55 protein-coding genes (2 of these 55 only partly in view) are annotated in these 56,623 nt (G+C 57.2%); 16 read left to right on the top strand and 39 right to left on the bottom strand.

Going from position 1 to position 56,623, the window contains the following annotated elements:
- From BN2694_RS14200 to BN2694_RS14170, 7 genes are all read right to left on the bottom strand, one after another.
- On the bottom strand, positions 1-3,101 hold the 5' portion of the coding sequence (locus BN2694_RS14200; RefSeq protein ID WP_210408991.1) for a transfer complex protein. It extends 676 nt beyond the left edge of the window; 3,101 of the gene's 3,777 nt are visible here — the first part of the coding sequence; it begins with the start codon at positions 3,099-3,101; its stop codon lies off the left edge, out of view.
- Complete coding sequence (locus tag BN2694_RS14195; RefSeq protein ID WP_135666736.1) at positions 3,098-4,222, bottom strand: hypothetical protein; 1,125 nt, start codon at positions 4,220-4,222, stop codon at positions 3,098-3,100. The genes BN2694_RS14200 and BN2694_RS14195 overlap by 4 nt, the downstream gene beginning before the upstream one ends.
- A gap of 2 nt (positions 4,223-4,224) precedes the next feature.
- The gene (locus tag BN2694_RS17225) at positions 4,225-6,180 is read right to left on the bottom strand and encodes a hypothetical protein (protein WP_167880048.1); all 1,956 of its coding nucleotides are present in this window, start codon (positions 6,178-6,180) and stop codon (positions 4,225-4,227) included.
- Complete coding sequence (locus BN2694_RS14185; protein ID WP_135666732.1) at positions 6,177-6,890, bottom strand: hypothetical protein; 714 nt, start codon at positions 6,888-6,890, stop codon at positions 6,177-6,179. Before BN2694_RS14185 ends, BN2694_RS17225 begins: the two co-directional genes overlap by 4 nt.
- Positions 6,891-7,045: 155 nt before the next feature.
- A complete protein-coding gene (locus BN2694_RS14180) occupies positions 7,046-9,475 on the bottom strand; it encodes a hypothetical protein (protein WP_135666730.1) in 2,430 nt (809 codons plus the stop codon).
- Positions 9,476-9,511: 36 nt separating this feature from the next.
- Complete coding sequence (locus BN2694_RS17460) at positions 9,512-9,967, bottom strand: hypothetical protein (protein ID WP_210408990.1); 456 nt, start codon at positions 9,965-9,967, stop codon at positions 9,512-9,514.
- Positions 9,967-10,224 carry a hypothetical protein gene (locus BN2694_RS14170; protein ID WP_135666728.1) on the bottom strand — a complete coding sequence of 86 codons (258 nt, stop codon included), beginning with the start codon at positions 10,222-10,224 and terminating at the stop codon, positions 9,967-9,969. The genes BN2694_RS17460 and BN2694_RS14170 overlap by 1 nt, the downstream gene beginning before the upstream one ends.
- Before the next feature lie 286 nt (positions 10,225-10,510).
- Between BN2694_RS14170 and BN2694_RS14165 the strand changes: the two genes are divergently transcribed.
- The 3 genes from BN2694_RS14165 (at position 10,511) to BN2694_RS14155 (ending at position 12,082) form a co-directional block, all read left to right on the top strand.
- The gene (locus tag BN2694_RS14165; RefSeq protein WP_135666726.1) at positions 10,511-11,416 is read left to right on the top strand and encodes a hypothetical protein; all 906 of its coding nucleotides are present in this window, start codon (positions 10,511-10,513) and stop codon (positions 11,414-11,416) included.
- A 69-nt stretch (positions 11,417-11,485) separates the two neighbouring features.
- Positions 11,486-11,653: a DUF1931 domain-containing protein gene (locus BN2694_RS14160; RefSeq protein WP_135666724.1), complete on the top strand. Its 168-nt coding sequence runs from the start codon at positions 11,486-11,488 to the stop codon at positions 11,651-11,653.
- A 99-nt stretch (positions 11,654-11,752) separates the two neighbouring features.
- Positions 11,753-12,082 carry a DUF6788 family protein gene (locus BN2694_RS14155; RefSeq protein ID WP_135666722.1) on the top strand — a complete coding sequence of 110 codons (330 nt, stop codon included), beginning with the start codon at positions 11,753-11,755 and terminating at the stop codon, positions 12,080-12,082.
- Between the two features lie 10 nt (positions 12,083-12,092).
- Here the strand turns inward: BN2694_RS14155 and BN2694_RS14150 are convergent, their stop codons facing one another.
- The 5 genes from BN2694_RS14150 to BN2694_RS14130 are packed head-to-tail and all read right to left on the bottom strand — an operon-like array spanning position 12,093 to position 23,067.
- Positions 12,093-16,013, bottom strand: a complete 3,921-nt coding sequence (locus BN2694_RS14150; protein WP_135666720.1) for a helicase-related protein — start codon at positions 16,011-16,013, stop codon at positions 12,093-12,095.
- Between the two features lie 7 nt (positions 16,014-16,020).
- The gene (locus tag BN2694_RS14145) at positions 16,021-18,912 is read right to left on the bottom strand and encodes a DUF1156 domain-containing protein (RefSeq protein ID WP_135666718.1); all 2,892 of its coding nucleotides are present in this window, start codon (positions 18,910-18,912) and stop codon (positions 16,021-16,023) included.
- Between the two features lie 9 nt (positions 18,913-18,921).
- Positions 18,922-19,563 (bottom strand): DUF7680 family protein, encoded by a 642-nt coding sequence (locus BN2694_RS14140; RefSeq protein WP_135666716.1) that lies wholly within the window; start codon positions 19,561-19,563, stop codon positions 18,922-18,924.
- A complete protein-coding gene (locus BN2694_RS14135; protein WP_210408989.1) occupies positions 19,563-22,859 on the bottom strand; it encodes a DUF499 domain-containing protein in 3,297 nt (1,098 codons plus the stop codon). Before BN2694_RS14135 ends, BN2694_RS14140 begins: the two co-directional genes overlap by 1 nt.
- A complete protein-coding gene (locus BN2694_RS14130) occupies positions 22,852-23,067 on the bottom strand; it encodes a hypothetical protein (protein WP_135666714.1) in 216 nt (71 codons plus the stop codon). Before BN2694_RS14130 ends, BN2694_RS14135 begins: the two co-directional genes overlap by 8 nt.
- A 224-nt stretch (positions 23,068-23,291) precedes the next feature.
- Between BN2694_RS14130 and BN2694_RS14125 the strand changes: the two genes are divergently transcribed.
- From BN2694_RS14125 to BN2694_RS14115, 3 genes are all read left to right on the top strand, one after another.
- On the top strand, positions 23,292-24,500 hold the full coding sequence (locus BN2694_RS14125; RefSeq protein WP_135666712.1) for an RNA-guided endonuclease InsQ/TnpB family protein: 1,209 nt from the start codon (positions 23,292-23,294) through the stop codon (positions 24,498-24,500).
- 116 nt (positions 24,501-24,616) lie between these two features.
- The gene (locus tag BN2694_RS14120) at positions 24,617-26,167 is read left to right on the top strand and encodes an MBL fold metallo-hydrolase (protein WP_135666710.1); all 1,551 of its coding nucleotides are present in this window, start codon (positions 24,617-24,619) and stop codon (positions 26,165-26,167) included.
- Between the two features lie 237 nt (positions 26,168-26,404).
- Positions 26,405-27,169, top strand: coding sequence for a hypothetical protein (locus BN2694_RS14115; protein WP_210408988.1), 765 nt, complete (start codon positions 26,405-26,407; stop codon positions 27,167-27,169).
- A gap of 139 nt (positions 27,170-27,308) precedes the next feature.
- Here the strand turns inward: BN2694_RS14115 and BN2694_RS14110 are convergent, their stop codons facing one another.
- Positions 27,309-27,677, bottom strand: a complete 369-nt coding sequence (locus tag BN2694_RS14110; RefSeq protein ID WP_135666708.1) for a hypothetical protein — start codon at positions 27,675-27,677, stop codon at positions 27,309-27,311.
- A gap of 776 nt (positions 27,678-28,453) precedes the next feature.
- Here BN2694_RS14110 and BN2694_RS14100 point away from each other — a divergent pair.
- On the top strand, positions 28,454-30,127 hold the full coding sequence (locus tag BN2694_RS14100) for a transposase (RefSeq protein ID WP_135666704.1): 1,674 nt from the start codon (positions 28,454-28,456) through the stop codon (positions 30,125-30,127).
- A 382-nt stretch (positions 30,128-30,509) separates the two neighbouring features.
- Complete coding sequence (locus BN2694_RS14095; RefSeq protein WP_135666702.1) at positions 30,510-31,715, top strand: tyrosine-type recombinase/integrase; 1,206 nt, start codon at positions 30,510-30,512, stop codon at positions 31,713-31,715.
- A gap of 33 nt (positions 31,716-31,748) precedes the next feature.
- Here the strand turns inward: BN2694_RS14095 and BN2694_RS14090 are convergent, their stop codons facing one another.
- From BN2694_RS14090 to BN2694_RS17220, 5 genes are all read right to left on the bottom strand, one after another.
- Complete coding sequence (locus BN2694_RS14090) at positions 31,749-32,438, bottom strand: SOS response-associated peptidase (protein WP_135666700.1); 690 nt, start codon at positions 32,436-32,438, stop codon at positions 31,749-31,751.
- A gap of 71 nt (positions 32,439-32,509) precedes the next feature.
- Positions 32,510-32,947 (bottom strand): FxLYD domain-containing protein, encoded by a 438-nt coding sequence (locus BN2694_RS14085; RefSeq protein ID WP_135666698.1) that lies wholly within the window; start codon positions 32,945-32,947, stop codon positions 32,510-32,512.
- A gap of 153 nt (positions 32,948-33,100) precedes the next feature.
- Complete coding sequence (locus BN2694_RS14080; protein WP_089872649.1) at positions 33,101-33,352, bottom strand: hypothetical protein; 252 nt, start codon at positions 33,350-33,352, stop codon at positions 33,101-33,103.
- 75 nt (positions 33,353-33,427) lie between these two features.
- Complete coding sequence (locus tag BN2694_RS14075; RefSeq protein WP_089872610.1) at positions 33,428-34,249, bottom strand: IS5 family transposase; 822 nt, start codon at positions 34,247-34,249, stop codon at positions 33,428-33,430.
- 4 nt (positions 34,250-34,253) lie between these two features.
- Positions 34,254-34,409: a hypothetical protein gene (locus tag BN2694_RS17220; RefSeq protein WP_167880047.1), complete on the bottom strand. Its 156-nt coding sequence runs from the start codon at positions 34,407-34,409 to the stop codon at positions 34,254-34,256.
- 142 nt (positions 34,410-34,551) lie between these two features.
- On the opposite strand from BN2694_RS17220, the gene BN2694_RS14070 reads away from it, so the two are divergent.
- Together BN2694_RS14070 and BN2694_RS14065 are read left to right on the top strand one after the other, a co-directional pair.
- Positions 34,552-35,322, top strand: coding sequence for a hypothetical protein (locus BN2694_RS14070; protein ID WP_135666695.1), 771 nt, complete (start codon positions 34,552-34,554; stop codon positions 35,320-35,322).
- Between the two features lie 155 nt (positions 35,323-35,477).
- A complete protein-coding gene (locus tag BN2694_RS14065; protein ID WP_135666693.1) occupies positions 35,478-36,494 on the top strand; it encodes a Cdc6/Cdc18 family protein in 1,017 nt (338 codons plus the stop codon).
- Between the two features lie 6 nt (positions 36,495-36,500).
- Here the strand turns inward: BN2694_RS14065 and BN2694_RS18180 are convergent, their stop codons facing one another.
- Positions 36,501-36,935 (bottom strand): cytidine deaminase family protein, encoded by a 435-nt coding sequence (locus BN2694_RS18180; protein WP_135666691.1) that lies wholly within the window; start codon positions 36,933-36,935, stop codon positions 36,501-36,503.
- Positions 36,936-37,084: 149 nt separating this feature from the next.
- Between BN2694_RS18180 and BN2694_RS14055 the strand changes: the two genes are divergently transcribed.
- From BN2694_RS14055 to BN2694_RS14040, 4 genes are all read left to right on the top strand, one after another.
- Positions 37,085-37,984: a hypothetical protein gene (locus BN2694_RS14055; protein WP_135666689.1), complete on the top strand. Its 900-nt coding sequence runs from the start codon at positions 37,085-37,087 to the stop codon at positions 37,982-37,984.
- Between the two features lie 558 nt (positions 37,985-38,542).
- A complete protein-coding gene (locus tag BN2694_RS14050) occupies positions 38,543-39,484 on the top strand; it encodes a hypothetical protein (RefSeq protein WP_135666687.1) in 942 nt (313 codons plus the stop codon).
- Between the two features lie 5 nt (positions 39,485-39,489).
- Positions 39,490-39,777 carry a hypothetical protein gene (locus BN2694_RS14045; RefSeq protein ID WP_135666685.1) on the top strand — a complete coding sequence of 96 codons (288 nt, stop codon included), beginning with the start codon at positions 39,490-39,492 and terminating at the stop codon, positions 39,775-39,777.
- An 11-nt stretch (positions 39,778-39,788) separates the two neighbouring features.
- Positions 39,789-42,026: a type B DNA-directed DNA polymerase gene (locus BN2694_RS14040; RefSeq protein WP_135666683.1), complete on the top strand. Its 2,238-nt coding sequence runs from the start codon at positions 39,789-39,791 to the stop codon at positions 42,024-42,026.
- A 25-nt stretch (positions 42,027-42,051) separates the two neighbouring features.
- Here the strand turns inward: BN2694_RS14040 and BN2694_RS14035 are convergent, their stop codons facing one another.
- From BN2694_RS14035 to BN2694_RS14015, 5 genes are all read right to left on the bottom strand, one after another.
- On the bottom strand, positions 42,052-42,396 hold the full coding sequence (locus tag BN2694_RS14035; RefSeq protein ID WP_135666681.1) for a hypothetical protein: 345 nt from the start codon (positions 42,394-42,396) through the stop codon (positions 42,052-42,054).
- A gap of 44 nt (positions 42,397-42,440) precedes the next feature.
- Positions 42,441-43,649: a hypothetical protein gene (locus BN2694_RS14030; protein ID WP_135666679.1), complete on the bottom strand. Its 1,209-nt coding sequence runs from the start codon at positions 43,647-43,649 to the stop codon at positions 42,441-42,443.
- A 366-nt stretch (positions 43,650-44,015) separates the two neighbouring features.
- On the bottom strand, positions 44,016-44,531 hold the full coding sequence (locus BN2694_RS14025; RefSeq protein ID WP_135666677.1) for a non-histone chromosomal MC1 family protein: 516 nt from the start codon (positions 44,529-44,531) through the stop codon (positions 44,016-44,018).
- Between the two features lie 120 nt (positions 44,532-44,651).
- The gene (locus BN2694_RS17455) at positions 44,652-45,143 is read right to left on the bottom strand and encodes a hypothetical protein (protein ID WP_210408987.1); all 492 of its coding nucleotides are present in this window, start codon (positions 45,141-45,143) and stop codon (positions 44,652-44,654) included.
- 6 nt (positions 45,144-45,149) lie between these two features.
- Positions 45,150-46,118: a ParA family protein gene (locus tag BN2694_RS14015; RefSeq protein WP_135666675.1), complete on the bottom strand. Its 969-nt coding sequence runs from the start codon at positions 46,116-46,118 to the stop codon at positions 45,150-45,152.
- A 435-nt stretch (positions 46,119-46,553) separates the two neighbouring features.
- Here BN2694_RS14015 and BN2694_RS14010 point away from each other — a divergent pair, with 435 nt between their 5' ends.
- On the top strand, positions 46,554-46,976 hold the full coding sequence (locus tag BN2694_RS14010) for a hypothetical protein (protein WP_135666673.1): 423 nt from the start codon (positions 46,554-46,556) through the stop codon (positions 46,974-46,976).
- A gap of 67 nt (positions 46,977-47,043) precedes the next feature.
- Here BN2694_RS14010 and BN2694_RS14005 read toward each other — a convergent pair whose 3' ends face one another.
- From BN2694_RS14005 to BN2694_RS13990, 4 genes are read right to left on the bottom strand one after another with little or no spacing between them, the layout of a single operon-like run.
- Positions 47,044-48,846 (bottom strand): ATP-binding protein, encoded by a 1,803-nt coding sequence (locus BN2694_RS14005; RefSeq protein WP_210408986.1) that lies wholly within the window; start codon positions 48,844-48,846, stop codon positions 47,044-47,046.
- An 18-nt stretch (positions 48,847-48,864) separates the two neighbouring features.
- On the bottom strand, positions 48,865-49,416 hold the full coding sequence (locus BN2694_RS14000; RefSeq protein WP_135666671.1) for a DUF6884 domain-containing protein: 552 nt from the start codon (positions 49,414-49,416) through the stop codon (positions 48,865-48,867).
- Complete coding sequence (locus BN2694_RS13995; protein WP_135666669.1) at positions 49,413-49,760, bottom strand: hypothetical protein; 348 nt, start codon at positions 49,758-49,760, stop codon at positions 49,413-49,415. Before BN2694_RS13995 ends, BN2694_RS14000 begins: the two co-directional genes overlap by 4 nt.
- A gap of 3 nt (positions 49,761-49,763) precedes the next feature.
- Complete coding sequence (locus BN2694_RS13990; protein ID WP_135666667.1) at positions 49,764-50,159, bottom strand: hypothetical protein; 396 nt, start codon at positions 50,157-50,159, stop codon at positions 49,764-49,766.
- Positions 50,160-50,276: 117 nt separating this feature from the next.
- Between BN2694_RS13990 and BN2694_RS13985 the strand changes: the two genes are divergently transcribed.
- Positions 50,277-51,137: a hypothetical protein gene (locus tag BN2694_RS13985; RefSeq protein ID WP_244605468.1), complete on the top strand. Its 861-nt coding sequence runs from the start codon at positions 50,277-50,279 to the stop codon at positions 51,135-51,137.
- On the opposite strand, the gene BN2694_RS13980 is transcribed toward BN2694_RS13985, so the two are convergent.
- From BN2694_RS13980 to BN2694_RS13930, 11 genes are all read right to left on the bottom strand, one after another.
- Positions 51,119-51,652 carry a metal-dependent hydrolase gene (locus tag BN2694_RS13980; RefSeq protein WP_135666665.1) on the bottom strand — a complete coding sequence of 178 codons (534 nt, stop codon included), beginning with the start codon at positions 51,650-51,652 and terminating at the stop codon, positions 51,119-51,121. The genes BN2694_RS13985 and BN2694_RS13980 overlap by 19 nt on opposite strands.
- Before the next feature lie 2 nt (positions 51,653-51,654).
- Positions 51,655-52,197, bottom strand: a complete 543-nt coding sequence (locus BN2694_RS13975; RefSeq protein WP_135666663.1) for a hypothetical protein — start codon at positions 52,195-52,197, stop codon at positions 51,655-51,657.
- A complete protein-coding gene (locus tag BN2694_RS13970) occupies positions 52,187-52,609 on the bottom strand; it encodes a hypothetical protein (protein ID WP_135666661.1) in 423 nt (140 codons plus the stop codon). The genes BN2694_RS13975 and BN2694_RS13970 overlap by 11 nt, the downstream gene beginning before the upstream one ends.
- A gap of 243 nt (positions 52,610-52,852) precedes the next feature.
- Positions 52,853-53,203: a hypothetical protein gene (locus BN2694_RS13965; protein WP_135666659.1), complete on the bottom strand. Its 351-nt coding sequence runs from the start codon at positions 53,201-53,203 to the stop codon at positions 52,853-52,855.
- Positions 53,196-53,453 (bottom strand): hypothetical protein, encoded by a 258-nt coding sequence (locus BN2694_RS13960; protein WP_135666657.1) that lies wholly within the window; start codon positions 53,451-53,453, stop codon positions 53,196-53,198. The genes BN2694_RS13965 and BN2694_RS13960 overlap by 8 nt, the downstream gene beginning before the upstream one ends.
- A 345-nt stretch (positions 53,454-53,798) precedes the next feature.
- Positions 53,799-54,650 (bottom strand): DUF5131 family protein, encoded by an 852-nt coding sequence (locus BN2694_RS13955; protein ID WP_135666655.1) that lies wholly within the window; start codon positions 54,648-54,650, stop codon positions 53,799-53,801.
- Positions 54,651-54,663: 13 nt separating this feature from the next.
- Complete coding sequence (locus BN2694_RS13950; protein ID WP_210408985.1) at positions 54,664-55,209, bottom strand: HNH endonuclease; 546 nt, start codon at positions 55,207-55,209, stop codon at positions 54,664-54,666.
- On the bottom strand, positions 55,193-55,417 hold the full coding sequence (locus tag BN2694_RS13945) for a hypothetical protein (RefSeq protein WP_135666651.1): 225 nt from the start codon (positions 55,415-55,417) through the stop codon (positions 55,193-55,195). Before BN2694_RS13945 ends, BN2694_RS13950 begins: the two co-directional genes overlap by 17 nt.
- Complete coding sequence (locus BN2694_RS18175) at positions 55,410-56,075, bottom strand: GNAT family N-acetyltransferase (RefSeq protein WP_135666649.1); 666 nt, start codon at positions 56,073-56,075, stop codon at positions 55,410-55,412. The genes BN2694_RS13945 and BN2694_RS18175 overlap by 8 nt, the downstream gene beginning before the upstream one ends.
- Positions 56,076-56,081: 6 nt before the next feature.
- Positions 56,082-56,297, bottom strand: a complete 216-nt coding sequence (locus BN2694_RS13935; RefSeq protein WP_135666647.1) for a hypothetical protein — start codon at positions 56,295-56,297, stop codon at positions 56,082-56,084.
- On the bottom strand, positions 56,290-56,623 hold the 3' portion of the coding sequence (locus tag BN2694_RS13930; RefSeq protein WP_135666645.1) for a hypothetical protein. It continues 86 nt past the right edge of the window; 334 of the gene's 420 nt are visible here — the last part of the coding sequence; its start codon lies beyond the right edge, outside the window; it ends in the stop codon at positions 56,290-56,292. The genes BN2694_RS13935 and BN2694_RS13930 overlap by 8 nt, the downstream gene beginning before the upstream one ends.

Below are 56,623 nucleotides of genomic sequence, written 5' to 3'. Positions count from 1 at the left end.
GTAATCCCAGTCATCACCTTGATGTCTCTCATGTGGGTATTCACTTGGTTTTTCCACCCCCCTGCCCAGGCCCGGAGTCGGTTTGTCATGGGTGGTTTCTGAGAGCCGCCACCACCGCCGTCAGAGTTGTCTTCGTCTTCGTCCTCAACCTCGTCCTCGTCGTCTCCTTCGCCGTCAGCGGCGCTGTCTCCGTCTTCTTCCCCATCATCGCCGTTGGCCTTCGATTCGATCGGTTGGTGTGGTCGGCCTGCGAGTGGGGCTTCGTGGCCGACCTGCGGGTGGTTCGGCGTCGGGCGCGTGTCTCCGTTGGTTTCAATCCGCCTGTTCCGTTCTCCGTTCAGGGGACGGTTGGACTGCTCTTTGGGGACCTGCCGCTGACTCCCCTGGCCGTTCGCGGCGATCTGTTGCTGTTTCCCTCCGGCAACGGTAGTCGCACTGTTTTGGACTTCATGCCCGTCGACGGTTTCGCTCTCCACTTCTTCTACATTGTACTGGTAGGGCTCGTCAGGCCCGCCCTGTTTGTGGGTTTTCTTGATCGCGTCTTCGAGCCGGTTGATAACTTCTTCCACGACTTCTTCGCCCCCAGTAGCGTCAACGACCTCACGGACCTGCTCCAAGGCCTCGGCGTAAAGGGCGGCTTCAGGCTGTTCGCCGTTTTGGATACGAGAGAGAGCGTTCGCAGCCCGATCCTCGGAAAGCATCTCCCAGAAGGGCCGTTGCCAGTCCTCGAGGACACCGTCGAGCGCTTCTTCGTGGGAGTGGGATCCATGCCTGATCCTGGCGACGAGCTCACGAGCTACGGGGGATTGCTGGATCACGTCATCGCCTCTCCCGGGCAGATCTTCGTACCGGTCTTCTTGCTCGTCGAAGTCGGCGATCGTCAACATGCGCTCCCCGAGGTCGATCGTGATGGGGTAATATTGGTCCTTCTCGGGGAATCGGACCAGGGCTTGCGAATACGGGTTGTCTGACCCGGTGGCGGCGTTCTTGACGAATTCCATGTGCGGCTGCTTCAGGTCGAACCTGTGCCCCCACTCTTCGATGTTTGGTGATTGATGGATGATGTGGAAGGACGAGTTTGAGACGATCGAGGATGCTCCTTCGAAGTCGAAGAAGTCCTCCATCTCCTGCGTGATAAACCGGATCGAGGTGTTGTAGTGGCGACTGTGCCTGACGCGCTGGACCAGGTATTCGAGTGTGTCTGCCTCGCGGAACAGGAACCTGGCCTCGTCGACGATATACAGTGCCGGTCCGGGGAACTGCTTACACTTCTCGTATGCCAGTGAGAACATGAGCTGGCCCACGACACCGACACCACCTCCGCCACTCGACTCCTGCTGCGAGAGATCGAGGTAGATAACGTCGTTGTCGCCGAAGATATCTTGCTCGGTCTGCTGGGCCAAATTCTCGTATTGGCCGCCCGGAGTGAACTCCCGAAGGATGTTCCCGATGGCCGACGCCTGATCTTCGATATCTTCGGGATCCTGTGGCCCTTCTGCCCACTCGGCAGGATTTTCTCGCGCTTCGTTTGCCAGTTCTAGGACATCAGTAAGGGTCGGACTCTCGTTGTCGTGCGTTTGGACATCGTGGGTGATTCCTTTTCGCTTGTAGGACTCGAGGATAAGCGACCGGAGGAGTTGGGATTCTTCCCCGAATTGCAGGCCCGGCTGTTGGCCCACGTAGTTCTGGATGAAAGACATCACGTCATCGACCTTCGCCGAGAGGGGGTCCCGGTCCTCGTCGAACGCTTCCGACCGGATATGCTCTTCAGGGGGCTTCCGGATCTCCATCGGGTTGAGGTTCTGTTTCCCACCGATGGTGACCTTCTCAGCATCCAGGGCTTCGGCCAGCCCCATGAAGCCTTGAAGCGGGTCTAGGATGATGATGAGCGTGTTCTGCTGGACGGCCTTCGTGGCCAGCGCCATGTGCTTCGTGTTGAGGGATTTCCCGGACCCGGATTCTCCCACGACGACCATGTTGTAGTTCCGCGGGCTCTGGAACGGGTCTTTGACAATCGGGTGCCCCTGAACCGAGTGACGGCCCCACTCGTGACCTTCCGGTTCGAACTTCCGACTCTGTGAGAGGGATGCGATGAAGGCCCCGAATGAAGAGCCCAACATCGGGTGGGAGGGATCGACCTCAGGACAATCCCGATAGACCTTGTCGATGCCGATTGGCGAGGCCGAAACCAGCGCTTCTTTCTGATTACGTTCGAGGGTCTTGAGCCGGATCCCTGCCTCAGTACGGAACTGATCTCGAACGACGTCTACCTGATCACGCAGGTTATCGATATCTTCGTCGCGGAGAGAGACGTACATCGTCGTCGCGATCGGCGTCTGATCGTTCTGCTTGATCTGGTCACGGTAGGTCCGGACCTTCTTTTTGCGAACCGCCTTGTCACCCACAGAGAGCGCATCCCCTTCCTCGGCTTGAACGCTCACACTGGCGTCGAGGCTACTGAAGAGAGATTTGGCCTTCCTGAGAGCCCGGTCGTCATCTATATGGTGGAAGTGGATCGTCAGATCGAAATGCATCGTCGGGTCGTCGATGATGGACTTGATCCCCCCGACCTCCGTCTCGTTCGGGTGCTTGTGCGCGAACATGACCCGCCGATACAGATCACCGACTTTGTACTCCGTCGACCCCTTTTTGACATGTCCGCTAGCGATCTGGCGTTGGTGAAGGCGGTTGATCTTCGAGAGGAAGTCTTCTGGATCGATATCGTCCCCATCAAGGTGTGGTGGCAACACCTCTTCACCTTGAGCGATCTTCTCGGGGTCGATGTTTTCCTCTTCGATCACCCGGTTAACGGTCTCTTGCCCGTCATCCTCGAGGAGATCCCCGAACTCGGGATCAATTGACAAACTCTCTGAATCCTCCCTGTCCCCAATGTCCATTCCCTCTGAGCTCTCGTTGATTTCGTCGGCATCGATGTCGTCTGTACCGACCGACGATAGACCTCCGCCACTACCGGTGAAGCGGCGGAAGATCTCCCGAATGCCCACGATCCCCATCAGGGCGACGGCCCCGATGACGACCAGGATATCACCACTCAACTCGATTCCTCCAAACTGCAAGATGATACTGGATAGGTCGCTCATTCTATCACCTCTCCAGGGTGCTTGATATCGATATGATCCGGCTCTGGCCCGAGACTCACCGCATTCCGGGGGATCGGATCAGACTCGTCCTCGGAGTCCAGTGGGACTTGGTTACCAGTCCAGTAACTCTCGAGCAACGCGGCTGCCTCAACGCAATCTACGCGTTCGATAGACGCGTCCTCGGTGATCCTCGCCCCGCCGCTGAACAGTCCCGCGACAGCTTTGGCTCGCTTCTCCAGAATATTCCGCATCCGCCGTTCTTCGACGATTTCTTTGTCGATCTCTTCTTGCGACTTTTCATCATCTTCGAACAGACCGAACAGGTACGATCGGTCGTCAGCGTCTTTGTCTCCCCCACTCACCTCATTGATATCTGCCTTGTCGACCGAGACGATGAAGTAGAAGTGAACGATCTCGGTATCCGATTGCTGAACCATCTGCCGGCGGTGGGTTAGCATCTCTTCGAGCAAAGCTTGGAAGATTTCGTTGTTCTTGACGTCCGGGTCGTCCATACGCTTCGCTAGCTGCTCGAAGTGGGCTTCCATGTCCACCGGCCTCGTCGTCGCGTAGAAGGAGAGATCGAAGTCGATGGTGTTGTTGTACCCTTCAGACACCGTATTCATGAGATCCGCGTACTCTTCACCCATTGAGAAGTCCATATTCGGCGGCGAGTACCGCAGCACCAGAGCATAGCTGCCGTCTGTCCGCTCGATGATCCCGTGCGGCGGGTACAAGCGCGAGACCTGAGTGAGGTTCCGAGTGGTTTCCGGCGCTTGAATGACTGCTTGGATACGATTCTCACTATCGAGGTGTGCTTCGGCCCGGTTCGAGTACTCGCCTGCCTTGCGGAAGTATCGGATATTGGTCTTGATCCATTCTGTCACGTTCGAGTAAGGGGGTGCGCTTCGAACGAGGTCGAATCCGATCGCTCCGAGTGCGACGCCGACCGTCGCGCTCACCGGGACGGGAAGACCGACCTGGGACGCTATAATGTACCCGAGTACGACTAACCCGATCACGAAGAACGTGTTTCGGGAGTTGAGTCGAATGACGGGCAGTTCGTTCTTTTCTTCCAGGCTTTCCAGCGTGATTCGCGGGGATTCGAGTGATTCACTTGACATTGTTATTGGTTGCTGTCTGAGTCATCGTCCAGAATGTCTTCCACTGACGTTTCGGTGGAATCGTCGACGACGTTGTCCGAGACATCGTCTCCCCCACCAGATGTGGCACTATCGCCACCAGCCCCGTCGTTCGAGGCATCTGCGTCCGGTCCCAGGTTTGAGTCATCACTGGGACTGGAGGTAGAACTACTCTGATTATCCGTATCGCCGAGGTCGATCCCACCCTGCGGGGCGTCGTTTGACTGGCTCGTATCGGACGAGCTCACCCCGTCACTAGCGGTGTTCGTATCGTTATCATGTCCAGTGGATCCTCCGAGGTCGAAGGAGTCGTTGCTTCCTCCACTTCCGGCATCAGCTGCTCCACTCTCCTCTCCGACTGAAGAGCGGGTAGCAGCGTCCGCGACGGAATCCGGTGTTTCACCGTTTTCCACAGAGTATTCGTCATCTCTGAGCAGAACTTCATCGGCGGAAGTACCTTGACGGAGTCTCCCGGCGGTCCCGCCGGCGGCCGCGCCCGCAGCGGCACCAGCTGAGCCAGTACTATCACCGCTCGAGGACACTATCTCGTCGAACGGATTACCGGCTGAGGCGGTCTGGCTCCTATCCTCGTTGAGGGCGGCTGCTGCCTTCTGCTCTTGATCGTTTATTGGCCCTCGGTAGTTACTGATGCTCCCACCAGCAGCAGCGCCGGCGCCCGCCGCCCCTGCAACCGCGGGACTCCCAGCCCTGGTCCTACCACCTGCGCCGGTAGCATCCCAATAGGCACCCTGTGCTTTGGCCGCTCCGGCCATGCCGGCCGACCTTGCTGCATTAGCCGCGCCCTGGGCTCCAGAACTGACACTTTCTTTCGCGGCGCTGACCTTCTGGTCCCTCCATTGTTTGTACTTACCAGCTTTTTCCTGGACGACATTCGGCATGGCTCCTTTTCCTGTCTCACCCCCACCGCCGAGCCGTCGTTTCTTGGCTTTTCGCTGGACGGTGTTTATACCGCGACTTGCTGTGGTGCCGAGCGACGCTTGAAGCACGAAGTAGAATGCAATGAAGCCGGCCAGGGGGATCACGAACATCAGGATGAGACCGAACAACATCCCAATCGATGACATGAACGTGAATCCCGTGTAATCATATCCACCGCTACCGTCTGGACTAGTCAGAATCAAGCAAGCCATCCAGTACATGCCGGCGATAATGGATGGTGCAAGCCCAATCTTCACCCACATCGAAATTATAGATTTCCCTATATCTTTGACTATCGGGACGCCCAGAGCCCATGCCATGATAAACATCGGCGCGAAGACGACTCCGAACACCATGAACAGGATCCGGAGGATAAACAGCGCACCCAGAATAGCTACTAATGTAAGGTCGATTGAAGCTAGGATCCCGCCGAAGATGGCTTGAGGTCCGGCAAGACCAGCGACGGCCCCTGAGCTCACCATCCAACTCACTAAGAACCCGAATCGATCAGAGGGGGGCGCGAAGAGGTTATTGACTGCGTTAATAAGGAAAAGGGCGCTCGTCATCAGGGGCCAGCCAAGAGCCAAGGCCACCATTGTTTTGATGAAACCACCCCGCATACTTTCTCTAACCTTCGAGCTCACCCACGGGATCGCGGCCACGAAGTTCGCCGTTAGGTACAGAACAATGCCTAGGACGAGTGCCAACTCGACGAAATTCCAGTAGATCTCCCACCCTTCCCGCCAGGGGGTATTTGTTGGCTGTCTCATCAAGGCGGGATCCCCGTGTCTGAGCGGCTTCGGAGTGTGGAGGATCAACGCCAGCCAGAAGTCCCCTAACTCCTCACCGATTGGCTGGATCACTTCGACCACGATCTGCTCGAACAGGCCGAATATGAAGTCGAATAAGGCACCCAATATCCCATCGACGAAATCGGCTATAGATGGGAGTAGAAGGGGGTAAATCACGCTCTTTGCTGTTGGGAGTGATGACTCTATCATTGTATCTCAGTGTTGAGCGAGCACTGTTCGTTTCTCAGTTCGAACCCACCCCGCATCCCCCGGGGCGTTTCTTCCGGAGCGACCCCAGATACCGTCACTTCGACAGTCTCATCCGAAGATATCAGTAACCCAGCGGTCACAGTCGCGTTGATAGTTTGTTCGCAATCCCGGTTTGCTCCGATAGCTCCTAGCGCTGGATGGTCGACTCTGACGCCCTGCCTTTCACCGCTCGCTACCGGGATACCTGAGCTAGCGGTGGCGCTGGCCCCGCTTTCTGCGTTCTTTCTTATTACGGGCTCTGGCTCGTATCTATCCCCCGTGAGAGGGCTCTCAATCTCGAGCCGTTCAACCGTGTCAGGGCCGGACCCTGTATTCTCAACATGTACGACCGGTCGGAACGGCCGCTCGAGGCCGCCGTTTGGAATGTCGTAGCTTTTCGCGAACCCGATTTCGGTGATCTCGATATTTGGGGAGATGTCGATCGTTGTCGATCCGATCACGTTCCCCTCTGAATCGTGGGCATTGATGGTTTGTTCTCCGGGAGGATACCCACCACTAGATAGCAGATTTACCGAGACTGTATCCGTGTCCCCGACTGACTTTTCTCGCCAAGTTTCCCCATCTGGCCCGGTCAACGAGAGTTGGTCTACATCCGTGCCAGAGTTGAGATCTACGTTGAGGGTCTGCTGTACGGACGCGCTATCGATCACTCCTGACCCACCAGACTGACTATCGGGACTTTCATCCGAGCCTGAGCATCCGGCGATAGCGTTTATGACTGCGATGCACCCACCCGCGATGAACTTCCTCCGTGTGTGTCGGTAAGTCATGATTTTGGGTTTAAACTCTGCCTTTTTGTATTTTCTCAGATGTACTTCATGATGACATCTCGCTTGAAGAGACCGTACATGGTCAAGAGTAGGGCTGCTGGCAACCAGATTATATTAAGTAATCTGACTATTAGTCCTTCAGCCCCGACGCCGAATCCGAGTGAAACTCGTGTTTCACTCCCTGCATAGGCAACTTCTGAGGCCGAAGCGTTCCACCAATCTTCTGGTACGTATTCGAAGTGGAGATTTCCGGTGTACTTCGCTGGAACCGTGACTGTGACGTTCCCATCCGAGTTGGTTCTAAACTCTTCATCTGAGAACTCCCCTCGGTTGAGTTGGATGTACCCGTCGTCCGAGGGCAGTTGGATTGGATCTCCACTATCGGCTTCTTCTAAGTGGACAGCAACATCTAACTCGTCTTCCCTTTCGTCGACAACGCTCGCAACCAGTTCTGTCTCTTGGACCTCTGTCTGGTCCCCGACTTCTTCAACTTCAGTTGGGGCAGACGGGGGGAAGGTCCGGAATTCGATGTCGTCAACGGTGATTTCTCCAGGAGGGTAGTCTCGCGAGCTCTCGTATGCGGATTCATTGGGTGGAATCTTACCATTGTAAACCACTGCGACCCCGGTGGCTGGCTGATAACTATTGTTCACTACCGCGACGTCGACAGCACCCGGGAGTTGTGGTTCAGGACTTGAGAGCGTCCCATGCGGGGAATCATGCCGGACATGTCTCACGTATATCTCTTCACCTTGGTACGCGTAGGGCTCCGAAACCGGGAACCCATAGGTGCGAATCGGAACAGATGGCCGTTTTACGTGGGCAGGCCAGCACCCGTCCTTATGGAACGTGGTGGAATCATCGTCCTGGTTAACAATCTCTCCAGGTTTGTCACCTTCGTCGAGACTCCCGTTGCTGAAGGTCCTTTCACAATCTGGACCATACGACATTTCGGTTGATTCGTTGAATCGACGCAGGCTGTCCCAGTTCGTGTTACGCCATGTGGTAAACTCCCATCCGGACAGGACTCGGGAGTTGTTGATCGACATATTGGACCACATGGCGACGGGGACGTCCCCTGATGCCGGCTCGAATTGTACGTCGAATCCCACCTTTCCGTTGGGGAGAACTCGTCTGTCAACGAGAGCTCTGACCTCGTCCCTCACTTCGACAGATATCGTTTCTGAGGCGGTGGCACTGTATGATTGGTGCGTGGTGGTCGTACTCCACTCATAATGGCAGGATCCATTGTGACAGACTTGGTATCGGTCTCGAACCGTCTTTTCGATATTCGCAGAAAACTCAGCAACGAGTTGGATCTCGTCCGGGTCACGACTCCCCATGTCGTAATCGACCTCAAAGAATTTGCTACCGCCGGTAGATCCTACTTCACTACCACTCGAACATGAGGATCCAGACCCAGCTACGACACAAACTTGGCTGACTGACGAGCCATCTAACGAGTAGCTTTCCTCATACCCGACTCTATCGGTTCCCTCTGGCACCTCGATTCGATAGTCAGCTGTGCCACGTATCGTGGATTCTTCTGGAATATATCTGATTCGACCGGACGGGTTATTTGACCTGAATAGGGTGACTGACTCTTCGATATTGAACATCGACACGCCTGCGTGCTTGATTACGGCACCACCCCCGACCCCAAGATCGGCATTAAAGGACCGGTCGGTTCCTGAACTGAATGACCCAGAAAAGTCGTCCCAATTGTTTGCGTTCCAAGTGGGTACGAACGGGGGGAAACCAGGGTACGTAATGTCCGCTGCGTTCGCGTATGCCTTCAAGAAGACGGATTTATTCTCGGCAGACATATTCTCGAAACTCACGTTTCCAGTGAGGTTCCAATTCACCCCACCGCGAACGAGCGGATTGCTATGGTTCACCCGGTCCAGACCGAATAGATTGTACGCGTTGGAGGCGTTGATCCCGTTGATCGTATCGTCGTAAACGAGGTCATCAGGGACGTTGAGCCTCTCTGGGAACGGGCTCTCTGGAACGTATGACTGCGTAACGTGAACCGGTACGGTATCGCTGTTACTGAACGTGTCTCCGTCGGCGGTCAGTTCCCCTTCAACCTCCACATCTACCGGGTTATCTACCGGATTGTCTGGGGAAGAGGTGAACGTGTAGGTGAAGGACTCGCTAAGACTCTGTCCACCTTCGACGGTGATCGTTTTCGAGTCCTTCTCGTCTCCTCTCACATATAGAGTCAGCGTGAGGTCAGCTTCCCCAGAAAACTCGGGCATTTCCGCGGTGACGTCGATGTTGAACGGCTCTTGAGTAGCCGTCCAGACCTCCCCCTCGTTGTTCGGGATCGACACCGACACTTCCAAGTCTCCTGATGCGGCAAGAGCCGGTCCTGCGAATACAAGACCTAATATCAAAATACTCGCGACGGCGGCTGTAACCGCCATTTGAGGATTCGCACCAAACCCGGTGTCAGGAGACATATCGAATGGTGTCGGGATGTGGAATCTCGGGGGGGATTACGGCATCACGCTGATGCAGCTGGGGATGCCGATGCTGGTCGCACTCAGGATGGTCACGATGATCGCCGGAACGACGACCGCCCTGAGAGCGGACGCGAGACCGCTGTTCCGCTGTTTCTTGACTGACTGTTTCGTGGACTGAGGGAGCGGCAGCGACTCGGTGAAGGACGTGAGAACCCACGTCAGGATACCGAGGACCAGCGCCCCGCCGATGGCCAGGCTGAAGAGGGCGTTGATGACGCTGGAGACGAACTCCACGTCACAGATACTCGTCCCGCCGGACTGGGCGGCAGCGGGCTGCACGAGGGCACTCAGGAACAGCCCGACGACGGTGACCTTTAACGAAAGGTGGCTCGTCTTCCGCTCGAGGTCACTTGAGATGAAGCGTTTGAGGTTCGAGACACCGGTTTTGATCCGTTCGATACGACTCTGTTCGCGATGGCTTGGACTCATTATTGTTCGATCAGGTTCTCTTGGTTGACGAGCTCTCCAACAGACTCGATGTCGTCGATGGCGTCTTCGAAGTCTCGGGAAGGATCCTTCTGGAGCTGTTTCGATGCTGCTTCTAAGTCGTCTAAATCCACCGACGCCGTGTCTTCGATGTACGCATCGAGAAGCCGACGGATAGCCCCCGACCGGTTGATGTCCTCCCGCAGGTGGAAGAACGCCACTTGGTGTGGTTCCAAATGGACCGTTGTTTGGATTCCCATGTCTAATTACAAACAACTGTCCGGCACAATTTCCCTCATTTCCCGGGCGAACCCATCACCCACAGTTGTTTGCCAGTTTTTACAATTGAACACACCTTTTTGTATTTTCTGGTCTTTAGGTAATGTGGTTCTGGTGACCTAAAACCTTCATAACCGCTCCTCTTGATGCGGTTACTATGGAAATTTCCCACTATGCCAATCGAAATATAAACCGAGTAGAGTCTAAACGTCGCCCACTTACATCCGCGCCCGCTCATTTTTAAGGGACTATGGGTGAATTATATATATGCTTGAAATGAACGAGGACTCCGAATCGGATGAGCCGGGAGGCGTCTCTCGAGATAAAGGGCTGGGAGAACGCCTCCAGCAGACGCGGGAAGTGGAACAACAAATCCTTGAAGAGCGACAGGAGCACCGCGTGCGTGAAGAACGGGAACGTATCGAATCGAAAGCTGAGGACGAACCGAAGGGAGATCTCCCTGGGCCTCACGCGCGCATACTCGAACCTGAGGGGAAAGAGCTCGACGGCAAGCGGTACCTTGAGTTCCGTGTCATCCTCCCCGATCGCACATATGGTACCCTCCGGACCGAGTACCCTGTCCCTGAACCTGGACCGCTTCTCTCGTTGATTTACGAGACGTGCGGATACGACCCCGAAGAGGCGACGCCTAGTGATCTCTTCAAAGCAGACATCCCTGTCCGAAAGATCGAGGACGAACCTGCTGAGGACTGCTGGGTCTTCGATCCACCGCCGGACTACAGCATTTTCCTCTGGCGAAATCGCCTCTACAAATACCGGCGTGAGCTCGAAGAACGTGGGATCATGGGCTGGCAGGGTGAATCCAATTCGCCAGGCGATGAAGAGGAGACTGAATTACGGGAGGAGAGGCTCGACCGGGTCAAGCAGAACGGGATCGGATACGTCCTCCCCCACAAACCGTCGATACGATCTACCTGGGGATGGGCCGTTGTCCTCCTATCCGTGGGCTTCATTCTCTTGGGAGGAGCGGCGGCGACCGGCGATCTCCCCCTGTGGTTCATCAACCCGGCGACTGGCATCCGTATTGCGTGGATGGGAATCCTTCTGTGGCCTACCGTCTACGTCATCCGCCGTTTCGTTCGGGCCTACTCCGTGAGGGGGGGAGAGATATCCCCCTCCCTCCCGACGCATTCGCCGTCTAGCGGGGCGTAGTCCCGTAAGGGTCCATTAGAGAGATTGCTTCGGGTTTATAAGCCAGGGAGAGATACCGGCGCGTGTAGCATGGCAGACCTGATTGTCAAAGCCGCGGTGAAGGAATCGCTCGACGACATGAACGTGTCCTCGGATTTCTACGGTGCCCTCAACGAGGAAGTCGAGGAACTGCTTGAGGACGCCGCCCGGCGGGCTGAGTCGAACGACCGGAAGACAGTCCAGCCCCGCGATCTGTAAGGAGCGCGGTTTTCCGTTTTTTCAGCTTGGGCCGGAAGTTGGCGCGCAGAGCCTTATGTAACATTCAAGGGTCTACGGTGTTAGTTGTTACATAAGGCGATGGCACCTCCCGAACCTCCCTCTCTGCTTCCAAAGTACCTCGCCGAGGGAATCCCGAAGCAGGATCTTGAGACGCTCCGAGCAATTCAGAGCTTCGTCGACAAGTTGATAGAGTATCGAACGCAGCCGGTTGATTCCGATGAGCTCCCCGAGACTGCTGAACCCGTGGAAGACGAGTCAGCTGATGGGAAGGGCACGATCGTCAAGGAGATGGTGACCTGTGGTGACGAAAACTGCTCGTGTGCGGACGGGGACTTGCACGGCCCGTATCTTTATCGGTACTACAGGGTGGACGGTGAGCTGACCTCAGAGTACCTTGGAAAGCCCTGAAAAGACGCCCTTACCCCCGCTGATTGTTGAGGAATTCGTCACACCACTGCTGGATGGCCGAAATGTCGTCCACATCGCCCACCGCTCCCTGAGGCGTAACACGTGCGAGTGTCGTGGTCCGACTCCAGCCACAGACGAGTGGGACACTGATCGACTCCGATCGGAACGCGTCCACCTTCGACAAGCGCAGAGGCTCGTCGCTCGCAGAGCGAAGCGTCCGCACTAGTCGATCGAGCAGGGGATTCCCGGGAGCGAGATACTGGATCGACGGAAACTCGTCGGCACACTCGCTGTCGAACGTGACGGCGACCGTGCCGTCCGCCGGCGCGATCGCCTCCGCGAGTGTCCCACCGTTCTGTCCCGTCTGCCCGTCGAGGGCGTCCCACTCCAGGCGATACGTCGTATCGGCAAACTCGAAGCCCGACCCGTCGGTCGCAGCGCTGGTGTCGATGTCCGTGGCCGGGACGAACGTGATACCGGCGTCCGAGAGCGTCTCGTTGCCGATCAGGATCTCCTCGACACCCGCAACGTGGAACGGCTCGGGATACGCATACTCGTCGTCGCCGACGTCGACGAGATCGGGGTGGCGGAACGACGCCCAGGCGTCGAGTTTCGCTTCGTCGACGACGTCTTCCTCAAGGAGCGTGTCCACGGAGTCCAGTGACTCGCCGACGTCCACCCGATCGGTCTGGTCCTGGTCTTCGACCTGTTCGGAGAACTCCCGATCGGCGGCTTCGACGGCCTCGGAACTCGACTCGGCGTCGGTTTCCAGGGTCGCGGCTCGAATCTGATCGCTCACGCCCGAGAGCACGGGCTGCATCTCCCCGACGACGCTTTCGAAGAGGTTGATCCGATCGTCCAGCCGGTCGTAGATGTCAGTCTCGACGGTGTCCTCGTAGCTGTAGTTGAGGATCGTGATTTCGTCGAACCGTTGGCCAATGCGGTCGATCCGGCCGATCCGCTGTTCGACGCGCATCGGGTTCCAGGGGAGGTCGTAGTTGATCATCGCACCACACTCCTGGAGGTTCAGTCCCTCACTCGCCGAGTCCGTACACACGAGGATATCGACTTGACCGTCCTCCCGAGAGAATTCCCGCTTGACGCGCTCCTTCCCGACGTGTCGCCACGTCCCGTCGGCGTCGTCGTAGAGTTCACCACCACGGCCAGAGTACGTCGCGACGGTCGACCCGCCGATATCGATCAGACTGTCTCGGATGAAGTCCATCGTATCAGCGTACTGCGTGAAGACAAGGATGCGATTGTGCCCCTCGCGATCGAGTTTGTCAAGGTCGGAGTAGAGCTGCTGGATCTTGGGGTCGGTGTCGATACGCTCGAGGTCTGCGACGAATGCTTCGAGTGCGTCGATCTCTTCTTCGATCAGCTGCATCCCCTCCTCGGTCACGCTGGGGATTAGTTCGGAGAGGTCGATGTCGTCACTACTCGCATCGAGTTGGTCCAGGACGTCACTGTCCCCGAGGTCGGCGTCCTGGATCGTCTGGAGGACGATCTGTTCTGTCTCACCATACTCTCGCTCTTGGGCGCGCTGGCGGCCTTTCAGCACCGTCTGCTGGGCTCGGAGCGTTTCGAGGCGGTGCTGCAAGCTCTGACTGATCGCGTAGACACTCGAGGTGAGTCGCTGGCGGTAGGTCGTCATCACGAACCCGATGGCGCGGGTCTGGGCTTCGTCGGTCTGCTGGGCGCGCTTGTAGAACTCGCGGGTGTACTCGTCGATCTGGTCGTACACCGCCCGGGTCTCGTCGGTGAGTTCGATCGTTCGCTGTTCGGGCAGGCGGTCCGGCACCGTCGTGTCGAGCAAGCCGACCGCCTCGTACTTCCGGAGGGTGTCCCGGGTGTTGCGATGGATCAACGCGTCCACCGGAGTCGACTCCGACAGCGTCTCCAGGACGACCTGCCAGCCGTCTTCGGACAACTCGTCCAGGGCGTCCTGCCGGTCGCTCCGGGAAGACATCAACCATTCGTCGGCATCCTCGGGGTAGAGGAGGCGCTTGAGCTTGGTGTCCTCGCTGGCTCCGAACCGGTCAATGTCGGACTCGGCCATCGCGTCGTCGACGTGATCGAGATAGCTGTCGTAGGCAGAACCGTACCCACGAGCGAGTCGGCAGGCGGTCAGGACACGCTCTTTGGCGATCGCCCGGTCCTGACCGTCGGTGTTGATGTCGAGTTCGTCGGCGAGTCGCCGGAAGAGCTTCGCGGAGAAGGACCGATCCGCAGGCAGGCGGTCCTGGTGTTCGAGCCCGTCCAGCGTCGCCTGGGCCTCCCACGACTCGTCGCTTCCCTCACCACCACTGCCGACCTCGTCGAGTGCTTTCGAGAGCGCCCCTCGCGTCTGGAAGAACTCCCTGAACGCGTCCCGGTCGTCCCACGGGTCGGGGAGGTCCAACAGCCGCATGAGGTCGTAGAGTTCGCCGGCGTGCAGCTGCATCGGCGTCGCCGTCAGCAGGTAGTACGCATGGGTGTAGTCACGCAACTCGTCCAGCAGCGCATAGAAGTTGCTCCCCCGACGGGCGTTGTGGGCCTCGTCGACGAGGACGGCGTCCCACACTCCCATCCGATCGGTGGCGCCGTACTCTCGACCGCGACAGCTTTCGGGCACCTCCGCTCGCGTCCGGTCCGAGGATTCCTCCAGTGGCGCGACCTGCTCCCAGCGGTCGTCCAGTCGTGCCGTATGCCAGGACATGATGACGATCGTCGGGCCGTCCAGCGTGCTGTCGGGGCCCGACCGTTCGGACTGCTTCTCGTGGAGGAACCGCCAGATTGGGCTCGATGTCCACTCGTGATCCCCGGCGAGATCGAGATCGGAAGCCGACGGTGGGTAGTGGTCGCGACCGTGGGCGTCACGGAAAACGTGGTCGCCGGCAGTGTCCCGCTCGAAGCGGTAGGCGTCGATGTTGAACTTCTCCCAGAGTTCCTCTTGCCACTGCTTCTGGAGACTTGCCGGGACGAGTAACAGTCCCGTCTCGATTTCCTGGGTGATCCCGAGTCGCGATAGGGTGAGCCCGGCCTCGATCGTCTTCCCGAGGCCGACCTCGTCGCACAGGAGGAAGCTCTGAGGATAGGTGTTCACGAGGGTGTCCGAGACGACGCGTTGGTGGGGCCAGGGCGTGATTGTACTAGCCTGTTCGGCGAGCGCGAGAGCGCCCGGAGAGAGCGGGCCATCAAGCACGATGTTGGCCTTATCGCGCTCGGTCGGCGGCGCCGTCCCGCGAGCGATCTCAACGGCGGTCTGGAGGTCCGCATTCGAGTCGGGAGCTTTCCAGTCGATGATGTCTTGCTCGATCGCATCAGGGAGGTCGTACACCTCGACGAACGGGTGGTCGTCAGCCCAGAGCCGGTCGAAGGTGTCCTGGTCGGCGTCGACGTAGTCGGCCTGTTCGGGGACCCACGATCGGTGGACCTTGAATCGCTCGTAGTTGCGGGCCCACCCGCCGACTGTCTCGTTGACGCTCCCCTCGAACGAGAGTGCGGTGCCGTCTTCGTCGTGGAAGATACCCACCTTCGGATGGAAGATCTCCCACTCGTGAGACGGCTCCCGGGGGTAGGCGACCTTGATGTGGATCCGGCCTTCCCGGAGCAATCGCGCCAGGATCTGGAGGTTCGCATCGAGGCGTTCGTCGTCGAGCTCGTCCAGGCCTGCCTCCAGTTGGTCCGTCAGCGCTTCGAGGACGGGTCGGTCGGACTCGTACAGCTCGGTCCCCACGATCAGCCGCATCTCGCCGTCGTTATCGACTAGCGCGTGGATCCCGTTCGCGGCCGCTGCGAGGGCGGTACTCGAAAAGTAGCCCGCGATTCGATCGTACTGGGTGCTTCGCTCGAGCGCTGGTTCGTAGAAGTTCCTGACGAGGTGAGCCTGCCCGCGTTCGGGCTGACTCTCGTAGATGGACTGCCACTCGCGGTCACGGAGTCCCGACATCAGTTGCTCACGAATGGTCGCTCAGTTCGCTTTGTTCTGGCCCCTGGTCTCGGTCGTCGGTGAAGTCCGTCGGCGTGAACTCGAGGCCGAGCGCGTCGTGAGCGCGACCAAGAGCCAGATCCCGCGCTGCTTCCCACTCCGGATGGTTCTGTGGGAGAACCTGGAGAAGCGCCTTCAGGGTCGCCTTGAACGAGGCGTCAGTGTCGAAGCTTCGCTGCTTCAGCCAGTCGATCGCGACGTCTTCACCCTGCTTCTCGTAGACGTGCATCGCGGCGTGAACGGCATCGAGCGCGACAGTGTAGGACAGCGCGTCCGGATCGACTGGTGTCCGGCTCGACCGTTCGTCTCTGGGGAGCGTGATATCCTGAACGCGGTCGTCATGGGTCTTCAGCTGGATGTCGCCGCGCTTCTTCCCCCAGATCTTCGTCGAGCGCTTGATATCGTCGATGTCCACGCCGATTCCGAGACCGAGTTGATGGCCGTCGTCGTAGTCGAACGTCTCGGACTCGTGGACCAGCCAGGAGAGGATGTACCACTCCGTGATATCGTCCAGATCGTCGAGTCCCTCACCTTCGAGATACTCCTCGACGAGTACTCGAGTGACGGCCTCGCGAGCCTCCTCGAGAGCCCGCCGGGGCGGGACTTCTTGGTCTTGATCGTCGACGACCGGGTACGCGTCTGCGTAAACCTTCAGGGTCGGGCCGAACGCAGAGATGATGACGTCGGTTTTGGTGAGTGAGAGCCCGGCGTCGATGAGATCACGTGCCGCTTCTTGAGCGACTTGTCGGGTGTCCGCCCGGACATCACTCCAGAGGGTTGGGATGGTTTCGCTATCGTCTTCGTCGGCATCGACCGGCTTTCGCCCGGTGAGCAGGAGAGTGCTGTCAGCGGAACCGCCCCCACGCGTGTCCGTCCGTTGGGGCATTTCGCTGGTGATCGGGTGCGTAGAGGTGACTGTAAATCCGGATCGAATCAGAGACTTGGTGAGGGTATCCCATGCGCTGGACTCTTTGTGGGTGAACATGACGGTCATCACCCCGCCCGGTTCGATCACCCGGTAGAGTTCCTGGAAGATCTCAGCCATTTTGTTTTCGTAGTCTTCAGCAGCCAATTCTGACTTCGAGCTTGAATTCGAGGCGACTTCTTCGTATTCCGCGACGTTGGCTACAGCCTCCTCACTTTTATCTGTCAAATCAGTTGAGAAGATTTCGGGATAGATATCCCCGAGATATTCTTTGAGCCAGACGTAGCTCATATCAGACATTTCTGAGTAGATGATGCTATCGTAGTACGGGGGATCGATTACTACGGCTTGGATAGAGTTTGAGTCAAGCGGGAGATCAGCTGCGTCACTCTGCGAGACTTGGACATCATTTGCGTCTTCGTCGCTGAGAAAGGTAGCTATTTCCTCATAGGAATCTCTGACCCGGTCAAGTGTATCGTGATAGTCTTGATTTCCAGCGGAGAGATTGTTTTCGACAAACGACCACTGGAGTGTGAAATGCTTCCCACCTAGAGCGTTTCCGAGGAGTCCATTGCTAATATCTAATGGAGCAAATCGGACATTTCGATCTACTGTCTTCCCAGCAACCAGAGCCAGTACCGCTAAAATGGCCTCACCCTTCTCTTGGTCGTACTTTTCGAGGATCTCCTGTTGGCATTCCTTGTAGGCTTGTAAGTATTCGTGTAGAGTTACGAGTTGTCTTGGTGTGAAAGCGTCCCTCCATTTCGTGACTCCATAAGGGCCTGCCCTATCTTCGTCTCCAATATATCGCGGAACATCTAGTAGTGAACTAAGATCGAAATCGGATTCGATCCGATCTGCTGCCCTTGATTGGGCTTCGTAATCTTCTGGAATCGGAGCTCGCCAAGCGGTCCCCCCATCAGATTTCTCATACTTGACTCCGTATATTTCATACCTGAAGTCATAATCTCGTATTTTTTCCTGAATTGCATCTGACTCCATTACAATACCGCAGTTCAGACATTCGGCCCCGCTTCGAGTATGTGGTCCATCTTGAGGGTTGTATTCCGATTTTTCAACATCATCTGGGAGGCGGACTACCTCGTACTCAATTTCGGTCTCATCCTCGGATACAGATGGGCGAGCAGCAACTCCTTTTGAGGAAGATTGTTTCTGAAGCCACCACTTCTTCGTTATCGGAATGTCACACCCACACTCGGGGCAGTCGACAGCGTAAGTACAGGCATAGTGAGATGGGGTTTGTCGTTCTCCATCACTCGGGAAATATGGTGTGAGTTCTTCACCGGCGATTTCAGTTATCCGATCACCCCATTCATTCAGCTCGTTTTGTAGTGAGCCGACATTTGGTGCATACTCTAGAAGCACCTTGAGCATCACAGTTGGGACTGGATTGAGCTCGTTTGCGGCCGTTGGAAGACCATATCGAAGTGACTCGAACGGAATTACACCTCCACCTGCTGTGGGATCCAGAACTGTCGGTAATTCCCCATCCCAGTGGTCTCTGAGAAGATCGTGAATCTCCCCTTTCTCGTCAGTGGTTGGCGTTCGTGTATATGGACGCGGGTACCCGTAATGCTCTTCTAAGTTACCGTCTCGCTCATCTTCCGTCCTCTTCTTCTCAGCAACGTACTGCTCAATGTCTACATCAATGTCGTCACGGGGGCCGATCTGCATCCAATCGAGCAGAGTATTCGCTTTCACATCCGGGGGAAGTACCGATGACAGAATTGCTAACCGGGAAGCGGGTGTCGGTCGGCGGGCGAACCAGGGGTGGAGATAGCGATGCGGAGGCATGAAGTAAGGGTTTGCCTCTTTCAGGTTCTCGATACCCACCGCCTTCAGCGGGAGTGTCCCTTCAATTGCCACTCGCTTCAAATCCGAGTCCACGTCCTGATCTTCTGGTTTTTGACTCATTTGTCTATTTCACTCGATATGGTCCGTCAGCAGTACTCGAAGCGCCTTTTCTCCGTTCGGACTCGATGGTGATCGGCACTTTGCGTGCCAGTAATAGCATTCCTCGTCGCTCATCCGAGCGACGCCACGGGCGAGCGACCGCATCCGGTCGACGCGTTGGAGGGGTTTCACGCCCCGGAACGCGACGGCGAGACGGATGCCCGCCGACTCGGGGAGAAACACGAACCCGTCTCCGCCCCGGAGGACCTCATCGGGATCAGCGGGCGTCCCCTCGACAGCTGTGCGGACGACGTCCTGGAGGGCCCGAACCCGAGTCGGGTCGAGTCGCGCCACCTTCGCCCCCATCCATCCGCTCCACGCCCATCCCTCGTACTCTGCGGGCGTGTCGACTCCGTGGAGTCTCTCTAGCAGGTCTTCGATCGACCGGATACACAGCGATCGACCCCCACGTTCGAGGCGATCGCGACGGGCTTCGGCCTGTTCTGTGGGGAGGAGTTCGTCGAGCGTCCACTCAGCGCCGCCATCCGTCTCCCGACGAACCAGCATGAACGTCGGGCGGCCACCATAGAGACTCGACTCGTAGCGAACGAGGTTATCACGTTCGGCCTCGCCGGGTGATCGAGACCGGATATCCGTGCCGTCGGCCGACATCAGACCGTCACCTCCGAACTCGCCCGAATCGGCCCTTCCCCCTCGACACGAACGTCGATGCTGCCCGAGTCTAGGTCGTTGTCGAGCGCTGCCAGAAGATCGTCGCGAGCGTCGGTGATCGGCTCCGGCTCGTCGAACTGGAAGCGGAACTGGATCGTCGATCGAGTATCACCGAACGACCCGGGCTGGTCGATCACGTCGCGGAACCGGTCCGGCGAGCCTGTGAATTCGGCGGTGTACGTGCCGTCGTTGGTCCGCGTTTCGTACTCCATTCGGGCGGTGACTGCGTCCTCCCGGGCCTTGAACCCCGGGCGCTGGCTGATGAACTTCGCGGCCTGGAACGGGTCGTCGCTACCGACTTCGATCGTGAGCTCCGCGAGAAGCGGCGTTCGGTCGGCACCGGCCGTCGACTCCGCGTCGCGACGAACCTCGGAGAAGGCCCGAGACGCGGACATCATCTTCGTCCCCGCATCCCAGGATTCGTCGGGCTGGCAGTCCTGACACCGGCCCTGTCCGTCGAGTAGTCTCTCGTTGGCAACCTCCGTCCCGCAGGAGCTACACGTCGTCGACGACTGGTGTTCTTCGCAATAGTACGGGGTACTCCCCTCTGGCTCGTCGATGACAGTCCCACATTCTGCACAGGTTGCCTCCGGTGATTCCGGGCGCTCGATCTCGTCGAGGTGGTCCTCGAGCAGTGAATCGATGTCCTGGTAGACGTGGAAGGACGGCCCGATCTTCACGTCGCTGTCTCGGATCGTTGTCTCGACGTCGGGGGAGTCATCGAAGTCTGGCTGAGGGGGCCACCCCTCTGGATCGTCGCCCGTCCAGTAGGCGGTCTCCGAGTCGGCGTCCCAGTAGGCGTACCCGTGATCGCTCACGAGGGATGCGACCGTCTCACGGATCGGTTTCGTGCTGAAAAGGTAGTCGAGCCCTGGCTTTTTCGCGTACTGGTTGACCAGCGCCTCGGTGGACATGGCGTCCTGTGTCTGTTGCCAGAGGCGCTGATCAACGTGAGCCGAGCCCCGTGCGCCGGCGTCTCGCTTGACGATCTTGTCCTCGAGTGTCGTCTGGACGGCCTCGACGAGTGTCGTCCCGCCGTTCGACTCCGTCGCGCTGATCGTGATGTGATTGAGCCCGTCCCGATCCGGGTAGTACAGGTGTCGGTAGACGTTCCGGACGAGCTCAGCAAGCATCAACTGGGCCTCGTCGCTTCGCTCGCGAAGTTCCTCGATCTGCTCGGTCGAAAGGTCGGCCTTCTGCTCCGGGCTGTCGAGGAGCGCCTCGATCGCCTCGAGTCGGCGGGCTTCTTCGATCGCAGACTCCATTCGGTCTGCATCCGGGGCGAGAAAGAGTGCGTAGTTCTTGAAGACCCGCGTCTCCGTCTCCCCGTCGTGCTTGGCGGCTTTCTGCGTGTAGAGTTGCTCGACCTTCCCCAGTGGTGTGTCGCCTCCGTCATCGACCGCTGCTGTATCGGGGTGCATGACCGCGATTTTTGGGACGTCCGGTGTGTCGGGAAGGTCAGCCGGTGACTCGGGGAACTCGACCGATTCGAACCCACCATCGCCGATCTCGTCGTTGATCAGTTGGTTCTCGAAGCGAGCGTGCGCTGTCGCCTCTGGCGTCGAATCGATTCGCTGGTCGATGATCCGGATCAGGTTGGGCTCCTGTTTGAATCGGATCCGCTCCTCCTCGTAGAGATAGTAACACGCGACGTCCATGTCGTCGCCACGGAGCGCAGAGAGGGCGGCATCGTAGTCGTCGAAGTTGAGGTGTGGGTGGCCGAGTGCGAGATTCAGATCCGCGTGCGTGAGGCCAGCCGCCTGTTCGCCGTAGGCGAGACTGTGCCAGAGGACCGTCGTCGTCAGGTGCGTCCCCAGGGGTGGAATCCCGTTCTCGGTCCATTTGCGGTCCTCGAGCTGGGCGTGAGCCGTCCCATCGTCGTCGTAGATGTCTGCGGTCACGGCGGGCCCGAGATCGACGAAATCGAACAGCCGCTCGCGCAGGATGGTCTGGATCCCACCACCGGGGTCGTCGTCCGAGACGGTGAGATCGTAGATGCGGATCCAGTGGCGGTCGTAATGCTCTGGCTGGTTGTTCCAGAGATAGTAGACTGCCCGAGCGAGGAGGCGAAGCGCGTCTCGTGTCCGCTGGAATCGCGGGATCGTGTCGATCTTGTCCGTCAGCGCGTCGATCAGTGACGGGTGAAACGGATACTCGCGTTCGAGGACGTCGACGTAGCTCGCGTCGGTCGCTTCCTGGGGATACTGCCGGTCGCCCTGGTCGTAGAACTGGAAGTACGACTCGGCGGCCTCGTGGGCCCTCTTTTCTGGTATCTCTTCGAACAGACGGTGCTGGAGGACCTGCCCGATCTCGCTTTCGTCGGTCGGGGTCACCGTCTTGTGTTGGCGCCGGCCGATCTCGTTGACCTCCTCGATGTGGTCGCGAACGCCGTCGCGAACCTTGTCGGCCTGCTCGCCGAATGCCGTGTCCGCGATCGAGTAGACGACGGTGACGTTGTCCGTCTCGGTCGCGGCTTCCAGGAGGGCCATGACGAACGACAGCGTCTGGTCGGCGAGGGTCTGGTTGCCGACAGCGGTCCCGGCGGCCTTGTTCATGTAGTCCGCGATCTCGTCGATGAGGATCAGCGCCGGCTGGTCATGCTGGTCGAAAAGTTCGGTGAGCGTCCCCTCACCGGGTGCGTCTCGGTCCTGATCGTAGTCTTTGAGGAACTCGTAGCCCTCGAGCCCGTAGAGCTGGTAGGCGAGTTCGCCCCACATCGTTCGGGTGTTCGGGGCGTTCGGATCGTCGCTGGCGTGGCGGGCGTCCTTGCTGTCGGCCTTCGTCCCGATGAACACGCCCGTCGCGACATCGAGGCCGTTCGCTGCGGCCTCACCGTACTGGGCTGCGAGATCGGCGTCAGCGCTGAGGAGGAACCGCTGGAGGTTATCGATCGCACTGGGATCCTCGGCGAGGTGGTACGCCGCAATGAGGTCGTGTGTTTTCCCACCGCCGAACCGCGTGTCGAGACAGAGGATACTCGACGTATAGGTATCAGACCCGTAGTCCGTGGTCGCGAGGAATCGTCCGGCGAGATTCGATAACAGCGTCCGAAGCCCCTCGGTCGGATAGGTCATATCGTAGAACGACCCCGGGTCTCGGTACACAGGCGCGGCGTTCTCGGGGTTGTGGACGACGGTCGAGAGCTTCGCAGCGAACTGCTCTTCTTGGAGAGACCCGTCCAGGACGTCGTCGCGGGGCGCACAAGCCTCGAAGAGAGTGGGATATGTGCTACTCATCGGTATCCCCGGCCTCCGCTGGCTTCGAGACGATCACGAACTCCTCGTGCGCTGCGTTATCGACGATCGCGTGGGCGATGTCTTTCGACTCCGCGACATCGACTTTGATCGTGTCACCGATCTGCGCCTCGAACTTCCGTAACTCCGGACCTGAGAGGTTTACCCGGCCCGAATCCCCTGTGTTTTGACTGATTCGTTTCCGAGCCATTGAGATGGGTACACCATTTGGGCCTGCTCGTATAACCTTTACTTAGACTATCTCACCTAATTCAAGGCGGAGGCCCCACCCTCAAGGAGCGCCGGCTTCCGGCCCCGGCGGAAGCACAAGCGAGTAGGGTGGGGAGGAAGCCGACCTGGTATCAACCAGCCGCCAAACTGTTGCCTACTAACTCCCAATCATTAAGTAACCACAGGCAGATATGTGAAAGTATCGTGGAGTACCGTCGAACCGCCGTTATCAAGCTCGACACGCCCGAAGGCGCGGATACACACCTGCGGGAGACTATCGAGCAATTCAAATACTGTTCCAACACCGCGAGCGAGTGGTGCTGGCACGGTGACGACGGCTACCACGTCACATCGAAGGCGAAGGCCGAAGATGCACTGTACGACCAGCTACGCGAGGACACGGAGTTGACCGCGAACCTCGTCCAGAAAGGGATTCATCAGGCCGTCGAAGCCATCAAAAGCGGCGTCGAACGACTCAAAGACGACCAAGATACGTCCCGTCCGACGTTCTCGGCAGACACCGCTATCTACGACAAGCGAAGCGCCACGTTCCACCGTAACCACGTTTCACTATCGACACCGGACGGGCGTATTGAGTGCGATTATATTCTCCCTGAGAATCCCGAGACACCGCCGACGAAGTACGTCGCCAACGAGGACTTCGAGTTTCGGCGGGCGACACTTCATCGACGTGACGGCGACTGGTATCTCCATGCGTCGATGTTCAAAGAGGACGACGACACCGACACCACGACCGGGCACAGAACAGTCCTCGGTGTGGACCTCGGTGTGAACCAACTCGCGGTTGCTTCGACTGGGCGATTCTGGTCGGCAGACGAGTTCAACCACTGGAAGCGAGAGTACGAAAAACGGCGTGGTGACCTCCAACAGTGCGGAACACGAGCGGCACACGACGCGATAGCAGGCATCGAGCGCAAGGAGGAAGGACGCTTCGAGATATTCCTACACCGGGTCGCCAACGAAATCGTAGCCGAAGCCGTCGAACACGACTGTTCGCACATCGTGTTCGAGGACCTGACCGACATTCGTGAGAACGTGCCACGGGCGTCGTGGCACCATATCTGGGCGTTCCGCCGTCTCTACGAGTATGTCGCCTACAAAGCCAGAGAGCAGGGCGTCGAAGCCGTCCAAGTAGACCCACGGAACACCTCGAAGCGGTGTTCAACCTGTGGGTTTACCCACGACGACAACCGCCACGGCGAGGACTTCGAGTGTCAAGATTGCGGCTACCAGAACCACGCCGACTACAACGCTTCCAAGAACATCGGCCTACAGTATCTCCGTCGTCGGCAAAACGCAGACGACGGAGGCGCACCTGTAGACGTGCGCTTGAATCGCGGGACGCTGAACGTGAGTGGAGAGTACGACCTCCCCGCCACATCCGAGGCGTAGAACGGGAGTCCACGCGAAAGCCCTACCCTCAACGAGCGAGCGGGGCGATTGCCCCCGAGCGAAGTAGGGTAGGGTAGTTTACGAACGATATACGTGACCAGGGTCGAGGAGACAGTATGAGCACATTCGAGATCACGCCGCGTGGCGGAGCCGACGAAGTCGGCCGATCATGCTATCACGTCCAGGCCGACGATCGAGATTACTTCGTCGACTGTGGTATAAAGCAGGCTCAGACGGCGGAGTTTCCGACATTCCGTGGCATCGGGCCCGGACAGATCGACGGGGTGTTCATCACGCACGCGCACATCGACCACATCGGCGCTCTGCCGGTTGCGGAAAAACGCGGACTGCTCGCCGACGATGCATCGATCGTGATGACCCGGCCGACGAATGCTCTAACGGGAATCTTGCTCCACGACTCTCTCCAGATACACAAGCAAGAGGCCGAAGAGCTCGGTCGACCCCAAGAGTTCACCAGCGACGACGTCGAGCGTGTCCTCGATCGCGTCACCAGCGTCGGGTACGATCGCGACCATTATCTCAACGTCACCTACGAGTTCGGTGACGCTGCCCACCTTCTCGGGAGTGCGTGGCTCGTCCTGGAATTCGACGATCGCCGTGTGGTGTTCTCCGGCGACCTCGGCGGTCGAAGTGCCCATCTCGGCGATATCGACGAGCCGCCTGAGGCAGACGAGCTCGTCCTCGAGTCCACCTACGGGGACACGATGCAACACCGCTCGTTCAGCGATGCCCGGACAGAAGTCTACAAGCGGGCCAAGCAAGCTCACGCTGACGGTATTCCGGTCCTCATCCCGACGTTCGCCGTCGGGCGGGCCCAGGAGATCCTCCAACTATTCCGGGAGCGTGAAGACGATCTTCGCGGCGCCGTCGACGGCGAACCGTCGATCGTCTACGACGGCATGATCACGGAGTCGATGTCCGTCTACGAGGTGTTCTGCCAGGACGAATTCATGGGCGAATCGATCACCAACTACCGGATCAACTCGAACGACGCTGAGCCGTTTACGCCCGACTGTGCCTGGACGCCCGAGACGATGGAAGAACGGGAACGCCTTCTCGATGGGGAGTCCGCACCGATCATCGTGGCGCCGTCAGGGATGCTCACCGGCGGCTGGTCGCCGTACTACCTGCGTGACCTCGCCCGTCACTACGACCAAGCACGGGTGCTGTTCATCGGCTATCAGGCCGAGGGGACGCCCGGACGCGCGATCCAAGATACACCGGGCGACGTCGCTGACGTCACGATCACCGCGCTCCCGGCTGCCGAGGACTACGATTCCGAGACAGACGAGTTCGGCTTCCAAGAACAGGAGATCCGGGTCCCGACCGCCTGGGTCCACGAAATCGGTGGGATGTCCGGTCACGCCGCTGCGAACGATCTTCTCGAGTTTGCTCGCGGAGCGAATCCCCTCGGTATCTCGCTTGTCCACGGCCCTCCCGCTGCGGCCGCTCACCTACGCGAGTATCTCGACGACAATACTGAGGCCGAGGCAGTCCAGACGGCCAGCCACCTCGAAGCGATCGAAGTTGGGAAGTCAGACGTGATCACGCCCGATGTCGAGCGCTTGCTCGAACGGCAGGACCGGCTGGAAGAGGAATTGGCGTCGCTCCGTGAAGATATCGAAGCAGTCACGAACCGTCAGTAAGGCCGAAACCCCCCGCTGCTATTCTCGATCTTTCGCCGTTGAATGACTAATCTGCCGTATGAACCTCTTAGACGCCAATAATCGGCGGTACTAAGAGGGGGCGGCACGACTTCGGAGGATGATTTTCATGCGTGCCTTATTTTCAGATGAACAAAATAGAATAAAGTGGTTAGTAGACGTGCATGTCTTTCACTTCGACTTGAGAAAGTATTTAGCGTAGATAAACAACATTTTGATATGAAGCGTCGTCGGCTCCTCGTTACACTCGGCGCGGCTGCACTCGGGTCTGTGACCGGTTGTGCTGAGCCACTGCCGTTCGGAAACGACTCTCCTCGTGCCTCTTCGGTTGTCGAGGGTTATCACTACGAGGACACCGAATTAGTCGTCCGACTTGACGAGGAGTTCGACATTACAGAGGCTAGTATCTACAATTCGTCACGAGATACACAGTATGCGTCTATAGAAAATCCATCGACGAACTGTCGATTTCAGGTGGTATTCCCAGACCGTTTAGAGACGTATGCCACAAAATCACTCAAGCTCGAAGTGGATACGGAGAGGGGAACGATCACCGAGTGGATCTGGAAGGGACCTGTGCACGGCCACACGTCAGCTGTTGAGGTCGGACCGGAGAGTCAAGCTCAGTTTGATATCACGAATCAAGGCGAAACACCGTTACTTGTCCGGTTTGTTGCCATCTCTGGTGACGTTCCTGCTCCGACGGTCGATCCACAGCACGAGTCGTTCGACCGCTCAACACTGGGATTTGGGCCAGGGGTAGTGGGAACCGAGTCCAACCGCCCACAGTCTCCAAGTCGTTCGGATCTAGTCATCTCTCCTGGGGAGACAGCACCCTTCGAGACAACGTATTCACCATTTGCGGTTCCTGAGGACAGCAACACCGAATGGAGCGGTATCGACCGAACCGGCGAAATTACAATCGTAGCGGCGTCTGGTAGTAGCATGAAGTATAATTTTACGTACCAGCTGGGCAGCCAATGAGCAAGAATCTATGAAATCCACTGCTGTCCGATAGACCCACTCCCTGTACTGACCGAATCTGCTCACCACATCGAGCCGAGTTCTCCTCAGCTGATTTGGACTGAAACACCCGGTAGGTGAATGTGCGTATTGCCCGAAGTCATCCCTCAGTAGAGGTTGGACGGTCAGAGACAAGACGGCTGATACGTAGTATATCCTCTTCTATCATCCCGTATGTGACTGACGCGATGACGTGCTTTCCGTCAAGTCTGTCGGTGTCGAAGTCGGTCCGCTCCCATACGTCGCCAACTCGGACGTACACTTCGACATGCCCGTACTCGTTAGGAGAGTCTATCTCAATGACCTCTCCCTCTCCCTCTCCACTCCTGACTTCCTGTGACGACCAGTAAATAGTGTCATCGTTGTGGGTGACGAGTACATCAAAGACCTGAGATTCACCGCTCCCGTTCCCGAGTTCAACATGTGTAAGGTTCACACCTTTTTGTCCGTTCTCACCACCGCCTACCATCGTACACCCTCCAAGAGCGGCGGTAACTACAGTAGAGGTACCTGCAAGGAACGTCCGACGATTTATGCACCGAGTCATAGATTAGAAGAAAATGTTTTTGTGTTATTAAAATTGTGGACTCTTGTTAGCTGTAGCTGAATCTTCTGTACTGACCGAATCTGCTCACCACATCGAGCCGAGTTCTCCTCAGCTGATTTGGACTGAAACACCCGGTAGGTGAATGTGCGAACTGAATGATTTTGATATCACTGCGTTTCTGTTGCTGTCCAGTTCCAGAATCGACTTTCAGCAAGATATAGGCTCACAAGAACAAGTGTGATTCCGAGTCCAGCCGTGAGAGTAACCAACAGCGACTCGTAGGGAGACACGGCGACTGGGCGCGGTTTCAGCACTCCGAAGTACAGGAATTGCAGTTCGTACTGGAAGACATACGGGACTAGAAAGGCGGCAAAACTTCCGCCACCACAGATGAGTGCCCAAACGAGACGGCTTGATGGTGGGAGGTCTCGCCGTCTGCAATCCAGATACACGAGCACAGCGACACTCGCCCCGACAACAATTCCAGCACCGATCAGAATTTTGAGTAAGGACATTCTGTTAGTGCTACGAATATATTACTCCCGTGTGTATAAAATGTCTCTACTTGAACGATACGTACGTCCCCTGTATTGACCACAGATCGGCCAAAAATCATCCGCCAAGGGTTTCAGCAGGCCCCATACTCTACCTGACCGATCGACCACTTCTTCAGGACGCCAGTCAAATCGATCGATCAAATGGAGACGACGGACATCAAGACAATCAACTGGCAGACTGACGTTCATCCAGGCCATCGCGATGATCCGGAAAGCAAAGCCCGGAAGAAGCGCCGGTTGGCGATGTGGCATTACCAGATGAAGGCTCGCTCCAAGCTACGAACCTCTTCCTCGCTGATTGAGACCCTGCAAGCGACGACAATTCCGGATCTCCTTCGTGAGGAACTCGACACGTATCCGGGTTGGCACCCGGCACCGTACGACTTCGGACCGATTGTCCAGGCATTCCTATACAAAGAGCTCACGAATCGGAATTACGAGGAGGTAGCCCGTGATCTCCAACGCTGGCCCGAAGTTTCGGCCGCTATTGGCCTCGATAGCGTCCCCGACGCGTCGACGTTCTCGCGGACCTGGCGGAATCGCTTCCCCGAGGAACTGCGCGATATTGTCACCAGGTGGGTGAGAAAGATCCGCGAGTACGCCCACAAGTACGACGTCTCGATCCAGACTGTCCGAAAGGAGTCTACGGAGAGTGATGCTTTCGAGTCCGCAGAGTCAAACGACGATGTCTTTTCATCCCAGCAAATCACACAGATGCTCAAGCTCGGGCGGTCCTACGCGTTCGCTCCGTTCGATTCAGAACGGGCCGATAACAGCTCCTACGACGACAGCTGTTTTCTCGAACTTCAGAGTTATATTGGGATGGTCGGCTGCGGTGCAGATCAGGGATCGAGACGCTTCGCTTCTCACTCACATCGTGAGCAGACGCCTCACGGAGATACCCATCTGCGAGCGGTCAAACAGTTCGACCCTGATGAGATTCTCTCTGCGTTCGACGATGCAACCGAGCAGATGCTCGGGGCGATCGATCATCTCCCGCTTCAGGAGCCGGTGACGGTTGCGATCGATACGACGACTATCCCGTACTACGGGACCGTAGAGGATATGCCGATGGTAAGCGGCACGAAACACGAGTACCGCGGGTACAAATTCGCGACGCTGACCCTCGTCGGACGGAACGTCCCACTTGTTCTCGCCGTCGAACCGGTCGTGGAGAGTTCTCCCTGGGACGATAATCGGCCCAATCAGATGCATCGTCTCGTCCGGCGACTCGTTCGGCGGGCAAAACAACTCGTGACCGTCGATACGGTGGTCTGCGATCGGGAGTTCGATTCGATGGACGTCTTCCAGACGCTCTCGAATCTAAACGTGAACTATCTGATCCCCAAGCGGACGATGCAGACCGAGGCAACCGTCATAGAGAAGATGGATAGTGCCGGCGAGGATGTGGCAGTCGAAGCTGCCCGGGTAAACGTCGAGCATGGGAGTCACGAGATGCGGTTTTGCTACGTGCCAACCGCATCGGAGGAGAGTGACGGGACTGCCGTGTTCGCTACCAACGTCGCCGTCTCACCCGACGATGCAGAAGGGTTCTGTCGACGGTACAGTGATCGGTGGCAGATTGAGAACGAATACAAGACGATCAAGCACGATTTCCTCGCGACGACGAGCTCGAAGGATTACCGCGTTCGGTCGTTCTACTTCGTATTTGCAGTACTTCTCTATAATCTGTGGCGGCTGACGGACCTCCTGCTCAAAGCCGGAGTGTCCACAGAGATCGTGGACTTCGCACCGTACCTCACAGCCGGCGAGTTCATCGATTACGTCGCGAAATACCTCCGACCGATCGATTGAGGACGTCTGCTGAACCTGATCGGTTTGCTCGGCTGTGAGCGACAGCTTTGTCTAGAAACCTTGCTGAACGGGCTTGATTCCACCATCACACGCTGAGAGGGAGGAACGCCACTGATCTGTGGGTTTGTTGACTCTCGTGTTTTTCTTAGGCATCTAATTTCCCGCTAGTTCCGGTCTTCAATATACCAACCTCCGAAGTAGTGGAACTTCCAAATTTGACAATTCATATAGCGGCATGTAGTTTATACATGAGCTAAATGCAGTCTTGATGGGCTGAAATGGCCGAATTCGAGAGGTACTGGCCGGTATACAATTACTGTGTTTTAGCCCAATAAAACACAGTAGATTATTGTACCCCGGCGCCGTCAGGGAAGCACAAGCGATGAGGGACACGAAATCCCTGGGTTCGACCCGGCAGAACAGCCTTGACGCGGCGATCGACGCCCGTCTGGCTGAGATCGACTCGGGCAGCTACCGAGCGACCTCCGCCACAGTCCTCTCGGATTTCAGCTGGTTCCTTCGCGAACAGCGCGGCATCGAGAGCATCGACGATATCGAGGTGATCGATGTTCGCCGCTACTCTCAATGGCTCCGTGAGCGTGCTGACGACGATTCCGACTCCCTCAGTAGTGCGTCGGCCTGCGACAGTGGCCCCTACTGGCTATGCGTCCGTGCGTTCCTCGGCTGGTGCGTCGACGACGAACGGCTCGACAGCAATCCGGCCCAACCGAACCGAGCACAAGACCCCCTCCCGGAGAACACATCCGAACCGAATCGGCAGTACTGGTCCGAAGACGCCCGCGAGTCGCTACTATCCTACGTCGACGAACGGGCGCGAGCGGCCCTTGAGGTAGAGGCGGAGGATGACGTCCAGTCAGAAGATGAATCGGTAGAGGCGGCTACTGACGCCGATCACGCCGACGTTGATCGCGAACAAGCCTTCCGAGATCGGGCTTTGGTCGAGATGCTCGCGCTCACCGGCGTCCGTGGCGCTGAGATTGTCGCCGACCCGCGAGACGATCAGCGGAATGGCCTCAACTGGGACGATGTTTCCCTCCAGGATGGGGTTGCATCTGTCTTCGGCAAGTCCCGGGAGTACCAGGATGTCCCGCTGATCGACCGGGTGGTGTCGGTTCTCGAACGGCATAAGAAGTCGATGAAGCCTAGCTCCGACGAGTGGCCCATCTTCGTGACCGGCCATTACCCCTCACTGTCAGCAACCGTTCGTGAAGCTCTCCAGGAGCGGGGATGGGACGACGACGAGATTGAGGACGTGATCGACGAAAACGAATGGCTGGATATCTGCCGAGAATACGATATCACCCCACCGGCGCTGTCGAAGAACGGCGCTCGATCGGTACTCAAGCGACTCTCAGAGGAAGCAGATGTGAACGTCGACGGCGAGTATCTGAAACCTCACGGCGGCCGTCGGGGCCTTGGGTCGGAACTCTATGCTAAAGATGCCGAGCTCACTCAAGAACTTCTACGGCACCAGTCGATCGAAACGACCCACGAATCGTATCGTGAAGAGCGGACCAAGGAGAATCGGGAGCGTGTTGATCAGATCCTAAGCGACGATACTAGCTGATCCGCTTCCTGTACTGGACTGAGGGACTTCTGACTACTCACTCTCGAAATCGTCCAGACCTGCTTGCTCGTGTTCTTCGGGCTCGATCACCTGGGGAGAATCGTTACTGGGGTCGTTCACTCGGGTCGAAATCGGATAGGCGTCCATGTCCTCGCGGGGGTAGGGCTGGCAGAGTTCGTGCCGTTCCTCGGGGTCAGCTGAAAGCCAGCGATCTTCAGCCTCCCGTGGGAGGACCACTGGCATCCGATCGTGAATCGGCTCCATCAAATCGTTCGGCTCGGTCGTGAGGATCGTCACGCAGGACCGCGACTCACCGTTTTCCTCCCACTCGTCCCAGATGCCGGCCATCGCGAACGCCGGGCTATCCTCGCGGTAAATCCGATAGGGCTGTTTCAGCCCGCCGTTCCGTGATTGCCACTCGTAGAACCCTGAGGACGGCACCAGACAGGGCCGCGACTCCCACGCCTCCTGGAAGACTCGCTTCTCGTCGACGGTCTCCGACCGAGCGTTGATGATCCCGTCACTGGGATCGTCTGCCCACGACGGGATCAAGCCCCAGTGGAAGCGGTCGATCTCGTCCGGGGCGTCGCTGGTGATCACCTCGAGGCCGTCACCAGGCGCGATATTGTACCGAGGCTCGTAGTCTCCATCGGCGACCACCGTCGCGTCGAAGGCGGACTCGAGATCTTGCTGGTCGATGAACAGCGAGTTCCGACCGCACATACCCGTGTTTTCTCGGAGATGGGACTTCAACTTCCGGATGGCAAAGACGGGAAAGGGGTTCAATTGTACGATTACGCCGGAGTCGGCTCCTGGGCCTCAAACTCTGTAAATTCGTAAGTATGACTCACGTCACCGTCATCTAGATGGACAATCACTTCGATCTCATATCGTGTGATTTCGGAATCAGGAGAAACATCATTCAGGTAGAGCGATTCAGTCACTTCAATTCCCGGGTCAAGGTCAGATGTATCATTTACTCTGTCCTCCACCCTTTCGTTATCTTGATATAATTCGATAGTAGTCTCTATCCAGCCCATCTCTTGGTCGCTAACGTTCTTGAGTGTGTAAAAGAAATCTACGCTGTTCCAACCTCTTTCCTCAAAACTATGGTCTACCAGCTTGACATAGGATTCTAACTCGGGCGTGGTTTCTGTCGGGGTGGGAGAACCGTCGCTCCCTTCATTCCCAGGAGTTTCTTCCTCCTCCTCTGAACAACCTGCTACTGCCACCAGCCCGGGCCCTATCCCTGCCAGAACTGCTCGCCGGGTTAGGTCATTCTGGCTCTGTTGAAACCCTATTGTTTTGATAGCTCCCCGGATGAATCTGCCGTTAGATAGGACTGCGGATGGTCGATTCAATTCTACAATCGTATCATCACGTTGCTAGGCCCAGTGAAGGAGATAAAGGAGATAGATGCTAGCGCCCGTAACGAGTATACCAACCGCAATAAAGGCCACAGCAGCCAAGCCAGTTGTGTAGAATGCCATTTGAACCGCTTGAAGGCCAACGAGAACCGTGAATGCTGCTAGTATCGTCCAAAAGACAGTTGAGAGAACTGACCGCCCCGCTCTTGACATCTCTTCTCGCACAGCGCGCCGAATTTCGGCTTCGGGGAGGTTGTCGGAGTCGCCCATGTCGAATACTATGCTCCCCATCCATTATATAATTGGCTTGTACAGCGCGATAAGTGTACTACCGGTATCTAACGCTCAGAGTGTCTTGTCGATGTTATGTGTGAGACAGCCAATAGCGAGTTCACGGAACTGTTTCCACCAGTAGCGTGAGCGGACGAATGCACCGTATTTGCGCTTGAGGCGGGAGTTTACTGTCTCGTTCTGACTCCGTTGACCATAGAGGTTAGCGTCCAACCGAGCGTTCCACGCCTTGTGTAGCGACGAAAACTCGCGGTGCTTGATGAGCGGGCGAACACCCTCCTCGTGAGCTAAGACACGAATCTTCTGATCGTCGTATCCCTTGTCACCGAGGAGAATCTCTACGTCACCGTAGTTCCGCTTGATGAGCGACGGTGCGATCTGTGAGTCGTGTTTTCGTGTCGTCGTCACGTGTAAGTCAATGATTGCGTTCGACCTTGTGTCTACGAGGAGCGTGACTTTCAACTGCTGAATCGTCATCTCCGTTCGCTTTGTATAGTGTTTCGAGGCGTGACTCCGGTCGAAACCGGAGGCATCAATCCCAACGACACCATTGGTCGGGAGAAGCGTGACTGAGAGGTTGAGAAGAACCCGCCAAACAGCCATGTCGAGTCGCTTGAACGCCTTACACAACGTCGAAGGTGAGGGGAGTTCCGTCAGATCAATGGCACTCCGAATCCGGGGCATCTCGATAAGTTCGTCAAGAAGCGTTCGATACGTCGTATTCTTCCGAACCTTGAGACAGAGGAGGACGATGTGTTGATGAAGTGTGTACCGTCGTTTCGAGAACTTTGAGGAGTAGCGAGCAACAGCTCGTCGAGCCAAGTGATACGCCTGCTCAACGAACCGGAGCAACCGTGACTTCGGGAGGGCTTCCATCCGGTCAGACTACCGGCCCAACCTGTAACTCTCTGAGGGTTTCAACAGAGCCGTCATTCTTCTTTCTCATTTCCTTGCTTGTCCTCACTAGCTCACTTATTGCTGTGTTCTTGTTTTTGATGGCGGGCCCCTTCTTAAAGACCTTCATTGAAGTGCTCATACTAACTATTAATATGATGTCATAAATCGATTCGCAAGGTGGTTGGCTTCAGGACTAGCAAGACTAAGTCTACTGCTCTATAGACTTCCACTAGACCTCAAGAGTGGAATTTATACGGTGTAGTTCATGAGTGTTGACTAAGATGAACAAAGTAATATTGGATACAAACTACTGGATTGCTCTCAAAAAGGATCCAAACCTCTTCAAGGAGTTCTATGAGGTGTGTGCCTCTGATGATGTGAGAGTCTACTTTAGCTACGGAAATTTCATCGATCTAGTCAAAGCTGACGAACAGGACATTATGTCCAAAATCATCGTTGGAATTGCGGACTACTGTCTTCCTCCAACACCGACTGACGGGGATGAATATCCCATCTCGAGTAATCCGATCTCTATTATTCCAGATGATGAATTCCGAAGATTTGCAGCGGAACAGACACGACATCTCGGGATGGTTGAGACGTTACAATACATCTTCCGTTCTTCTGATTGGGAACCGGTCGACGAGTTTTATACCAGTATTGAGGAGTATCGGGACCTCATTCAAGAATACGGGTATGAGAACCTCAAAGGGCTGGCTTTCAAAGACCACTTGAAGGAACAAGAAGACGGGGACCAATTAGTCCTTCATCAACACGAATTGGATATAGTGGAGCTTGTGAAGGGAGAAGTCTATCTTCAGCGTTTTCAGGAAATGGATTCTAACGAGAAACCTGACGCGAACGATATTGCTGATTTAGAGATATGCACTCAGGCCATACTCTCTGATTGTAATATGTTACTCTTAGAATCTAAGTGGGTTAATATAGAGTTGATAGACAAAGTGGTAGAAACCATCGAAGATGGAATCAAACCCCGTGTTTATGACGATTTTGACGCCGCAATCTCTGATTTGAAAGACGAACGCAAGTGAGACAGAGCACCATCTATAATATATTTGTTAATTAATACATTTTTACATTCAGTCGGAGGATACTGTGTTATCAGTACCATCTACGATTTCAGAAGTCGGAAACCCGGAAACTACCCCCTTCTGTTTATCACCCTGGCTTCTGAATCCTCGGCCAGATGATCGAGGACGCTCGCGTCCTTCGTGAAGAGTTCGTCCCGAACGACGTCGTCCACAGGGATCACGAAGTGAACGCGCTCTCGCACGTCCTCGAACCCGTCACGGAGGGCAACCCCGCCGACTCCGCGCTGATCACCGGCCCGTCCGGCGCCGGGAAGACCACCATCACGAAGTTCACCGCCGGTCGCCTTCGCGAAAACGTCCTCGACGTCGAGTACGTCCACGTCAACTGCTGGCAGTCCTACACGCGGTTCAAAGCGCTCTACCGGATTCTCGAAGGGCTTGGCCAGGCCGTCGACGTCCATCGGAAGTCCACGCCGCACGACGAGCTCCTCGATCGCCTGGATCGCTACGACGGCCCGCCCGTGATCGTCGCGCTTGACGAGGTGGATCAGCTCGAAGACGGCCACCCGATCTACGACCTCTACCGGCTCTCGAAGTTCTCCGTGGTCCTGATCACGAACGACGAAGAAGAGCTCCTCGCTGGCCTCGACGAGCGTGTCCGCTCCCGTCTTCATACGGCCGAGACCATCCACTTCGACCGCTACGACATCGACGAATTGACCGACATCATGGCCGACCGCGTCGAGTACGGGCTTGCTCCTGGCGCCGTCGATCGCGACCAGCTGCGGTGGATCGCCGATGCCGCCGCCGGCGACGCCCGCGTCGGGTTGAGCATCCTTCGGAGTGCGGCCAGTCAAGCCGATCGTGACGGGGCAGAACACGTCCGGGACAGCCACATCGAGGCCGCGATCCCAGCGGCTCGTCAGGAAGTCCGCTCGAAAGCGCTTGACTCGCTCCGGCGAGAGCAACGGGAAGTCTACGAGGTCCTCCGCGACGCCGGCGAACTACCGCCACGAGAGATCTACGAGCAATACACCGAGCGAGTTGCCGATCCTCGGACGAAGAGAACGATTCGCTCGTGGCTCCAGAAACTCGAGCGGTATAATCTCGTTGAGGCCAAAGGGAATGGCCCGAATCGGTCATATCGAATACCGTCCGCGAGTGAAACCTAACGAGTGTTATGGATATTCCGCTGAGTCGGAAGATTTTGACCAAGGTTCAGGATACAGCGTGCGAAGGGTTGTCTCGCGCTCACCGAGCATATGTACGATATAGATGGGAATATCACCGTTAGAGAACTCGGAAATGAAATGTAGACAGGAACCGCAAACACGGGCATGTGAGCTTTCTTCGTCGACAGCGAGAGCCGTATTGACTGCGACTGCTTCTATAGGATTTGGCTCTTCATGTTCTGTTACCGCGTTCGTGACGGCAAGCCTCTCCGCGTGTATCGTTTGATGTCTGTCCTCGGTAGAGACTACTGAACCAGTATATATTCCCCCGTCAGAGGCCCTGACCGCGGCACCTACCTTTCCAGGGTCACCAACCGAATTCGCTCCACGTTCAGCCGCATCTCGCGCCGCTTCTATCAACTTTTCCTGAGGTTCTCCCATATACTGAGTAAGACTGTGGAGTGATTGATTTCACTTTCGGGCTCAACCCGAAGGTTCCCCACAGGGCTAATTCGCAGCGGAAGTCGAACTGATACCCCTCGCGACTGGACGAAGAAATTGTAAAGGAACGCTCACCAAAATCTCAAGATATGGATAGTGAACTTGAGCGGCTGATTAACGCCCTCCTCAATGACGAAATTAGATGTTTTAACTGCAACAGCGAGTTCGACATTCAAGCGACTGATTTCGAACAGCAGTCTGAGCACCTCTACACCCTCTGCTACAACTGTCCTAGCAACAACTGCGACACCAAATACGATATCCAAGTCAAGGATAAGGGCTCCAGCCTCTCCTTCGAGGCAAACAAGCACGGTACTGACAGACACGATAACCATCCTGATATCGCCAAGCACGTACGAAAGGAACCGCTTCAAAAGAAGTCTCATCCCGTCCGCAAAATCGTTGACGCAGCTCACGAACTCACCAATGCTATCGCCATCCTCTACCACAATCAGCAGCAATTACAGGAGGCCCAAGAGATTGTGGAGGACGAAGGGATTGATCAGGACGGCAACTTCCACCGCCGAATACGCGCAGACATCCACAATTATACTGCCGCAGCGTACAGTTTTGAAGAGATACTGGAAAAAAGCGTTGAGCCTCATCTCCCAACAGAGGGGCCAATCAAGGACGCAAAGGTCGAATTCGAGAACGAACACGAGGTGATCAAGGCCCTTCGAACCTACGCGCAACACCATCTTACACTGCCCTCCTCAATCGCTCACTTCATCGGCCCTACTACCGAGGGCGGTGAGATAACCATCACGGTTCCGATAGACGACTTGGATGACTTTCGCCCCGGCGATCCCGAAGCCTCATTCAAGCCCGTTAAGGGGGACCATGTCCGCGTCGTGGATCGCGTCAACCGTCACTACCAGGCCGCTGAAAACCTCGTCGACACGATGCTTGAAGAGGCTGAGAAGGAGTACGATGAGCGGGTCGAAGAGTACCGGGAAGCCTCGAGCTATCCGGAGCTAGAGGAATCATAGTATCATGCTACATTCGTACCTTGTATCTTGCACTTAGTTTCTAACAGGATTTGAAGTAAAAGTGAACGATACCCATGATACATCACGAAGTGGTGACTAGGAGTGATACGTAGAGTTCCGACAGAAGGGGGTCAAAGCGTATATTCACCAATTTCATCGCTCCCACAGCTGTGACAGACCCCGTCTGGCTGGGTGACAGTCACCCCACAGCGCCGGCATTCGTGATACGAATGGAGATTCTGCCGTTCTCCAAAGAACTGCGAGATCGTCTCAATCATAGGCCCGAGTACCAGCCAATCGCTCATAACTTTGCGTCAGACACCCCAAGTCCTGTTGACATCAGTCCATTTCACCTTGTTCTCGGGGATGATGTCGTTAACCAACAGTCCGTTTTGGATCCGATTCTGTTGGTTAACTACCGCTTCGGAAACAACTCGGAAACTGCTTGGATCCTCATCTGAAGAGCGCCATCCTCGATATACGGCAATTGGGTCAGGGGCCTGGAAATCCGGAAACTCCCCGGCAGACAGTATGTAGCTGCTTGAGGTATTGTCCACTATGGACCTCACGAGTAGCGATAGAGAACCGGATCGCTCCGACGTCAAAGGGGGATCGGCGATCGCCGGCGATCGCCGCTGGCCGGGCCCGAGTCGCGACGATCTTCTCGGCCAGCGAGCACGGCAGCGCTCATCCGGTGAGATCGACGACGCGGCCGTCGCGACCGCCGACGCCGGCCTCTTGCTGCCGGAGTTCCCCAGCCTCGAGGACGACTATTACCTCCTGGACCCGGACGTCGACACGCCACGGTCGCGACGATCGGCGACGGTCGGGACGCTTCACGCGCTCGCGCTGGATACCGCGCTCTCGGCTGGCGGTGACGTCGTCTGGATCGACGCGCAGGGTCATGCTACAACCCGCGCCTTCGCGCAGGTCGCTCCCTCCGAGCGGGCCCTCGACCGCGTCCACGTTGCCCGAGCGTTCACCATCCACCAGCACGTCACGCTCGTCGATCAGGTCGGCAGATGGCTTCGCGACGGCCCACCGTCACCGTTCGGCGGGCCCGCGACGGATCGCCCAGCTGTGGTCGTCGCGCCGGCTCTGGACGCGTTGTATTGCGGCGGTGACCTGCCGGACGACGATGCACAGGCGCTTCTCCTGCGGTCGCTGGCGACGCTGCAAGCCATCGCTCGCGACCAGGACATCCCGGTCGTCCTCACCCGGACTCGGCGTGACGGCGCTGCGAGCGCGCTGGAGACGGCCGCCACGACGATCGCCCTCGAGGAAACCCAGTTCGGCCCACGGTTCGAGTGTGACGAGCTCGACTTCGAGACGCTCGTCTACGACGTCGGCGACGGCATCCAGCAGACTACGATCACCTACTGGTCCGAGATCCTTGCCGCTCGTCACCCGTCCGTCGTGACCGGCGCGGGCTCGCCGGCGCCGTCCGGCCCGGGGAGCCGGCTATCGTCACCGACCATCGCCCCGGGAGATATCCGGTGATCAGCATGGGACGCACGAACCCCACCTTTCGGGACGTTCTCCGAGCGGTCGAAGACCGGTGGCAACCGTTCCGACGGGCGCTTCGCCACGAGGACCAGGAACACTTCGACCGGCTGCTCAAGCACGCCAACACCCATGCCGACGCGGCGGGGAACCTCAACCACCAGTCTCCGATCGTCCCGGTCCTCGTGTCGATCGCACTCGCCCAGGAGCGGCGGATCGACGAGTTAGAGCACCGGCTGGCCGAAATCGAGTCGGAAGACGTTGATCTTCGACGGGAAACCCGGGGGTGAGACGCGGGAAGATGGTCCTAACGATCGACTTTCTCGGTGACGGGAAGCCGCTCGTGTGGTCGCTCGAAGGGTCCGTCGACGATCCAGGATGGTCGGCGACGCGGGAAACCGAATATCGCCCGACCGTGTACGCGGTCGCTGCGAGAGGGATGCAACACCAGAACCCGGACCGGACTGCCTGCGTCGACGACCTTGCAGTCCTTCGCGAGGACCTTGGGATGCATCCCGCGGTCGCAAACCTCAGCTTCGAGTGGGAGAATCCAGGGTTTCGCTTCGCTGACCAGCCTGTACTGCGTATTGAAGTCGATCGGATGGATACAGTACGGGAAATCGCTCGCTTCATCGAGGATCGCGGCCCACAAGGACGGAATCCGTACCGGGCGTTCAACGTGGACTTCTCTCCCGAGTTCCGGTTCTGCCTCGAAACAAATACCGACCCGGCACCGTCGCGACCGCCGCGGCGACTCCGATTAGACCTGCCTCGCGAAGCAGCGGCGAACGAGGACCTCACCGCCCTCGAGATCAGCACCGTCGACGGCGCCGACGGCGACCGTCGCGACGGTCGTGGTGAGGCCGGCGTCGCCACCGTCGACGAGGTCCTCCACGCACTCCGGCGACAGCTACGAGAGTTCGACCCGGACGTCCTCTCGGTCGAGCGGGGCGAGATCGTCCCCCTGGTCGCCGACGCGGCTGACGAGCACGGCATCGACCTGGGCCTGCAACGGGTTCCGGCGGGAGTCTCGAAAAGGCAGGTTCCCGCCTATCAGCAACTCGCCGGCGAGTCCACGTTCGAGTCCTACGGCCGACGGATGCACTCGCCGGCCCGCTACAACGTCCCGGGTCGTGTCGTAATCGATCGCTCGAACACGTTCTTCCTCGAGGAGACGAACCTCGCCGGCGCGCTCGATCTCGTCGAGCGGTCGGGCAAGCCCCTCCAGGAATTAGCTTGGGCGTCGATCGGGAACGTCCTCACGGCGATCCAAATTCGAGAGGCGACCCGTCGCGACGTGCTCGTCCAGTGGCGTGCCTGGCGGCCAGAGCGATTCAAGACCGCGGGGACGCTCCACGATGCCGACCGGGGCGGGACGACGCTCTCGCCGATCGTGGGCGTCCACGATGACGTCCACGAGCTCGACTTCGCGTCGATGTATCCGAACATCATCTGCCAGCACAACCTCTCGCCGGAGACCGTCCGGTGTCGGTGCCACGATCAGGATGACGTCCCGGAGTTGGGATACTCGGTGTGCGACAGCGACGGCTACCTCCCCGAGGTCCTCCAGCCGATCATCGACGATCGCGCGGCGATCAAAGAACAGCTGGCGAACGAAGACCTCGCCGTCGACGAACGGCGGGCACTCGGGGGACAGTCGGACGCGCTGAAGTGGATCCTCGTGTCGTGTTTCGGCTACCAGGGGTTCAGCAACGCGAAGTTCGGCCGGATCGAGGTCCACGAAGCGATCAACGCCTACGCTCGGGACATCCTCTTGACCGCCAAAGAACGCCTGGAAGCCGGCGGGTGGAAGGTACAACACGGGATCGTCGATTCGATCTGGGCCACCGCTCGCGACGGCGCCGAGCAACGCCCGCTCGACGAGATCGCGACGGAGATCTCCGAGGAAGTGGGGATCGCCCTCGAATACGAGAGTGCGTTCGATTGGGTGGCGTTCTGCCCGCGGCGCGACGGCCAAGGTGGCGCGTTGACTCGGTACTTCGGGAAGCGTCACGACGCCGGCGACGGCAACGGCGACGATCCGTACAAACTCCGGGGGATCGAGTGTCGCCAGCGATCGACGCCGGCGTGGGTCGCTCGGGTTCAACAGGACCTTATCGACGTGTTCGACAACACGCGAGATCCTGAGTCGGTGGTCGCCGCCCTCGAGGATCACCTCGAAGTCCTGGAGGCGGGTGAGGTTCCGGCGAGTGACCTGCTCGTCCGAACCCGGGCGTCGAAGTCCGTCGACGCCTATTCACATCAGACACGAACGGTCGCTGCGCTCGAACGTGCCGAGAAACTGGGCCTCGAATACGCGCCGGGAGAGGACGTCGTCTTCGTGGTCAGCGATGACGACAAGGACGGACTGGATCGGGTCAGGTTAGCGCCCGAAGTGGACGATGAGACACCCTACGATCCAGGCTACTACCGAGACGAGGCAACCAGGGCGGCGGCCAGTATCCTCGGGCCGCTCGGCTGGACTAAAACTGAGGTATCTCAAGAGTGTGCTCACTGGGCCCAGAAAGAGGTAGAATAGGTGGGATGGGGCCGTTCCTTCTCCGCTAATTTTGTGCGTCCGTATCTGGCTCAACGACGTCCACGTCTTCAAACTCATCAGGGGCGTGTGAAGAGCTTCCATCGACAATCTCCCCCGGGACCTCACTTTCACGGTGGATGTAGAACTTGTAGTGGCCCGCCTCGAACCGATCGTAAAATATGTCGAGTATGGTGTCTGTATCTGCTCGTTTGAGTTCTTCCGTATCGAATTCAGCGACGATCTCGCCGTCACTGTCCGGTAACCACCCACCTTGATCAGTGTCGAATGCTGCTACTCGTCTGAACGTGATATTCTCTTCAGGGGTCTCATACGGGTCTTCGACCGGGGAGTAGATTCCTGCAATGGGCATATAGAGGAGTTACCCCTCTTCCCAATTAAACAGCGAGGTCCAAATCAGTCCCATCCGAAGCGATCTCGTGCTACATCCGCCCCAACTTCGATATTCCGGCGGACGATCTCATGATTCTCGGCTTCGCTACTGTCAGCCTCGCTATTGCTTACTATCGCATCCATCTGGTTTCCTACTGCCGCGACGACTTCTTCGTCGCGGCCCGATCGCTCAAGCTCGTAGGCAATTTCGGCCGTGCGTTCTGCGATCTCTTCTTTCGAGACGTCGAGGGGCTCGTCCCGGTAGTTATCGAGTCTGTCCGCAGCTTGCTCTGCCCGTTTCGTCACATAGGTCATGGACGTGAAGTCTCCAAATTCTCGCCCACCTCGGTCATAGTCGAAAGTGCGGACAGAACCCGTCTCGTCGATCATCACATTCGCGCTGGAGAGATCCCAGTTACCGGAAAGCGCCTGGACCGCCATTTTATCAACGAACTCGTCACGATCGACTTTATTCGCCCTCTCCGAGAGATCTTCGTCCCCTTCGTCGATTTCCCAAATGGTTCTCCCGTCTTGGTCGACCCCCTCGGCGATTACTGTGTCCGATTCAGCATCATAGGTGAAACGTGGTGTTTCGACGCCGAGACTGGATGTGACTGCATAGACGGACATCTGATTCGTTTTCAAACCGTGATCGCTTATACGGCCATCACCTGATCCGTATTTGGTACGGTAGACTGCGTCGAAATCGGTTTCAGCACTTTCGCGAGCATCGGCTGTCTCTTTCGCACCTCGAGCCACGGTCCACCCCCGGCCTTCTTCGTCCACCTCCCCTACACTTGTCCACTCACCGACGTCGTCGGGATCGAACGAATTGAACCCACCAAACCGATTTTCGTGATCGGGTTCAGCTGCTTGCGCTACGTTCGGCTCACTGTCACCGTCAAGATGCTTATCTGCGACAGCATTCTCATGAAGTACTTGGCGTGCAAATTCGGAGGTCGACGGCGTTGTGTCCCAAGAGTTTCCAGGAGGTTCCCGATCAGCAGATGAGCTCGGACCGGAAGAGTCTGGACCTTCCCCTTCTGACGGGGTAGAAGTGTTCGATTGGGCGCTCTCGCCCTCGGAAGAGAATTGACCACCCCCTAGCTGTGGGCCTTGTGCTTGGACCTGTTCGAGCTCTTCGAGCAGTTCATCCATGTCCTCGCCGGCGTCCTCTTCCACTTCGTCAAGGCGTGCTTGCGCTTCTTCGGCGGCGCTGTCGCTCGCCTCCATATCCTCGTAGCTTTCATCGTTTCGACCGCCCCCGTCGCTATCTCGACTCCGCCCTTTCCCGCTCGTCTGTCGGGGGGCGGGTGGCGGGCTTCCCCCACTAGATTCACCCTCTTCGGCCATCCCTTACCAAATACATCTAAGCAGGAATTTATAAAAGGAAGTCACCATCGCTGCAATGTCTCTATTGGGGCGCTGGTATGCGGGGAGGAAGATAGACAGGCTCCGGTAGTCTCAGTATGGGGGTTGTCCCCCCACCCGAGGTGGACCCTGGATAGATGTGGGCTGACGGCGGTCGGATGGTGGCCTGGTTTTCACCAGGCAATCATCGGTATCTCGTCTCGGTATATAAATGAACGTGCGGGGGGGTCAGCTATCCTCTTCGGGGGTTGTGAGACGCTCCCCATCCGGGACTCGAGAGCGGCCGAGTCTGGTCACATCTGCTTCGGTGAGATCATCTTCATCGAGATAGTCGGGCAGCCCGTTCTCATCATCGTCGAGATCGAACTTTTCGCTTGCCTCGGAAGCGTCCATCGGGGTGTCGAATTCAGCCTTGCAGTTAGCACAGCGGTAGTCTGGGTCCTTTCGCTTGCGTCGGTAGACGCGTCGGTTCCCACATTCCGGGCACGCGTGATTGTGCTTCCACGTCCAAGCTTTGTAGACGAACAGCTTCCGAGTCCCGATTTCTCGGAGATAGAGCCGCGTGCTGTTTTCTTCTTCGGCTGTCTCCGGATCGGTGAATCCGTTCGGATCGATCTCTTTCCGGGCAGCCTTCAAAGCAGCATGACCTGGCCATTCAGACGTGAATTTATGTCGTTCAGACCCGTCTTCGAAGCGAAGAGTGAACTTCCGCTTTTCATTTGGATCAGATTCACTTTCAGCCATCCTTCTATGGTATATTAACGTAGGGGGTTAAAATAGTATCCGGCAGTGGAAAATGAACAACTCGTCAACGACGATGGTCCCGATAAGCTCACCAACCAGACTGAGATCCGTGTTTTAAACTTAGGTGGCGTCTTGTCGGTCCCACTCTTCGACGACTTCCATCAATTCGCCGATCTGCTCTGCGTCTAGATCCTCTGCGTTGTCCACGCCTACCTTCATGAGGATTGGGTAGATGTGCCGGAGCTTTTCGATTTCTCGTCCGTCGCCGTTTTCTTGCCACTCCAGCTTGATCTTCGAGACCTGGATCTCGAACGTGCTCTTGAATTCTTCTGGGAGGTAGGTCAGTACTCGAGGACGGTCTTTGACGGGTGGGAGCTCGTCGCCTTCGTCTGTGGAAGTTCTGGTGTCTTCCCTCTCGCTTGACTCGCTCTCACCAGAATCTTCCACTACATCGTCCTCGTTCCTCTCCAGGTTTTCAGCCTCTTCAGCAGATTCTTGTTGTTGCTGGAAGGTCTCACCCATTCCGTTGAGAATGTCGGAACCTGCTGAGCTTTCTTCGGAGTTACCGCCTTCGCTCTCCCCTTCTGTCTCGGCATCTTGGTCACTACTCATACACGGTCACCTCTGGATTATTTGCTCGACCTCGTCGCCGATCTGATTGAGGTGCTCTGTGTTGACGTTTCCGTAGACCGTCGACTCGCGGATCTCGTCTTCCGAGAGGATGTCTGTGACGGATACGCTGCTCTCCTTTCCGAAGTCTTCCTCAAGCCATGCAGCTATGTCTAGATAGGTGAGTTGAGCCTCGTCGAATTCGTCATGGGTGAAAATCGACCCGTGTCCCGGGTCGATCGAACGTTGTAGTGCGACGTGATCCCGGACTCGCCAGACCGGGAAATTGCCCCCAAACTCTTCGTCGAGTTTGTTCACGATGTCGCTTGCTGAACTGTTTGGTTGAATCCGGTTCACAAGGAACCCGACATAGGACACCGGGAGTTGGTGCTGAAGACCTTGGACAAGATGTTTCGAAAGGATCGAAAGCCCGGATGTGCTCATCCTCTCCGGGTATGTCGGAACGAGAAGATTCTGCGAATAGACAGCGGAGTTGACAGCGATTTTATCGAGACTCGGGGGCGTGTCGACGAGAACGAAGTCGTAGTTTTCGTCGACGTTTGAAAGAGCGTCTGAGAGCCGCTGGTCTCCCATACTAGCGGTTGCGAGCAATGTCCGAAGCCCAGCGTTCATCGTGATGTTCGACCGGACAAGATCGAATTCGCCGATGTCGGCGATCGTTTCGTCGATATCTTCTAAGTGGTCGGTATCCGTGAGGACGTCCTTGAAGGACACCTCGAGGTCCAGGTCCTCGAAGTAGTCGTTGTACCCGAGATGAATTGTGGCCGAACCCTGGGGGTCGCTGTCGACGACAAGTACGTCGTGGCCACGCTGATTCAGCGCCCCGGCGATCTGAACCGTACTTAACGTCTTTCCGACTCCACCCTTCTGATTAGCGATCGACACCTTGGCTGGTTCTGCCATATCTTTGGTCCAGCCTCCTGGTACATAAATGGTTGTCATAGTTTTCCTCTCCATTAGATATATACTGCATTTTGAGGGGGTAATACCGGACTTTTCTATTTGAGTCTCATATTTGAGGCTCAATTGATGGGAATCGGGCTAAATGGCGCTCTTTCACGTTTCGGAAATGAGATTTATGTCGCTATACGCTCTCTGTGAACATATGGACCACCGGGCTGCTTTGATATCCTCTAGAGCTATCGAGCGTGCCATCCAGTCTGGAGCGTTCAAGGCTCCTGAGATCGATGACGGTGAAATTGTATCTACAGCGACTCGAGCACGGATTTTCAGGCAGTTGGAAAGAGAAGGGTGGCTGGAACGGGATGTTCCCAAATCGTCGATCTGGCGAGCGGGACCGCGTGCGAGGCAATTAGGTGAGATGTCTGATGATGCCCTCGAGTCTGTGGATGAGCCTCCGACGACCGGGCACAATAGAGCGGGTGATGCCTGATGATTGATCCAGCTGACTTAGCCGAAACGCTGCCGGATCGTCCATTGCGTTCGAGTGAGGTTGATGATATCGCGGACAAGTTCAACTGGTCGGTAATGACTGCTCCTTATCAGTCCGATGTAGCGGACGAGGGGGACACGGAGCAAACTCTGGTCCCGATGTGGTTCGTCTTCCAGCCGACCGATACACCATCTGAAGATGATATCAACGAGATTGTTGGGGACGCTATCTGCATGAGATTGGAACAGGAGGATGGGTGGATCGGCGAGGTTATCGAAGCGGATGTCACGCAATCAGCTTGGATTAAGGTGAACGAAGCCTACTCGCAGGCCATCGGATGCGATATTGAAATTCAGGAGATCGTTTCTCAAACGGACAGTGGAGAGGTAGCACGTTCGTTTGCGAGCGAGGCGACTCAGTGAACTAACTCTAGGACCTTGTCGAGAATCGATTTATCGGCACCTTGTCCCCTTCTGCCGGTTCATCTGACTACGATTGCTTCCCAACACGGCGATTAGCGACTTCCGCTCGACGTTTGAGGCGGGTTTCGTCTAGGTGGAACGTCTCTGGACGTGCCCCTTCCGATTGAACGAACCCCTGCGTGCGGAGATCGCGAAGCACGTCTCGGGCCGTAGTGTCGGAGACTGAGAGGATCTCACCGGCCATCTTGGCGGTGACACCGTCATCGGCTGTTGAGACTAGGGAAAGGATGTCTTGGTACTTCTCGGTGGCGTAATCTCCCTCTTCGCACGCGACTTGAAACTCGTCTTTGATTACTTCGTAGCTGAGCGCCTCGCTGAGTTCCTGATCGTCTGTCTCCACCAACGGCGATCGGTCGGCTTCTGGCTGGCTTTCGTTGTTCTCCAGATCCTCGATTCGAGATTCCAGTTCGTCTCGCTGCTCTTTGAGGTCCTGGACCTGCTGTGCTTTCTCCTGTAGTCGGGAGCGCAATTCCTCTTCGCCGTCTGTATCGACGTTGGTGATCTCTGCGAGCCGTTCAACAGCCTCCCGCATCTCTCCGAGATGGGAATCCAGCCACTCCAACTCTTCCAGACGGTCTTGTAGGGACTCGATCTTTTCTCGCTGCTCCTCGACCGTTCGGGCTAGCTCGTCACGCTCATCGGCCAGATTCTCCTTCTCTCGCTTGATCTCCATGACCTCTGCCTGGATCGTATCTGGGCTTTCGAGAGCCTCACCGTCGATCTCAACTGTGAAGTCTCCCGAATTGGAATCGACACTCGCGTTCCCGAGTCCCTCAGTATTCTCGACCATCTCCCGGAGGTCAAGCAACCGTTCCACCCGGTCCTCGAGATCGTCGATCTGTTCTTCGCGCTCTTCAAGCTGTGATTCGAGTCGTTCGATCTTGTCTTGCCGTTGTTCTTCACGTTCGCTGATCTCTTCGAGCTCGTCGACGAGAGTGTCGCTGACAGATTTCAGTTCGGGTTGATCGAACCCTTCGAGGCCAGGGGTGGCTCCCCCATCGAATGTCTTCATCCGCTTGATCTGGACCCTGATAAGTGGATCATCGAGGAAATCGGCCTGGAGGAACCCTTCACCATCGTCGAGGTCGGGGACTTCGTTCGCTGTCTCCTTGTCGATCACGCGGCGGACGACGTCGGTTTCCGTATCCCAGGTGAGCCGATGCCAGAGTACCCAATCACACTGGCTGATGTAGCTCTTCTTGACGTCTTGTGGCCGCTGACTGATCGCGAATAGGCCAAGTCCACGCTTTCGCCCCCGTTTCCCGACCCTGACCATCATGTTGGCCACGTCGCCGCCGCCCCGCTCAGGGATGTACTCGTGGGCCTCTTCGGCGATGATGAGAAACGGCTTCTTCAGCTGTCTCTCCTTGTTGAACAGGTGGCGTGCGGTCTCGTAGATGAGCTCGTCTGCTTCGTCATCGTCGAAAAACGCGGAGAGGTCCAGGATGATCGGGACGTTCTGTTCGAGCGCTAGTGACGCCAACTTCTCCCCGTGTTCCGGAGACACCTGGATATCACACTCTTGGTCGGCGCCGGCGTGGAGGATCTCGTACTCTTCTTTCAGCGACCAGTACTCCCCATCCGTGTCGATGATAAGGAGGGGGAACCCGCGTTCGAGAAGCTCCTCGGCGATGACGTTCGCCGAGTTGGATTTCCCACTCCCCGACTTCCCCGTCGCGAAGGCACGTCCGGTCAGCACTTCAGCAACCGGGAGTTCGATCTCTTCCCCGGTTTCTACGTCTGAGCCTAACCGGATCGGAGTCTCCGGTTCGATATCGGTGCGTTCGTCTCCCGTCACTGTTGTAGCCATTCTTTTTCCTCCTGACTTTTAGATCCCGAGCGTTTCTCGCCCTTCTTCGACATCAGCCTCCCCAGTTTCCCGGTACTGGTCGACCAGCCAATTCATCAGCTGCATCTGCTCCCCGTTGCCTCCCGTCCCCTCGAAGATGTTCACCACCTCGACGGGAAGGTCCTCGAGGATCGGCTTGATGGCCGCCAAGTAATCGGAACCGAGGATAGTGTGGACGACAACGTCGTCGCCTTTTGCGTTCGAGTCGATCCACTCTCGCAGCGTGGGCTCCACCTCGTCGACCCACTCTTGGATCTCTTCGTCGGTCATGTTGTGGAGCGTCCGATCGTAGGAGTCCTCCATTGGCTTGTTCGGATCGGCGAGGCCGACGCCGGCGGAAAGGATACGATAGTCACCCGGAACAGTTTTGCCGTATCGGTTTTTCACCGTCGAATACCCGCTCTTGTAGAGGTACTGTAGCGGAAGCGTGTCCACTTCATCACCCTCATCGTAGTCCGGATGAGCCTTACCCCAGTTCTCAGGATCGTACTTCTTGTCCGAACAGCCGACGATTCCGAGGACAGTAGTCATGCGTCATCACCTCGCAGATCCTTGATCAGGTCTTCGCTCACGATCACCGAGTGACCGAACCCGTAGGGTCGTTCTTCACCGAGAAGGACCGCGAGAAACTGCTTGGCGATCCAGTCTTCGGTAGGAACATCACCGTCTATTTCAGATCGGGAGGCCAGCCACTCGCCGACCCACGACTGCCACCGGCTGTAGAGTTCCGAGAGGGAACACTTGGCGTGCTCGCCGGCGAAGGCGCGGATCTCTTCAGACTCGAAGCGCTCGTTCGTGGCCTCAGCCTGTCCGGCTTTTAGGCACGCCATCTCCTGTACGACACGGGCCGTCTGCGTAGCTGTGGGTGTCTCCATGATTCAGTCCTCCAGTGGCAGAATGTCTTCGACTTCGATCGAATCTAGACTGTCCGGCCCCTGTTCGCTCACTTCGCTCAGGAGTGCTTCCAGGATGGGAATCATTTCCCCGAGCGGATCGTCGTCGCTGACAGCTTCCTCGTCGACGAAGTCACGGAGAGAAATATAACCGTGATGGGTCGCACTCCAGCGGTATACGTCGATCCAAACGTCGGAACGGCGCTTAGAGAGCCCGAGCGCCCATTCGGACGGCAATTCCCCGGTGTGGTCGGGTTCGTAGACGTAGGTTGCGATACGTGCTGAACCGGCCCCGTCGAAGTCCCGATCTCGAATGAACTTCCCCACCCGACTGGGAACCAATTCGTTGACCTCCTTGACGGATCGATTTTTCTGGATCATCGTAGTGACCTCCGATGTACTTCCACGTTGTAACGGGCACAACTTAATACTTACGGGTTATAATAGGATACAGTTTGAGGGAAACTGTCATTTGGGCGGGCCTGGAACAGCTTGATGATGAACAAAAGCGACGAACGAGATCTACCGATAAGGGGGGCTGTCTGCCGAGTGCAACCTCAGTGGTCGCACTCGGAGTTTCTCGACGCCGCAGAGCCGAGCGTTGCGATGATGAACCTCGAGGACGCACGTCGCGTGGTCAAACGGGGCGAAGATGCGGAGAGCTACTTCCCTGGGAATACCACGGTGATCGCGACGTCGACGATCGACGACGACCTCTTGGATATCATTCCTTGGAAGCACAACGACTTCCGTCGTGGTGAGCTCGATATTGTGCGGGAGTTTGAGCCGGACTACTACGTCCCGATGGACCATTCTGACTATAACGATATTCCGAAAGAAGAACGCCTCTCACGGGTGAAGAAGGTATTCAAAGGCACACTGTGGCTTCGGGACAAACTCCATGACGAAGGTGTCGATACCGAGTTAATCCCGCTGCTGAAAGGATGCACTCTCGACGAGCGTCAGTACTCCTACCAGCTATTCGAGGAACTCAATGCCTCGCTCGTGGCGTACTACGCGGTCAACTACTTTGACGGCGGGGGAACCCCACTTGAGCGAATCGTCGACGACCTCGAGACGATCACGGAAGAGACGGATCGACCGATTCTGCTGATCGGGCTTCTTTCGCCGAACTACCTGGCCCGTGTCCCTGAGCAGGTGGTGGCTGGCGCTGGCCAGCACGCTTGGCGGGATCAGGTGACGCCACGGAAGGAAAACCCGCTGTCGATGCGGGAGACCCACGAGCAACTCGAGATCGACGTCGCGAACGCTCTCGGGGTCACGCCTACCGTCGCGGAGCCCCTACAGTCGAGTGCATCGGCCAATCCTCCGTTCGACACTCAGACCAAAGCTGAGTAAGTGACGTAGCCGGCACCGCTGGCCATCGCCCCACCAAGGAGTAGCAGAACGACATTGGCGATCTTGTTACTTGCGTTCGTCACGTCTAGCGAGTACGTTTCATCCGAAAGCGGCCAGAACAGCGTCACTCCCATCGGGGTCAGAAGGTCAGCCACATAGTGAGAGAGAACACCGATCGTTCCGAACGTGAACCCGAGAAGTCCTACAGACCGTTCGGAGGTTAGCCCTATTTCTGCATACGCCGGCGCTACAGAGGCTATCGCTGGCGACGACTTAGCGACGTACCAGAGGGCAACTCCGGCGACGATACCGACGGCGAGAGCGGCCCACACGGTGTGAGACACTCCCCGGTGCGAGAGGCCTGGAACTTTGAAATCGCTATCAGGGAGATGCTCGACGGTAAGCATGACCAGGAGGGCGAGGGCTGCAACGCCAGGGTAGCCGAGCGTGGTCAGTGTCACCCCAAGAATAGACCAGACGGCCAGCGTAACTCCGAAATGACCCTTTCTGTGCATAGCTACGAATCCACCCCTTTCTCGATCTGTCCGCGAACGAGTGTAGGAACATCTTCCTTCAAAAACAGTTCCCACGTGTATTCGTCGTCTGGATCGAGAGCCGACTCGAAATAATGGTTCCAGACGGAGGGGTTCATCCGGCCTGTATCCCCGAGCTCGGGCGTGCTCGGCCGCTCATCGTCGGGGATGAATACCGCGGAGTGGAACGATTCCTTGGCTTCTACGTACCAGATGTAGCACGGCGCTTGCCACCCTCGTTCGATTCGGACGACGTATTCGCCGGGAGAAGCGGCGAGAGCGCCTGCCATTTCCTTGACGGTCTCGGGCGTGAACCCGTCTACGACCGGATCGCGCTCCGATTTCTGGGACAGGCTCACCAACCCTCGAATGAACCGACCGAAATCGTCGTCGTCGCCGACGTAAACGACTCCATCGTCGCCGATTGTTGCTTCGTGTTGGCCGACCATTCGATCGAGAATTTCTCTAGCAAATTCTTCGTCGTCCTCGTCGGTAGCGGTCTCTTCAGTCTTCTCACTATCGGCCATCGCCTGACCCCCCGTTCTTGGCACCACCGTCAGCTACCGCCTCTTTCCCGTCCGATAAGAGATGTTTCTCGACTTCTGCCTTGGTGTGGATCTCCCCGCACACTTCACATTTAATTCCCTCTTCCGTGCTGTTGACGTGGTAGTGGCAGTCGCACGGAAGGGTCTGTTCTGGTTCGAATTCCTCGATGATCTCCCGAGCAGGCTCAGTCAGCTTCCATCGCTTGATTCCTGTCCCGTCAAACGACTCGGTCCCGGCGGGTTTGATCGCCAGGTTTTCTTTAGCTTTCCGCAATAGAGAGTTTGAGAGGCTTATTTCTCTCCATAGAAATGACCCGTCTATCTCTAGTAGGGGCTTGAGATACCCCGCATTCCTGTGAATCCACCCCCTTTCTTTCTCAGAGAGTTCTACCATTGTACCCCCTCCAGAACCTCCGGTCGTATGAAGCTATTTTTGGTGCGTTGTGACCGCTGTATCATGCTACCCCTTCCTGGCACCAAGTTGGTCCGGTCCCAAGTTAAACATTACGGGTTAGAACAGTATTCACTTCCGGCCGATACGGTTCGAAGTGTTAGGCGAGCGATCAAAGCAATGCTACTCGGCCAGCTGTACTACTCTTCACCAGAAAAACGGACCAGCAAGGACTGAAAACCACCGTCACCTGTTTATGGGGCGAACGCGATACAGGTATCCAGGTTCGAGACCGTCGTTCAACGCATTGATCGCGTGTCTCCACTCGCGAGCACTCTGGAACCCGCTCTTGTCCCCGTAGGGTTCGAGTTGCTCGATATCTCGAGGATCGCACTCGCCGATCTCTTCGACGATCACGTCGCCTTCTTTCGGACCTGTTCGGGACCGACGCCACCACGTCTCACCTGTCGACCGTTCTCTGGCCCGGAAGGTGACTACTTCGCCTTCTTCGAGAAGTTGCTGGCGGGCTGTTTCGTCCGCGAAGACTATTGGGCCGACCCGACTCGGGGGTCCATCGGCATCTTCGCTCTCACTCATGCAGACTCACTTCCACTGCCCCGTCAACCAGTTTCCCTCCTGTTTTGAACGAAACCGTCCCGTCCCCGTGAGCCCGGAGACGGTATCTCCCGTGGTGGTTTTTCGCTTCTACTGAGACACCACCAACAGCCATCTCAGTCTTCTCTGCAACCGTCATGGGCGTCTTTCGGGCAGAAACCACTATTTCGTCTCCCACCTCACAATTCTCGAGGACCTCGGTGGGAGAGGGGTCACTCGCGCTTTCTGTCATGGAAATAGCTTCACCGTTTTGGCATATAAATCTCAGTCGTCAATCCGTAGATCACGTTAGAATGCGGAAAGGGTGGTGGGTCGGGAGTTTGGAATTGGCCGAGCGACCAGACCCCCTTAAGGTCAATACGCTCGGCCAGCCAACCGGTGCGGTGCGTCGGCACTTGAGTTTGGCGATCAATCTGACTATCGAACAAGGAATCTTAGATCTCGGCTTATATCCAGTGAGATAGTGGTTTTTGGAACTCCTGGCAACAGATCGAGCAGGACATACACCGCCAGCCAGACGGGTGCTTTTCGAACCAGGTAGGCCCATCACATCGAGGGCATTCTTCCAACCGGTATCTCATCGGCGTCCCCCGTGCTCCCCCACATTTTCTTTCTCTTGGCGAGCTCGTTGAGTCACCTCGGGTATGTCAGGGTGCTCCTGAATCTCCAGCTGTTTGAACACACCTGTCTCTGGATCTTGGACGGTGAGATACGGGTTTTCCCCTGGCTTGGCCCCACTATCCTGCTTGTAGTACACGGGGATGTCAGCGGCGCGTGCTTGATCGTAGACGGCTTTTGCCCACACATGTTCCATTTCCCGGCGTTCGTCAGCGGGCGCGCTCTCGCCGCCGATCACGACCCAGTCGATGCCGCTGAGGTCGACGTCACCTACCGGTTCGATCAGCGGTTCGAAGCTGATCCAGAGGCGAGCGTCGACGCCGCGAAGCTGATCGATCCGGTGGGTGGTGTCGGGCTCTTCACCCCCAGGCCCACTCCCGACTGACGTCCCCACGATGGCGTTCGTCGGCCAGTCGATCTCCATTTGAGCCGCCCGGTCTGGACGCTTCGTCAGGAAAACAAACTCTTGTGCGGGGCACTCGCGGGCAGTATCGACGACTGACTGGATGAACGAGTCGGATACGCACCGATGGAAGAGGTCGCCGAACGATACAACGAATATCCTGCCCGGCCCGTCTGGATACGAGTACTCGAGTGGCTCATCTAATCGATCAGGGTGGCAGGTGACGACCTCGTTCTCGTTCTCACGGGTCCATGCTTTTCCCGACATGTACGCGGGGGCATCATCACGTTTCGCTTGGCGGCGCATGAACCGCTCCGCGTAGCAATTCTCACATTCCGGCCCGCAGCGGGTACACCCCGTGACCGGATTCCAGCTGTACGTACACCAGCTGATGTCTGTTATCTGCATCGTGTCCCCCCGGTCATAGATACTCCTCGAGGCCGATCTCGGGCCGCTCTTCGATGTCCTCACTAGATCGGTTCTCTTTGGCCGTCTTCTGGTGGTGGCAGTGCTTGCATAGCGTCTGGAGGTTCGACTCGTCGAACGGGTGGCCTCCGTCAGATATCGGCTCGATGTGGTCGACGTGGAAGCCGCCACGCGACGGTGCTTCGATCAACGCTGATTCGGGTAGCCGTGAACCGTCGCGACCGACGTGATCGTACACGAGCTCTTGCGTCTGCCAATAGGCCCGCCACCAGCGGTCTTTCGAGAGACCGCATTCCTGGCAAGTGTGGTTGTCTCGTTCGAGGACCTCTTCTCGAACTTCATCCCAGATGAACATCTGCTGGACTGCCTGCGCTATCTCCCGGCAGCGCTCCGAACAGTAATTCCAGCGGCCGTCAACGACTGGTTCGTCACAGACGCGGCACCGATCGTGTTCAGACTGCGGGAAAAGCGTGTCCATCGACTTGCGGAGGTCCTTCCGGCTAACCTCCTCAAAACGACCCCCTTCACTCGCGTCTGTCACGCACATCCCTCCGGGTGAGGTACGGATGGTCGTCGAGATGGTTCTCCAGTTCTTCCTGTGATTCGAAGCCAGACTCTCCGCAGTAGAGGCAGATCAGACCGTCGGGATCTTCGTCGACATTCTCTTCCGGACGAAGGAGCGTGAGCCAGCGATCCAGCCGGCTTCTTGCTGTGGACCGTTCCGGCGGCTCAATAAGGTCTTCAAGCATCGATATCACTCCCGTCAAGGGCCCACAGTGTAGCCCCACATTCGCATACCTCATCGTCAGAAACGGTGATTCCGCACTCCGGGCACGGTGATCGGTCCCAGTCAACGTTCGCGTAGTAGTCCGGAAAGTATTCGATCGGATGGAAGCCACACCCCTCGAATAACGGCCGACTCGTCCGGCCGTCGCGCTCCCAAGACAGGCCCAGAACGATTGAAGGATCTTGGTCAGCTAGCCATCGAAGGCGGTTTTCGAAGAGCGCACGGCCGATCCCTTGGCTTCGCCACGCTCGATCGACGGCACTAAACTGCATCCAGCCGGCCGATCCTGGAACAAGTTCTTCAGCGTCAAACGACCCTTCGGGAAGGTCCTCAAGTGTTTCTTGGCGTGTCGCGTGAACAGCGATCCCCCACCCAACAGAAACCGTCTCGTGTTCGGCGATTACAGCGTAGACATCGATCGGAGCATCGTCCTCGTCAACCCAACCCACGATATGCGCGAGCTCTCTTGGGAGCCTATCTGGCCCGTACCTTGCACCGAACCAGTGATGCCATACTCGAGCGATCTCGAATAGATCATCTCTGCTGTCCACCTCTCGGAGCTCAACCCCTGGGACCGAACAACCCACTCCCCTACTATCTTGAGCGCATTCAGCATTCATGTTCTCTCAAGCAGGCGGTTGTTCTGGGGCGGTATCGGTATCGTACTCGGTGAAATCTGGATTCGTGAAGAGTTCTTCAGCACACCGTCGGCAGCAGTGAATGATCTTCGCTCCTCCATCGATCCGTGCGATCTCGACCATCCCCTCCGGGCTGTTGAGGTCCTCGCCGCGATATTCCAGGGGCCGACACAGCTGACACTCATCAGGGATCGTCTCAAGCATAGGGCCACTCCCCTGTCTGATGGGCTTCGTCCAATTCTTCGCCGACCTCTTCCTCTACACGCTTCATCCCATGCTCAGTAGCTTCGACAGCGTCGTCGAGTTGCTGACAATCCACCGTCTTCCCGTGGTTGAGAATCCCCTGATGGTCGATTCCGAGATCGTGACCGATACTATCGTAGCTGGCCAGCATCCACATCTGGCCGATATAGTTGATGTCGATACCGGGCCAGGAACGTCTGGAGAGACGATCTAAAGGGACGGCTTTGTAGGTCAAGGAGAGTGTTTCGCCATCCCACTGGCTGATCCATCCGTCGGGTATGTCGACT

Origin of the sequence: Halorhabdus rudnickae (assembly GCF_900880625.1) — an archaeon.
In the GTDB taxonomy this organism is placed as follows: domain Archaea; phylum Halobacteriota; class Halobacteria; order Halobacteriales; family Haloarculaceae; genus Halorhabdus; species Halorhabdus rudnickae.
This window is presented reverse-complemented; position numbering and strand designations above follow the sequence as displayed.

What these genes read in the sequence shown, in the direction of transcription:
- BN2694_RS13985 (WP_244605468.1), top strand. Translation starts at nt 50,277, where the DNA reads ATGAACAAAAGCGACGAACGAGATCTACCGATAAGGGGGGCTGTCTGC.
- BN2694_RS14130 (WP_135666714.1), bottom strand. Translation starts at nt 23,067, where the DNA reads ATGGCTCGGAAACGAATCAGTCAAAACACAGGGGATTCGGGCCGGGTA.
- BN2694_RS14160 (WP_135666724.1), top strand. Translation starts at nt 11,486, where the DNA reads ATGGCAGACCTGATTGTCAAAGCCGCGGTGAAGGAATCGCTCGACGAC.
- BN2694_RS18175 (WP_135666649.1), bottom strand. Translation starts at nt 56,075, where the DNA reads ATGAATGCTGAATGCGCTCAAGATAGTAGGGGAGTGGGTTGTTCGGTC.
- BN2694_RS14170 (WP_135666728.1), bottom strand. Translation starts at nt 10,224, where the DNA reads ATGGGAATCCAAACAACGGTCCATTTGGAACCACACCAAGTGGCGTTC.
- BN2694_RS14040 (WP_135666683.1), top strand. Translation starts at nt 39,789, where the DNA reads ATGGTCCTAACGATCGACTTTCTCGGTGACGGGAAGCCGCTCGTGTGG.
- BN2694_RS14015 (WP_135666675.1), bottom strand. Translation starts at nt 46,118, where the DNA reads ATGGAGAGGAAAACTATGACAACCATTTATGTACCAGGAGGCTGGACC.
- BN2694_RS13990 (WP_135666667.1), bottom strand. Translation starts at nt 50,159, where the DNA reads ATGATCCAGAAAAATCGATCCGTCAAGGAGGTCAACGAATTGGTTCCC.
- BN2694_RS14000 (WP_135666671.1), bottom strand. Translation starts at nt 49,416, where the DNA reads ATGACTACTGTCCTCGGAATCGTCGGCTGTTCGGACAAGAAGTACGAT.
- BN2694_RS14070 (WP_135666695.1), top strand. Translation starts at nt 34,552, where the DNA reads ATGAACAAAGTAATATTGGATACAAACTACTGGATTGCTCTCAAAAAG.
- BN2694_RS14145 (WP_135666718.1), bottom strand. Translation starts at nt 18,912, where the DNA reads ATGAGTCAAAAACCAGAAGATCAGGACGTGGACTCGGATTTGAAGCGA.
- BN2694_RS14010 (WP_135666673.1), top strand. Translation starts at nt 46,554, where the DNA reads ATGATTGATCCAGCTGACTTAGCCGAAACGCTGCCGGATCGTCCATTG.
- BN2694_RS13945 (WP_135666651.1), bottom strand. Translation starts at nt 55,417, where the DNA reads ATGCTTGAAGACCTTATTGAGCCGCCGGAACGGTCCACAGCAAGAAGC.
- BN2694_RS14195 (WP_135666736.1), bottom strand. Translation starts at nt 4,222, where the DNA reads ATGTCAAGTGAATCACTCGAATCCCCGCGAATCACGCTGGAAAGCCTG.
- BN2694_RS13965 (WP_135666659.1), bottom strand. Translation starts at nt 53,203, where the DNA reads ATGAGTGAGAGCGAAGATGCCGATGGACCCCCGAGTCGGGTCGGCCCA.
- BN2694_RS14030 (WP_135666679.1), bottom strand. Translation starts at nt 43,649, where the DNA reads ATGGAGGCGAGCGACAGCGCCGCCGAAGAAGCGCAAGCACGCCTTGAC.
- BN2694_RS14110 (WP_135666708.1), bottom strand. Translation starts at nt 27,677, where the DNA reads ATGGTAGGCGGTGGTGAGAACGGACAAAAAGGTGTGAACCTTACACAT.
- BN2694_RS14155 (WP_135666722.1), top strand. Translation starts at nt 11,753, where the DNA reads ATGGCACCTCCCGAACCTCCCTCTCTGCTTCCAAAGTACCTCGCCGAG.
- BN2694_RS14080 (WP_089872649.1), bottom strand. Translation starts at nt 33,352, where the DNA reads ATGGGCGACTCCGACAACCTCCCCGAAGCCGAAATTCGGCGCGCTGTG.
- BN2694_RS13955 (WP_135666655.1), bottom strand. Translation starts at nt 54,650, where the DNA reads ATGCAGATAACAGACATCAGCTGGTGTACGTACAGCTGGAATCCGGTC.
- BN2694_RS14090 (WP_135666700.1), bottom strand. Translation starts at nt 32,438, where the DNA reads ATGTGCGGTCGGAACTCGCTGTTCATCGACCAGCAAGATCTCGAGTCC.
- BN2694_RS14095 (WP_135666702.1), top strand. Translation starts at nt 30,510, where the DNA reads ATGAGGGACACGAAATCCCTGGGTTCGACCCGGCAGAACAGCCTTGAC.
- BN2694_RS14165 (WP_135666726.1), top strand. Translation starts at nt 10,511, where the DNA reads ATGCTTGAAATGAACGAGGACTCCGAATCGGATGAGCCGGGAGGCGTC.
- BN2694_RS14025 (WP_135666677.1), bottom strand. Translation starts at nt 44,531, where the DNA reads ATGGCTGAAAGTGAATCTGATCCAAATGAAAAGCGGAAGTTCACTCTT.
- BN2694_RS17460 (WP_210408990.1), bottom strand. Translation starts at nt 9,967, where the DNA reads ATGAGTCCAAGCCATCGCGAACAGAGTCGTATCGAACGGATCAAAACC.
- BN2694_RS13970 (WP_135666661.1), bottom strand. Translation starts at nt 52,609, where the DNA reads ATGGTAGAACTCTCTGAGAAAGAAAGGGGGTGGATTCACAGGAATGCG.
- BN2694_RS14135 (WP_210408989.1), bottom strand. Translation starts at nt 22,859, where the DNA reads ATGAGTAGCACATATCCCACTCTCTTCGAGGCTTGTGCGCCCCGCGAC.
- BN2694_RS17225 (WP_167880048.1), bottom strand. Translation starts at nt 6,180, where the DNA reads ATGATAGAGTCATCACTCCCAACAGCAAAGAGCGTGATTTACCCCCTT.
- BN2694_RS14100 (WP_135666704.1), top strand. Translation starts at nt 28,454, where the DNA reads ATGGAGACGACGGACATCAAGACAATCAACTGGCAGACTGACGTTCAT.
- BN2694_RS14180 (WP_135666730.1), bottom strand. Translation starts at nt 9,475, where the DNA reads ATGTCTCCTGACACCGGGTTTGGTGCGAATCCTCAAATGGCGGTTACA.
- BN2694_RS14005 (WP_210408986.1), bottom strand. Translation starts at nt 48,846, where the DNA reads ATGGCTACAACAGTGACGGGAGACGAACGCACCGATATCGAACCGGAG.
- BN2694_RS14150 (WP_135666720.1), bottom strand. Translation starts at nt 16,013, where the DNA reads ATGTCGGGACTCCGTGACCGCGAGTGGCAGTCCATCTACGAGAGTCAG.
- BN2694_RS14115 (WP_210408988.1), top strand. Translation starts at nt 26,405, where the DNA reads ATGAAGCGTCGTCGGCTCCTCGTTACACTCGGCGCGGCTGCACTCGGG.
- BN2694_RS13960 (WP_135666657.1), bottom strand. Translation starts at nt 53,453, where the DNA reads ATGACAGAAAGCGCGAGTGACCCCTCTCCCACCGAGGTCCTCGAGAAT.
- BN2694_RS14035 (WP_135666681.1), bottom strand. Translation starts at nt 42,396, where the DNA reads ATGCCCATTGCAGGAATCTACTCCCCGGTCGAAGACCCGTATGAGACC.
- BN2694_RS13995 (WP_135666669.1), bottom strand. Translation starts at nt 49,760, where the DNA reads ATGGAGACACCCACAGCTACGCAGACGGCCCGTGTCGTACAGGAGATG.
- BN2694_RS14075 (WP_089872610.1), bottom strand. Translation starts at nt 34,249, where the DNA reads ATGGAAGCCCTCCCGAAGTCACGGTTGCTCCGGTTCGTTGAGCAGGCG.
- BN2694_RS17455 (WP_210408987.1), bottom strand. Translation starts at nt 45,143, where the DNA reads ATGAGTAGTGACCAAGATGCCGAGACAGAAGGGGAGAGCGAAGGCGGT.
- BN2694_RS18180 (WP_135666691.1), bottom strand. Translation starts at nt 36,935, where the DNA reads ATGGGAGAACCTCAGGAAAAGTTGATAGAAGCGGCGCGAGATGCGGCT.
- BN2694_RS13980 (WP_135666665.1), bottom strand. Translation starts at nt 51,652, where the DNA reads ATGCACAGAAAGGGTCATTTCGGAGTTACGCTGGCCGTCTGGTCTATT.
- BN2694_RS17220 (WP_167880047.1), bottom strand. Translation starts at nt 34,409, where the DNA reads ATGAGCACTTCAATGAAGGTCTTTAAGAAGGGGCCCGCCATCAAAAAC.
- BN2694_RS14065 (WP_135666693.1), top strand. Translation starts at nt 35,478, where the DNA reads ATGATCGAGGACGCTCGCGTCCTTCGTGAAGAGTTCGTCCCGAACGAC.
- BN2694_RS14120 (WP_135666710.1), top strand. Translation starts at nt 24,617, where the DNA reads ATGAGCACATTCGAGATCACGCCGCGTGGCGGAGCCGACGAAGTCGGC.
- BN2694_RS13975 (WP_135666663.1), bottom strand. Translation starts at nt 52,197, where the DNA reads ATGGCCGATAGTGAGAAGACTGAAGAGACCGCTACCGACGAGGACGAC.
- BN2694_RS13935 (WP_135666647.1), bottom strand. Translation starts at nt 56,297, where the DNA reads ATGCTTGAGACGATCCCTGATGAGTGTCAGCTGTGTCGGCCCCTGGAA.
- BN2694_RS14140 (WP_135666716.1), bottom strand. Translation starts at nt 19,563, where the DNA reads ATGTCGGCCGACGGCACGGATATCCGGTCTCGATCACCCGGCGAGGCC.
- BN2694_RS14050 (WP_135666687.1), top strand. Translation starts at nt 38,543, where the DNA reads ATGGACCTCACGAGTAGCGATAGAGAACCGGATCGCTCCGACGTCAAA.
- BN2694_RS14055 (WP_135666689.1), top strand. Translation starts at nt 37,085, where the DNA reads ATGGATAGTGAACTTGAGCGGCTGATTAACGCCCTCCTCAATGACGAA.
- BN2694_RS14045 (WP_135666685.1), top strand. Translation starts at nt 39,490, where the DNA reads ATGGGACGCACGAACCCCACCTTTCGGGACGTTCTCCGAGCGGTCGAA.